The organism is Shewanella sp. 4t3-1-2LB (assembly GCF_017368415.1).
Lineage (GTDB): Bacteria > Pseudomonadota > Gammaproteobacteria > Enterobacterales > Shewanellaceae > Shewanella > Shewanella fodinae.
Genome location: NZ_JAFNJD010000042.1, coordinates 1 through 41,881, shown reverse-complemented (window position 1 = coordinate 41,881; position 41,881 = coordinate 1). Strand labels below are relative to the sequence as shown.

Sequence of the window (41,881 nt, the reverse complement as noted above, 5' to 3'; positions counted from 1 at the left end):
AATTTTTCTATTATGTATAACATCAATAATATACATAAAATGATAGTCAAAAGTGGTGTATAACATTAATGTTATACACTGTGTTGGGAATACAGAAAATTTCAAATTTTAGTGATATACTGTTATTATATACAGTTGTTAGGATTGGTATGCGTATAATCCCTTTCCCAGCTCGGGCCGGAATCACTGGCTTTGAATCACCGGCGTCTGACTATCTACAGCTACCTCTCAGTTTAGATGAAATACTGATAGAACATCCCAGCGCGACTTTCATTGGTCGCGCTGTCGGTGATTCAATGCAAGGAGTGGGCATCTACGATGGTGACCTGCTGATCATCGATAGACACGTTTTCCCCAAGGACGGGCACGTTATCGTTGCGAACCTCAACGGCGAGTTTGTCTGCAAAGTTATCGACCTCAAACGACGAATGCTGCTGTCAGCCAATGAACAGCATCAGCCGGCCGCCATTCATGAATGGGATCAGTTCTCTATCGAGGGCGTGGTTATCCGTTCTATCCGCTGCCATTGTCCATGCGCCATGCCAGGTGAGTAATGTTTGCCTTGGTCGATGCCAATTCGTTTTACGCCTCTGCGGAAGTCGTATTCCGGCCAGACTGGCGGGGCAGGGCAGTGATCGTACTGTCGAACAATGATGGTTGTATCGTGGCCGCAAATCGAGAGGCCAAAGCCGCCGGAATCGCAAAATTTAAGCCTTTCTTTGAAGTCCGAGAGCAATGCCAGGCGAACGGTGTGATCGCATGTTCATCAAATTACGAGTTGTACGGAGACTTGTCAGCGCGAATGATGCAGATCATTGGCCGATTTGCACCGGAGCAACACATTTACTCGATTGATGAATGTTTTCTGAATTTTCAGCGGATATTCCCAGCTATCACTGATCTGCGTCAGCACGGTCAGTTGATCCGCCGTACTGTGTGGAAGGAAGCCAAGTTACCCGTGTGTGTGGGGATGGCTCCAACGCTAACACTGGCTAAAGCAGCCAATCATGCCGCCAAACAACTGCCTGATTATCATGGTGTCTGCGTTCTCGATGACCAGATGGCCATCCATGCCGTTTTGCAGCAAATGGATGTGGCGGACGTATGGGGAATAGGTCGGCAGATCAGCAAAAAATTGCAGTTAATGGATATTCATACCGCTGCCCAGCTGGCCGCAATGCCACCCAAACTTGCCCGGAAACAGCTATCTATCGAGATTGAGCGCACCGTCCTGGAACTCAATGGAATTCCGTGCAAAAACTGGGATCAAGCAAGGGCCGACAAACAGCAGATCTATTCCACGCGCAGCGTGGGCGAGCGGATCACTTCTTTACCACTGTTGCAGCAAGCCCTGGCTAAACATATTGCCATTGCTGCAGCAAAACTCAGGAAGCAGGGATCGTTGGCGGGGGTACTGTTCGTGTTCGCTCATAATTCACCGTTTGACGATCATCCTGCCGGATTTCGGCAAACTATCACCTTTCCGGTACCGACCGCTGATAGTTGTGTAATGGCCGCAGCAGTGTCCCGGATAGTCCCACAACTTTTTAAAACTGGTGTTCGCTATTACAAAATAGGTGTTGGTCTACTGGATTTAACCCCCGCAGCAAACCGCCAGCTCGATCTGTTTGACGCAAGCATCGACAATAACAAGCTGATGCAAACAATGGACACAATCAACTGTCAATATGGGACAGATACAATATTTATAGCGGCCCAAGGTATAACCCCACGATGGGCAATGCGCCGGAAACTGCTGACGCCACAATACACCACGCGCTGGCAGGATATTCCGAAGATCCGCTGTTGATCTGGGATAAGTAAGGGACGTGTCCCTTACTGCTAGACCATCTGCAGAGCATCAAATACCACAAATCTTCTCGAAAACACCCGCCATTCAAATCGCGCCTATTCTTCCTGCTAGACAGTCGCGTAGCGACAAGCCCCGCAGGGTTTGGGCCTATCAGTGATATATGAGCATGAGGGTCGAAGACAAAAGAACGGTACAGCGACAATCTTCCACGGCGGCCAGCTTGCTGGCCTGCGAGTGGAGGCATTGTATTGCTGTTTATACTCGCGCCCTAGCGTTAGCTAGGAAGTGCGCGAGGCATTATCCACAGAATGTGGAGCCTTTTAATAAGATCTCTTTTTAAATAACAATCTATTACTTTAAAAAAAGGACTATCACAGAATGCTTTTACTTTATGCTCCTATTTTGAACTTGTTATACATGCCTTATCCACAGAGCAAAGGAGCGCATAGGGTTAATGCAACCATTTATGTGTGAAATGCTGTCTTTGTAGATAGTGAATGTCAGAGAACCATTATAATAGCGGCTATTTTTTAAGCGAAGGTGACAACAGGGTATGAGAAGCCCTAGGCAACTGCCCAGGGGTACTCACTTGAGAGGGGGTTAACTGTACCTCGGCGGGGAGAACATGCCCCCAAAGAGATCTGGCAGCGTCTGAGCGCTGTAGTCTCGTTTGCGCAGAACCACGCGATAGTGGAATTCACGTCCAGCCGCTATCGCTTTGCGATACGCTAGGTCGATAGATGCCCGGATACTATCCTGTGCGGTGCCGATTGCATGAAGAAAAGTCTGACTGAGCCATTTGTATGCCGCCCTTGAGCGCATCGTTCCGGGTACATCACCTTCAACACGCACTTCTTTAACGCTGTATATCCCAGCTCGTTTTAGTGCATCAATGTAGCGGTACCACGTTGACGATGTTAATGCGCGGCCAAAGCGGATAGCGTGCAGTTCCATCAGCCGTTCGTGGGAGGTTGGGTCCATGCCCCCAACTTGGGGTTTACCGATCTGACCGCTTTTCAGATCGCAGATAGTGAGCAGCGTGACCAGAATTTCAAATGTATTACGCAATACTTTGGCGGGTGGCGTTTGGCTGACACATCCGTCGTCAACCACGATTTTACGGCTGTAGACTAGCCGCCGCAGGTTTGAAAACAGCTCGTCAAAATGCCGAGGAAGGCGTTTTTTGTTGCGGCCTTTAAAGCCGTCTAAAGTGGCTTCATAAGACTGGGGGCCAATGGGGGAGTTAGCAAACGCGCGCGCGGCCTTACTGCGCCGCTCTGAGAGAGCAGCTGCTCGCTTACGCTTGCGTTGGAGAGTTGCGTCAGATAGTTGCATGGCGCAATCTCATACGTGAACAATAGCTTTGAGCAACGTAAAAACGTTTCGCTAAATGTTTACAGAGATTTTGATTGCGTCTTATGTGCTGCAATAAGCAGCCGATTATCCGTAGCATAGTCTAGTTCCAGGTTTGATGTGATGGCTTCAATGGCTAGTCGAAACCTTGGATCTGAATTTACGGATTTAGATCGAAAAGATCAATACTGTGCGTGATTTTTTTCTCAAAATTCAGATACAAAAAAGCCGACCCCTGGAAAAGTCGGCTTTTTTGCGATCCGTTAGCGCTTAGGGGCCAACCCAAGCAACGTTTCTATTTCTAGATGCGTGAATGCACCACACAGCTTGTTGGCTTATGTGGCGAGCGAGCTTTGTGCTGCACTCTCACCACCAGAAACTAAGCTTAGAATAGTAAAATAACAAAGAGAATGCAAGACAAAAAGCCCATAATCTAACGCTTATAGCGTGATTGATGCACTTATTTTTTTGTGCTTCCAATACCGAAAAATTCTTTAAGCGTCACGTCGTGTAACGACGGCAAATTCTCAACACAAGCCCCTAATATATCGGTTCCAGGGTTAGCTCTCGATGGATTCAGTCTATTTATAAATGTTTGATATTGGTAACGAGTCGGCTGAACACCATAAATTGCAACATAAAGGTCACGCATAGATCCTGCGCCCTTTATCGCATCTGTTGCAGCTTTGATGTATTGACAACCACCTTCATTTATCTGCGGCATTTCATTTGTCTTCGGCATCAAACCTCCCCGATCGCCGTTTTTGAAAGGATAACATTTGCAAATTTGGGAATACAGATTTAACATTCTGTATATCTTCTTTGATATACGCAGTGTTAGGTTTACGTGGAATGTAAAAGGAGTTTCCATGATCCCCGTTGATTATAAAAAAATTGCAGAACAGTTCAGAGTAACGCCCCCCAATACGCCTGTTGATGTGGTTGTCGCCCTCTTTAACAACGAGCTATCAACCCGCGAATGCGAAGTATTGCTAATGTCATCATGGGGAATGAATGCCGAAGATATTGCGAACTCATTAGACGTTGGCAGCGCGACAATCCGAGAGTATCTGAACCGGGCGAGAATTAAAGTTGGCGTGAAAACATTAAACGAGTTGCGAATAGCGTTTAGTACACGCTACCAATCGCTCATGTTGATGAGTCATTTTTACTAAAATTTCCAAAATTAACACTCATGAACGTGATACATATCACTTTTTTGTTGTTTGTCCCCAATCTCGCTGACAGACAGAAAAAATTAATTTACACAAAATACACCCGCTACATACGGATTCGTCTTTGAGCACGGATCTCATTAGAAAACAAAAATCTGGGGCGAATTTATGCCTGACTCAACCGCTAAGAAACCCACGGGAGAGGGGTTTCCAGCAGTTAAAATCACGATTCTCCTTTCGGGACGTAATAACCAAAAAATTCAGGAATTACGTCTTGAACGGGGCGGAAAAGAAACGAAGGCTCAGTTAGCAGAAAATTTACTTAACGAATATTTAAACAAATTGCCACTTAAATCGTAGGTCTGCTGGCTGGCTACCCGCTCCTATAAAAATCAGATGCGCACGGCGTAGAGATTTTTATACCCAAAATTTTGACTCGCTCTTTTACAAATTGCCCTATGCCCGATTACCCGCTTAATGCGGTTAGATCACTCCCAGGTTCCAGCGAGGGAGGACAGTAATTCGCTGAAATAGACCTATGTGATACCGGAAAGGTATGTCCTCTATTGGTGACCGGATAGAAGCTCCCCCAGATAAGGGATAAAAATCAGGAAGAACCTGATGCGACTAAGTGCATTTAGCACGTTCTGTGAGCATGACCCAATATGCGCATAGCCCCGCAAGTTCCGGCGGCAGTGGTAGGAACGGTTTTACAGCTGGCTCTTTCCAATTACTAGGTGAGAGTCAGCGATAAAACTAAACGGAATATTGGAAATAACTGAATTGAAGTGAGGGAGATCATGATATCTCTGCTTGATTTATGTTGGCTGTTATCAGCAATGACATTGTTCAATATATGTTCATTAATTCAACTCAAATATACAAACCATAAATAAGGCAAATAATGGATTCAAGGCTTGAAAGTATCAGGTCACACATGGGAACTCTGTTGTACGAGAAATTAACAGACCCTAATGTGATTGAAATAATGCTAAATCCCGATGGTCAGCTGTGGGTCGAGGAACATGGAGAACCTATGTCAGTCTTCGGCTCAATGCAAGCAACCAATGCAGCACTATTCATGAAAGCTATTGCGGGATATCACGGCGTCGTCATTACTGATGAAAAACCTATATTAGAATGCGAGCTGCCACTCGATGGTTCTCGGTTTGAGGGACTATTTCCGCCAGTCACCCGCAACCCTTCTTTTACTATCCGTAAAAAAGCGCTAAAGGTTTTCTCCTTAGATAACTACGTCGAAAGCAACATCTTATCTGTCGCTCAGCGTGACGTGTTATTGCGCGCCATCATCGCCCATCAAAATATTTTGATTGTTGGCGGCACAGGGTCTGGCAAAACCACGTTTGCAAACGCTTTGATAGACGCAATGGTAAAAAACGATATTAATGAGCGCATCGTCATTATGGAGGACACTGCAGAGCTGCAATGCACTGCTCCAAATGCCGTTATCTTACGAAGTAACGAACACACAAGTATCAACAGATTACTACGTGCGACACTACGACTTCGGCCAGACCGAATTTTGGTTGGTGAAGTGCGCGGAGGGGAAGCCCTTGAACTACTGAAAGGGTGGAATACCGGCCATCCCGGCGGAATAGCCACTGTCCACGCCGATAGCGCGTTGCAAGGACTGAATCGGTTAGAAGATTTGCTTTCAGAAGTCACTCAGAATGTAAACAAAAACATGATCGCTGACACCATTAATGTTGTGGTGTTTATTCAGAAGTGTCCCACTGGCCGCAGAGTTGAGGAGGTGATTCAGGTCATAGGATTTAAAGAAAACAAATATCAATATAAAAAACTCGCCTAAAGGATTCTATATGAACAAAGTATCTTATATGCCAATGCTTATTGGTGTATCACTTACGCTTTTAATATTTTTATTCCCAGATGTGGCTCACGCATCAAGCACTGGTATGCCATGGGAAGGGCCCATGTCAAAAATTTATACATCAATCACTGGCCCTGTCGCGTTTATTCTGTCAGGAATTGCATTGGCAGCGGCTGGTTTCATGCTGATGTGGGGTGGGGAAATTTCTGGCTGGGTTAAATATCTCGTGTACGTCTGTTTATCAATATCAATTGCGGTATTTGCATCCAACATTATGTCATCAGTTTTCGGTGTATCTTCAACACTAATTTAGAGGTATTAAAAATGGGGGATGAACAATTAAACCACGCCGCAATATTTAAATTTAATCGGGGTAATTTAGTTCTAGGTGGGGAAAGAAATTTAGTATATCCGCTCTGTCTAATCGTAATTTTTTTTGTAGTCACATTACAGTCGGCAGTGACTTTAATTATCGGAATACTGCTTTGGGTTGGCCTTATGCCACTTTTGCGCATGATGGGAAATGCTGACCCTGATATGTCAAGAGTTTTTAGGCGCTTTAGTCAGTATCAACCCTATTATCCTGCCCATTCCCCCAAAGATTACTCCCGGAGAGCATAAACAATGTTTTTGACGGCTCCTTATCGACGGCATATCAAGGGTATGCCTGATTTACTCAATTACGGCATTCTCTGCGATGATGGTGTTATTGCTAACAAGGATGGTTCTCTGACAGCAGGTTTTGTTTTTCGTGGTGTTGATATCTCAAGTTCTACTATTCATGACCGAAATTTTCTCACAACACGAATTTCAGACCTGTTAGTTTCGTTTGGCACTGGCTGGATGATACATGTTGATGCTGTTCGTCAAAAAGCACCTGAGTATTTAAGCCGAGATAATTCCCATTTCAGTCATCCAGTTTTTGCAATGATTGACGAAGAACGTTTTCAATATTTCAGCAATGAGTCAGAACGCTACGAAAGCAGCTATTTCATGTTTGTTACATATATGCCGCCGTCCAAGGCCAAGGCCAAAATACTGGATTGGATGTTTGAAGATAGTATTGAAAAAAAGTCACATTTTTCTAAGACATTGGAGGAATTTAACAGAAAAATCAGGGATGTAAAAAGCCGCTTAGAATCGTATATCAGTATCCGGCGCCTATGTGCTTATAAGACTACGAATGAAGAAGGTGATACACATTGGTACTGCGAACTGCTACAAAAAATCAATTTGATGGTGTCTGGTATTGACCGCCCGGTACGTTTGCCATTCACTCCAATAGGTATCGACTCACTCATTGGTGCCCATGAATTTTGGACGGGTCTAAGTCCAAAAATTAATTCGCAATACATAGCAGCGATCAGTATTGATAATTTCCCTGACAACTCAACGCCCAATATCCTCAATAATCTGGACAAGCTAGGGTTCTCGTACCGTTGGAACACTCGTTTTTCATTCTTTGATCTCTTTGACGCTGAGAAGGCACTGGAGAAAGAACGTAAGGCATGGAAACAAAAAGAGAAAAATTGGAAAGATGTGTTATTAAAAGTCCCAAACCCCAGAATTAACGAAGATGCGGCATCGATGGTTTGGCAATACGAACAGGCACTAAATCTGGCCCGCTCCGGCAGTTTGAAATACGGACACTACACAGCATCTATAATTGTTATGAATGAGGATAGGGAATACTTATTCAGTTGTTGTGAACAAATTCAAAAATTAATTCTGCATTTAGGGTTTGGCTGTCGAGTCGAAACCGTTAATACGGTTGAAACTTTTCTGGGTTCTCTCCCCGCCGACAGTTTGCACAACATCCGGCGTCCTTTGGTGTCCACTGTGAACTTAGCCGATATGTTACCCATGTCTTCGCTGTGGGCTGGTAGATTGACTAATCCATGTCCCTTCTATCCACCTAATTCCCCTGCGATCATGCAATGTAGTGCTGAGGGAGCAGCACCATACCGCCTCAATGTGCATATTGATGATCTGGGCCATTTCCTAGTGTTAGGGCCAACAGGTACTGGTAAATCGACTCTACTTGCAACGTTAGCGGCACAAATCGACCGCTATGCTGGTTGTAAGAAATTTATCTTTGATAAAGGCCACAGTGCATATGCAATAAGCCAATGCGGCGGCGCGCATTTTAACATCTGTGTTGATGAAGACGTTACTTTTGCCCCGTTATCGCACCTACGCGATGATTTTGCATGGTGTGTAAACTACATTGTGCAATTGCTGGAATTACAGGGGGTAACGCTCTCGTCCAAGCGGCGTAATAACATCGAGAAAGGGCTTAGGCAACTCGCTGATTCTGACATTGAACATATCAATATTAGCGAGTTTATGAATATCGCTAACGATGCAGAAGTAATCGAGGCGTTGCAATTTTATACCGAAGGAACCGCTGGCAATCTATTGAATTCTCGTTCTGATTCTTTCCAGACGGGAACACTACAGGTGTTTGAGATTGAAACGCTCATGAACCGAGGGAATAAAGAACTTATCCCTGTGCTGCTCTATATTTTCCGGCAGATTGAGCGAAGCCTAGACGGTTCACCGGCGTATATTTTTATAGATGAGGCGTGGATTGCGTTTAGCCATCCGATCTTTAAAGCCATGCTGGTCGAATGGCTCAAGGTATTGCGTAAGGCTAATTGCGTCGTAGGGATGTTCACACAGTCGCTCACAGACGCAACAAAATCAGGCATTCTAGACGTACTGATAGAAGCCTGTCCGACTAAAATTTTTCTTGCTAATCCTGCTGCCGATACTTCTCAAATCAAACCAATTTATCAAGCGTTCGGTCTGAATGATCGACAAATCGACATAATCAAAAATGCTGTTCGTAAACGCCACTACTATATAACTTCCCCGGAAGGGAATCGTCTGTTTGATCTTGCTCTTGGCGACTTAACGTTGTCATTTGTTGGTGCGGGGAGCAAAGAGGACATTGCACGGATGAAAGCCTTAGTCAGTGAGCATGGCGATGATTGGTACAAGTATTGGTTGTTTGAACGCAATGTCATTAGTGCAGAAGACCTAGCGTCTGCTGCCTAAAGGAGTTCTAAGATGAAATGTAACGTCGTAGTGCTGACTGCTATCTTGGTGGTTGGAGCCAACTATATTCCTCAGTCCAAAGCGTTCGCATTTGTGTGTGTAAACTGTGGGACTGAGTGGACTCAGCTACTCAACCAGGTACAGCTTGTTAACCAGTATGCCGAGCAAGTAAGACACACCGTGAATCAGGTCAAAATGATACAGGATCAACTGCAAAACACTAAAGCATTAGTGAGTGGTGAATGGGGCAATACATTTGACCAAATCAATAAGTTGAGTGATTTGGCAAGGCAAGGTCAATCAATTGCGTTTTCAGCCACTAACCTGACCAATGAAATGAATCAACGCTACAAAGGTTACAACAACTGGCAGCGGACAATCTCTAATCAAGAATACGAAGATCATTATCGACAGTTGAGCCAGTCGATGGGTGATTCTGCAGGTTCCGCATTAAGTGTAGCAAATGGGATTTATAACCAGCGCCAGGAGGATGAACTGACATTAAGCCGGATTGAGTCTCGATCATCTAGTGCAGCTGGGCGGATGGAAGCTATACAGGCTGGCAATGAACTCTCGGCGCAAATCATCCGCCAGTTGCAGAAAATTGAAACATTAATGAGTGCGCAAATTCAAATGACCTCTGCATTTATCCAGACTGAAAATGAAAAAACTCAGCTTGAGAAAGCCCAAGCAGCAGAGTTTAAAAAAGGGGAGGCCCCCGCGCTAAGGTCTAGGCAATTGGAAACATATCAATTGAAACCAATGGGTCAACATTAAGTCGGGGGTATCCATGCGTTTGGTATTCTTCCTGCTTTTATTGATCGCTATTCCAAGTTATGCGGCTGCGGTTCCTCAAGGTCAAGGAGTCCCAGAATCCGGTGCTATAAATGAGTTGTTGTTAACGTTTGAAAATGCGGCAAACGTATGGCCCGCGATTATCCGCCAGTATGTTACCTGGCTGTTCTGGGCTTTGGTCGGGATATCCTGGGCGTGGCATTTTTTATGGATGGCATTTAAGGGTGATAGCATTGTTGAACTGTTGGCAGAACTAACAAGGCGGAGTCTGCTGATCGGATTCTTTTATTGGCTAGTAATCGATGGTACAAGCATTGCGTCAAGCATTGTCGAAGGTTTTATGTTTATTGGTAACAAGATCAGCGGCCAATACATTCACCCTGGTTCTGTCTTTGATATTGGTTTTTCACTGGCGAGTGAAATAATCAAAAAACTGAGTTGGACGAGTATGGGTGACAGTATCGGTTTTATACTCGCTGGTCTTGGCATACTAATTATCATGGCATTTATCACCCTCGAAATGGTGTTAATCATCATCCAGTATTACATCATGCTAAATCTCGGTGTTGTAATGATGGGATTTCTTGGACACGAATGGTCTCGGGAATACGGAATTAACTACTTCCGATTAATGCTAGGTCTTGGTGTTAAATTCCTGATTATGCAAATGATTGTTTCTCTTTCATTGAGTATCCTGCAAACGTGGTTGCAGACAAGTGATCTGACATGGACACAGGTTCTGTTAATACTACCTACATTGCTAGTCATATGGGGATTAGTGCGCGAAGTACCTGCGCAAGCCGCAAGTTTAATCTCAGGTGTCACTAGCCCAACGTCTGGGGATGCGATTGCCGGAGCTATGCAAGCTGCTGCTACCACTGCTGCAGCCGTTGGGGCCGCCTATGTTGGGGCACAGACGGTAGCAGGTGCATCATTGGGTGGCTCTGCAAACGCGATGGATTTAATGCGCAACGCATGGAACCAAGCAAGTGGTCTAGGCGGTGATAACGATCCGGCCACATCATCACTCCCCGATGCTGATAGTGGAAGTGGGACAACAGGTTCAGGAAGTGGAGACAACCTCCCTCGTTCCCACGGCAATGATAGCGATTATCAGGGAGCGATTTCATCTGGCTCTGGCTCTGGCTCTGGCTCTGAAATATCTTCACCCTCCGCGCCAAAAAGCAAACTAGCAATTGCAGCCAAAGCTGCAAAGATTGCCGGCGGCGCAGTAGCCGGTGAAGTAGCAAATACAGCAAAAAATGCCTTTTTAAATGGATTAAAAAGACCAATTGAAGGGCGTTCAGCTAGCTTTCTCGGTAGAGCCGCGAGTTCAATTGGCAATAGTGGCCCTACAAGTAGTTCAGCATTTAATAGCGGGATGGCCAACAGCAGTGCAACCATGATGAATGACGCCAACAGTTCCGGTTGGTTTACACAATCTGGTGGATATGATGCGCTCTCTCACGAACACCAGATGGCCGCCCGCGATGCTCACTCACGATGGCGGGCAGAATCACAAACTCACACCTTCAACTTGCGTGAATACGTAACGTATACGCAAAACATGAATACACCCCCTCGGTAAATCACATGAAAATTAAGACAAAATCTGAGTCTGTCCCTGAAACAGGAACGGACGAATTGACGCTGCTTTATCAACGAGCACGGATGGAATGGGATGAACGACTAGGCAATATTGTTTCACTCAATCACAAACTGATCATTATCTCAGTGGTGGCGCTGATAGTAGCGGCATTATCTGTGGTCGGGGTTATATACATTGGTTCTCGTAGCAAAATCGAGCCGTATGTTTTTGCAATGAGCGATAGCCAATTGGTTGCATTACAAGCCGCTAAAAATTTACCTAAAGAGGAAAGAAAACGACTTGAAATCAGCCAACTCCATGAGTTTGTCACAAACGTTAGATCTGTTTTCACGGATATCAACGCCCAACGTGAATACGTATTAAAAGCATATGCACATTTGCGCAGTACCGATCCTGCTTTTGTGCAAGTTAATACATATTTAAGTCAGACAGCTCCACCGAATATCCGCGCCGAAACAGAAGTTGTAACCGTCCAGGTTGATAACATTCTGCCCATTGGCGATGGTTCTATGACATATCAAATTGAGTGGACAGAAAACATCACTGATAGGCAGGGTAAGTCCAAACCACCGCTGCGATTTAAAGCCGCTGTAGAAATTTATTATGAAGTACCCAGCACCCCGAAAGAATTTATGGGAAACCCTACAGGGCTATGGGTGAAGTCCTTCAACGTTACGGAGCGATTTTAATGCGAAGTTTACTCATACCATGCCTTTTTCCGTTAGCTCTCATCAGCAGCGTTGCGGTGGCTGGTGATAATCCAGCGCCTCATCTCTCGTCCAAAGACAATAGCGCATTGAATATTGCTAATCAGTGGATAGAACATCCTACAAAACCGATCACCGATGGCACCGGTCGCGTAACGTACTATTTTGGTGAATCGTTGCCATCTGTAGTTTGCACACCTATTAAAACGTGCATTATCGAACTTGAAAAAGGGGAAATGATCACACAGTCAGGTCTCCAGCTGGGTGACAGTGTTCGTTGGAAAGTTTCGATGGCAGTTAGCGGTACTGGCGACAATAAACGCACAGTCCTGACGGTTAAGCCAACAGATATTGCACTCGAAACAACACTAACAGTCATTACTGATAGACGGATATACCAGATAAGGCTTGTTTCTGACCCGATTAAGTGGATGCCGTATGTGACGTTTACGTACCCAGAACAACGGCAAATGGAATGGAAAGCCTACCAGGCGGCAATGGCGCACGAAGTGCAGCAAAACACCCTGTCTGATGGTGCGTACATCCCTGACCTAGATTTCAATTACCGAGTAACAGGGAAAGCTCGTTTTAAACCTTTACGGGTTTATAACGATGGTTCAAAAACCTATATAGAAATGCCTCAACAAGTTGAACGTGGCCCATTGCCCGTAATTTTGGTGGTAAACGGTTCACAAAAAGAGTTAGTGAACTACCGCTATCAGAACAGCTATAGGCAAGACGATGGGCGCAAGATAAATGGCCGTTTCATAGTGGATCAAGTATCTAAGGAACTAATTTTAACCGTCGGGGTTGGCGGTGAACAAGAGTCGATTCTTGTCAAATATAAGGGCTGATTCAATGAAGTGGATTATTTCTATTATGTTGTCAGTCTTGCTCAATGCTTGCGCTACGTCTGACGTTAATTACTATGATTTTCCAGTAAAAAGTAGTGATCAAATCACAATTGCCCGCGATTTAGCATGGCAGATCAAAGAGAAGCATGGAGCCAATGCGGTATTCGATTTCAATTATCCACTCTGGTCAACCAGTACCCATTTCTCAGAATTGTTGGAAACAGAGCTGAGAAAACTAGGCATTGGCGTTTATGTGTCAGACAAGCCGATGGGACAAGGGAAACACAACGACTTGTACTACACATTATCAAGACTCAATGATCAGCAATTCTATATCCGGGTTGTTGTTAACCATCAGTTTTCATTTCAGCGCATCTGGATTTATCAAGATGATCAATTGATTCCACTATCTAGCACAGCGGTGTTTGAAGGGGTGAAAAATCGTGAGTAACGTTTCAGCAATAGGTGATCCGGTACAATTCCACTCGGGGTTAACACTTAAGAAAACCCCAATAAAAATTGCGATTGGTGTTGGTATTCTTTTGCTCATAATTGTGATCATCACAATTGCATCAAAGGGACAACCCTCAGCAGAAGGCAAACAACAGGCCGAAACTCAAGCGGAAAAAAAAGACCCTACTTCAGCTTCAGCTTCGATACCTGCGGCGCTAAATTTCAAAGGGGAGCCGTCAATCCCGGCAGCAGCACCACCACAGCCACAAACGCCACAAACTTCATCACCAACGGGGGAAAGTCAAGGTCAACAGAATAATTACCCTGATCGTCCAAGACCGCCGTCATTAGAAGAACAGAGGCAGACACAGCAAGCACTAAGGCTGGCTGAATACAGATCACAACAACTATTAGCTGCTCTTACGGCTGACACTGTAATCAAAATTAATGACAGCAATAGTACAACATCGAATGTGTCTGGTGACTTGGATAGCCGTTTGGCGCAGGTTCAAGAAAAAGCTCAAGCATTACAAGCAAGCATGACAGCAAATCCTTTCATGTCGTCGGCTATGGCCGCAGAACAGCCCTTGCCACAAATGCAACAAACAGACCCTAATGGGCAAGCCCGCAAAGAAGCTTTTCTGTCCCAGAAGCGTAGCGACGATTATCTGGAATATACGCGGGATAAACCTTTGTCGCGGTATGAGCTAAATGTAGGCACGATCATTCCTGCAGTGCTAATTTCTGGTATGAATTCAGACATTCCTGGCGCTCTCATTGCGCAGATAAGCCAAAATGTGTATGACAGCGCCACTGGTAAACATTTGTTGCTGCCCCAAGGAGCACGTCTGTATGGTGTCTATGATAGTAATGTTTCTTACGGTCAATCCCGAGGTGTGTCGGCTTGGACACGCATCAATTACCCTGACGGTAGTCGCTTGAACCTTGCGGGGATGGAAGGGATGGATGTGGAAGGATACAGCGGCTTTGAAGATGAGGTGGATCACCATTATTGGAAAACCTTTGGCAATGCGGCATTGCTTGGCATGATATCTGGCACAGCTCAGGCTGGCATCAGCGAGAACAGTCGTAGCGGGAACACAAAAAGTGCTGTTGCTGATGGAGTAACACAACAATTTGCACAGACAGGTTCCTCACTAATACAAAAGAACTTGGACGTTCAGCCTACAATCAAAATCCGCCCTGGTTACAAGTTCAACATAATGGTCAATAAAGACATTATGTTGACCCCATACAAAGCAACCCGTTAAGTCATATATCCCTTAATTATCTTTCTATTCATGGCTAGCGTCTAATGACGCTGGTAAGGATTTATTTTGTCTAAAATATTATTGTTTCTGGCTGTTATGAGCCTACCAACGATGGCTTCCATTCAGCCATCGGTGGAAAATGAAACCGCCGCATATTCCAAAGAAGGCATAGTGATCCATGCGGAGGTTCTCAGAAAATCTGAGCCAACAGTATCAGCACCTAATTCAGTGCCCAACGCTGCAGCAATTGCTGAAAACAAAGCTACAGACGCCCCAAAATCCTCGCCCGCTGCGCTAACGGCCCATCCTACAGATGAACCTAGAGAACCCAGCATCATCACCCATAATTTGTTTATCTACCCAGATGAATCATTTTATGACGCCTTAAATCGCTGGCTGAAAAATGAAGGTTATATGACAGTAGCTTGGTCAGTAGACGACGCATCTAGGGATGAATTAAGTAAACATCCAAAAAGTTTAGTCAGTTTTGCTGGTACTGTGCGGACAGTGCTGCCAACCCTGGCAAAGCAGATTGGTACTCCGCTTTATTTTGCAGAGTCAGGGACACTAGCTGCCATTCATCAATGGCACAACCGACAAGTACAAATCACGATGGTCACTGGTTCGTCATTACGCGATGCTGTCAAAAACCTCGCAGCTGACTATGGTTGGAATTGGAATGAAGGTCAGCAAAATAGAAGCTGGTTGGCGACCAACGATTATCCCTTTCTTACACATTATCCGATTGTCACCCCACAGGGGGATTTAGCCAGGGCGTTAAGGGTAGTGCTTGATGGTTACCCGGTTTCAGCTCAACTGCTCGACAGTACCCAAACCCTATTTATCGTTGATACAAAATGAGGACATCACATGCACATGTCATTTTGGAAAACTTTTAGCATTGCTGTTGTCATGGCCTCTCTTGTTGGCTGTGCATCACAGACATTCTTGGACACCAAAGCTCATGCCGATGGAGTGCATAAGCAAATCGGCACATATTCAAATATTCTTCCTAGCACCCAAGTACAAAGCATCAATCGTCCCCCAATATCGACGACTCCTTTAGTGATTAAAAAGGAAATTCCGTGGTTAGAGGCTCCAGTCAGTTTGTCTGCAGAAGGTATGCCCCTTTCTATGGTGTTATCTCAAGTTTTGAATGGTGCCGACTACTTGGGTCGGCCTATTCGCATTTGGTTTGATGGCGATGTAGATCCCAATAAAAAGGTCAGCCTCAGCTTTCGAGCTAGTCGTGAAGATGTGTTGAATCTGATTGCTAGACAAACTGGATATGGGATTGATACCAGTGAGGATAAGGTCAGCGTTAGCCGCTTTGAGTCTGAAACATTTGTGCTCTCGATACCGCCAGGAGTCTACAGCGGCCAGCTTGGTTCTCAGGGAACGGCAAAGTCTTCATCAGTTGGCGGTGTAGACACAATGAACACCCGCATAGAAGGTCAATATCTCAACACTGCCTATAAAGAAGTTGATCCGGTCAGTCAGATAAAAAACAGCATTGTAGCGCTGTTGAAAGATGACAAATCAGATGATGAAAAATTGATTGGCAGCGTCGAAGTTGTCCCAGCGCTAACTGCAATTGCGGTTAGAACAACGCCTGACAGAATGGAGCAGGTGCGAAACTTGATAAAAAGTTTCCAAGCGCAGTTGGGCGAACAAGTCATGTTAGACATTCGCATTTTGGAATTTCGCTCAAACCTGGGCCACGAAAGGAGTGTGGATTGGGATTTGATTAAGAATGTGGGCGAGGGTTCACTAGAGTTTGTACTACCAGGCACCAACACACTGAGTAAAGGGGCTGGATACGGTCTAGCTTTTAAAGGAACTGGCAAGTGGGATGGTACAACGGCATTTATTCGTGCTTTGGAGAAGCAAGGTACAGTGTCCACTGAAACGCCCATTACTGCACTTGCACTCAGCAATCAGCCTAGTCGCATAGCTCAAACACAGACAAAACCCTATCTGTACGAAGTCAAAACAGAGTCTAACGATAAAGTAGTGTCAGCGACAGTGACACGATCCAGCCAGAGCGAAGGGGTAGACATGATGATTACTCCGAAGGTGCAGGCAGATGCAGTGTGGTTACGCATTGCGGGCAAACTCACAAAAATTGTCGGGGAACGCTCTGAAACAGTGCAAGATGTGAAGGTTGAATTTTACGATACCCGTGAATCAGAAATTAATTTTACTAATAAATTGCTGTATGGGCAGACCGTTGTCATTGGTTCCATCAAGCAAGTTAGTAAAACCTCAGAGTCCAATAAAAATTTCGGCCTAGGTGCTCTTGGCGGTGAAGGGACGGCCAGTGAAACGGTTGAAACACTGGTGCTATTAACTCCCCGGAGGGTGCAATGATTTACGATCTACCCTATTTAGCAACATTACCCTCTGGGAAAGGGGCATTGAAAGAACACCGACATAAGAACTCGGCGCTATATGAACGAGTTTTTACCAGACAAGACCATGTGATCCGCTACTATTCCGATCTTCCAGCAGTATGTGTAGGGCAATATATTGCCGATAATCAGTATAAAGCCGATGAAGACTTTCTATTTTTGCATGTACTGGAAAACCAGCTGATTTATGCGTTGTATGTCAAGGAGCACCTGGTACAGCGCGAACTCATAGGCCAACACGCAATTATCTTAGAAAGTTTCGGCTATGAGCTACACCAAGGTATACAGATTGTCTTAACGACCGACACAATGCCGTTGGCATATGAACCGGTAACACCTCCGAAGGTGGTTCAAATCAGCATGGCGGATATTCCTCAAGAATATCATTTAGTCAGCCGTGGTACGTTTAAGCCTGTTCATGTCTCAATTGCTGCACTGTTGGGTATTGGAGTTCTCGCCAGTGTTATTTTTTACATGCAGACTCCGCAAGAAGTACATCAACAACAGGTTGATCCTTGGCAACAATGGTCGCAGGATTTTGTCACTCAAGCACCCGCTGATTCAGCGCTACACCAAGCTGTTATTGCGCTAACGTACAATGACCTATTGCCCCCAGATTGGACTTCTGACGGGGTAATGGTAGCGGGTAACAATATAATTATGCCCTTAAAGCCTCTCACCGATGGGGCAGCTAGATTTGAGTCGTTAAAAGCGTTTGCGGATTTATACCCAGAGTTACATTTAACGCTTGAGACTAAGCAACTTATATTCCCTATTATCCCTCGTGAAAAACCAGTACTGGTCAACTTAGGCCAATATCCGCACCAGTTATATGATGCGCTTTTAATACTTGGGGCAACTAATGTTCATCTGACAAACACCACGCCTATTGGCCCTGTCAGTCGTATTCAAATCAGTGCCACATTCACGGATATATCACCCACGTTACTAGCTGCAGTAGCGGATAGTGTTCAATACGAACCTGTCTTTTTACAGCAAATCAGCGTGAGCAATGCGAGTGGGAACCATATCAATTGTACCTTTGATTTGATAGTTGAAGGTATTGACGCCGTTTTATAGAGATTTCAACATGAATGATAAATCCATAAAAACCACTAAGATTGCTGTTGCAGCTATCCTAGTGACTGTCGCCATTGGGTACGTTTCGTATACGATTTTCGTTACTCAAAGTCAAAAATCCCCAAATTGGAAAACATCAGCTGCAGAGTCGATTTCTGCAACGTCAATCCCACAGACAATAGAACAAGAACACACCGTCCCCGTAGTTGCCACAGAGATTAAAGCAACAATGGAAACGTCACCTACACGGCAAGCTGAGTTTGTACCGAGCGAATCCGCAAAAGAAATTATGCAATACCGACAGCAAGCCAGTGTGCAAAGTGCCAGACTGGCTGCGCTCAAGGCCCAGAAAGACGCTGATGAGGTTGACAAGAAAATCAAGAATGACGCGATTCCTCAGCCTATAGCTGCGCTATTAGGGACTACACCAACAAAACCCAAAGAGCCATCAATTCTTGATTTGATTGTTGTTAAGAGTTTGGTTGAGTCAGGGGGAGAGATCATTGGAACAGTAGCCGTTGCCGGTGAACTGATAAACGTAAAGAGAGGTTCCAAAATTGGCAACGTCACAGTGGTGGGTATCCGACCGGATGCGATCACCTTTTCTGATGGACATACCACCAAGACCCGGCGCATTAAAAATTATTGAGAGAGGTTTGCATGACTGTATCGCAAAGCCAGTCTGGGAGTCATACGTTAGCGGCTTCGTTGTTAATAGATAACCAATTAAAGGCGTTCTATTTTGAGGAACGAAAATCAGTCGCGCTAAACGATGGCACCGTTCTTACCAGTGATTATGATGCCAAGAAAATCCCGCAAATCCGAGACTACATTTCCAGCAATAAATCGCTAATCGATGGGAAATTGTACGGAAAACCGGTAACCGTCAAGCGCGTTAAACAGGACACTATCGAACACTTTCTATTGCAGCTAGAAAGAGAAAATGATGGGCTTTCTAACGAAAGTATCAATCAGTCTGAGCCTTCCAAACGTCTGCATCAATACTTGCAGATTGGTGTAGATCGTGGCTGTAGTGACGTGCATCTGGAGGTTTACGAAAAGCGGACGGTAATTTATATCCGGGTAGACGGACGCCGTATAGAAGTCGCTAACATTCCTGACCCTACGTATGGGGGACAATTATTTGCCTATATCTTTAACTCGTTGGCTACAGAGAAAGATGACGACTTTGTAGAAAAAGATGCAAACAATGGTCATGTTTCAGAAGTTCTAGAATGTATTGAAACTATCATTGAGGCTGGGAAACCAGTCACAAGGAAAGTGAAGCGTATAACAGGCTGGCGAGCGGCCTATGTTCCGGCGAAACGTGGCGGACGCTGTACTCTCCGCTGGCTAGATGCACATTCCGAAATTCCCCCTCTTGAAGAAATGGGGTGGGGGGATGGTCATGTTAAGGTGCTCCGTGATTATTTACAGTCGGCATCTGGCGTTTGCATCATTGCGGGAAAAACGGGAAGTGGGAAATCAACAGTATTAGCTTCTGCACTCAACGAAATATCACCAGACCGCAGTGTAATGACACTAGAAGATCCACCGGAATTTGACCTAGCAAAAGCAATCCAAATTCAAATTAAGCCCAACTTGCGTGTCAAAGAGAACGGCGACGAAATGAGAGGATTCGGCTACTACTCTAAACAGACATTACGTCATGATGTGGACGTAGAGATGCATGGGGAAGTGCGTGATAAGAATGGTGCTATGGAACTCACACGGAAAGGGGAAACTGGGCAACTGATGTTTACTACGCTGCATACGTCCTCTGCACCTGGCATTGCTCATACTCTGACTGAACAATTGCAAGTTCCTGCCGCGGTGATCGCGGCACCAGATCTCATGCGTTTATGGATTTACCAAACACTGGTGAGGAAGCTCTGTCCGCACTGTTGTATGACTGTGGAACAAGCAATAACGCACTATAAACACATACCGACCAGCAATGTGAACTTCTGGCTAGAGAATATCGAAAGAGTATGCGGTAGTGATCTATCAAAAGTTCGTTTTAGAAATCCGTCCGGGTGCAACTGTTGCGTCATGGGCGAGAAAGGCCGGACAGCGTTAGTGGAAATGGTTGTTTTGGATGATGAAGACAGAGATTACATTGTGAGGAAAGATTATTTGAAATGGCAAAAAGCACTACAGGATAAAGGCTTTAAAACGGTACGCGACCACGCCATTAGTAAAATTAAGTCTGGAATAATTGATGTTGTCACCGCATCCACAAAAATCAACAACTTGTTGCCGATAGATACCGCTGACATCTACCGTACATTCAAAATGTGAGGTGCCAATGTCGAAGTCTTTTGAACAAATATTTTTTAACCACAAGCGGCAAATTAAACTGTTGCACAATATTCACCGATTAGCTCGATCTAATGTGCAGCAGAAACTGATTGCCGAACAGTTAATCCGTTTTGGTCAAGCTACGGAGCGAAAGATTGGTGAAAGCATCTTGCGAAGCATTAGTAACGGCCATCCTTTTTCTGCCGGAATAAAACCGTGGCTTGATCCTTTAGCATATGAAGCGTTGGCCGCAGGAGAACATACTGGAGAGTGGGCACAAGGGATACAGAATGCGGTTATCACTTTATCTTCTAAAAGTGCGTCAACATCCCTGTTAATCAAAGCGCTTTGGAAACCCATTGCGGGTTTAGTGGGGATGTTAGTTGCATCTGCATTACTCAGTGGTTACTTGTTCCCGATGCTTGATGGAATTGTGCAACATAGCCGGAAAAGCCAAATATCTCAGTTAGCTACAGCGTTTGGGCGATTTTGGCTTGAATGGGGAGCATTAATCGGTTCTATCACTGCGCTAATAATCGTAGCGCTGGCTATCGCGTTACCGATTTTTACAGGGCCGATCCGGCAGAATATCGACAATTTCCCCGTGTTTCGTCAATACCGGATGATACAAACTGGCGCGTTCCTGCGTTCCATCGGTAATCTTACGTTAGCCGGGTTTGGTTTAAAGGATGCGTTGCTTCATGCCAAACGCCATGCCAATCGTTATCTGTTAGCCCATATATCCCAGATGATCCATAAAATCGAATGGGGAGAAAAAAATATTGGCTACATCATGAATACGGGACTTTTAAACCGTGCGGAAGAAAATTCACTCCTGTTATTAGGACAGATCGGAGGTACATCTGAAACATTACTGAACAGTGCTGATATCCATCATGAAATATTGATGGAAGAAATAGACGTCATCAAATCCGTAGGGTTCAATGCCCTCAAACTTATTGGTTTTGCCATCGGTGCCTTAATGGGCAGTGGCATTGTTATCCAGATCATGGATATTGCCACAAACATAAAAGCTTAATTTTCTATCTTCTCTCTCAAAACCTCATGCCTTATTCCCTAGTCACGCTATGGGATGGGGCAGTTATTTTCAAAAAGGAATCAATATGCGCAAGGTAAACACACACCGTCAACGTGGAGCATCAACGACTGACCTTCTAATCTGGGCTTCTATTGTTATTATCGCCCTGATCTTTGTAATCTCGAAAGTGCCTGATATTCGTTATGCCTCGAATTTATCAAAGTTCCAGTCAGATGCTAGCGCAATCAGCGATGGGGCGTATCGCTGGAAAAAAATGCGACCAAATTACACCGGAATTAGCATCAACATACTTTGCACAGAAAAATACATTCCAGAATCTATCTGTGGTTCGTCCAATAATGGCGTATCAACCAATTCATTTGGCGGAAATTGGACAGTAACCGCTAATTCTAATCCTGGTTTATTTAATATCGGAGCAACTATCCCAAATGATCCTGGCCGGATGAATGACATAGCGGATACGATGGCGCCTGCTACCCGTGGCAACTGTACTGCTGCATCAGGATGTAGCACCATCACTGCTGCAGGCACTTCTCTGACGATGACGTACTGAGGTAATGATGATCACCGCACATCATAAGTGTGTGGCTGGTGTGGCAACCACTGAGCTAAAGGTTGCATTGACAGGTTCATTGATATTATCTCTCGTGCTCTGGGCAACGGCTATACAGCCGTTGCTAACCTTCTTAAGTGCTGCAGATATAAAGACCGCAGTCAATGCTGTGGAAGTAGCTGCCAAGAACTATTACGGCAAAGATATTATCCTCACACACTGTTTAACGCCCACACAACCCATTTCAACCAACGCCCTGATTTCCCAAAAGCTTCTTAATGCAGATTTGGTGATAGGTAAAAATTACCAACTGTCCGTTAGCTATGTGCTGCAACACATTGGCAGTTGGTCGAGGGCCAGCCAGATCAACGTTGATGTGACATTTCCTAATGCGAATGAATTACAGCGCGTGACCGGGTTTCTGGATGGCACGTTATTGAGTCCAACCCAGCTACGGTTTACCCAACCCGTAGATTTTGATGTGGATTGGCGCTCATTCAACCGATCAACAGGATGCTTAAATTGAGATCACCAAAACGTCAGAAGGGGTTCGCCAATATCATCATTTTGATGGTGGGGCTGTCTGTGTTGTCGATGTTGCTCATGCACTGGCAAGAACGCAGCAAGATATTGAGGATACAAGCTCAATTGAAGCCCTTTTATCAGAATCTTGAATATATCACCCAACAAATTAATGCTTTTCAAATAGATAAAATTGCGCAAGGTTGGTCGCCTAGCTCTGCAACGGTTTTCCCAAATAGTTTTGCTGATTTACAGCCCGCATATCTACCCAATTGTTCTACGACAGATAACGCTGCGGGAAGATGCCGGAAACCTGAGCAAACACCCTGGGGCAGTAGCATGATAATGACAAAGCTAAACAGTCCCATTTCTCCGTCAGTAACACCACGGTATCGACTACGACTGCAAATTCCATTACCTGCCTCCAATTCGGACGCAACTCGGTTAGAACACCAAGCAATATTAGAAACTTTATCGCGGTTTCCGGGTAGTGAGTATAACGAGTCCGGCAACACGATCTATGTATGGGTAGACCGGATTGACGCCGGAGTACAACAGGATGCGCTTGTTAAACGCTCTGGGGATGAATCTACACTTACTGGCGATTGGGATGTTGGCGGAAATTTTGCCATTACCAACGCTAAGGATTTTACCGTTCGCAACAGTGACGGCAGCCAACGCAGCCTAGCTGCAGGCACTGTCGCCACGTTGGTTGCCAAAAACAATCAACGCATTGATAAACATCATTGTCCGACCGGATTAACACCGTCTATCGCAACATCAATTAAGGGAATATTCAACCAGACCAGTACAGATAAACCCATTGATAGTGTCAGTACAAGTCGCAGTTATGCCATATCCAGTGCCACATATTGGACGGTCAAACTTGATTACTGGACAAAAGTCGATGGTGAAGTTACGACCATGCACGATGGTGAGGTGACTGTTCAACTAACTTGCCAATAAAGGAGACACCATGAAAAGGAGACACCATGAAAAGGAGACACCATGAAAAGGAGACACCATGAAAAGGAGACACCATGAATGAAAACACATGCCCTAATCACCGAGGCCGATTTGTTGCGGCGTCAGGCCACGGCCATTCCTGCATGAGCTACTTTATTAACCAATTATAAGGAATTGTCATGAAACATAAATTATTTATTGCTGTCTTTTCTGTGCTACTCAGCAGTCTATTTGTTACTGCAGCTTCCATAGCTGACACAGAAAAAATGACTTATGAAAAAGCAATGAACTCTTATAAGGCGACGATTGGAAAATACGCCACTCAAAGTGTCACTGAACAGCAAAGTCAATTGGCCTGGGATACGTACAAGCAGAAACCTGAAATAAGTCCATCTTCTGGATCTGCAGGAATGTTAGAAGATGTTTGGTCAGGGTCTTCGAACTCTGTGCCCTTTACATGGGGAAAAGGGGATTATTATGTTGTGTTTAACATGGGCAATGACTCTACTGAGGCTAGCACGTGGATTACGATTGATAACAAAACGACTAATGTAAGAGTCGCAGTTCCGTCACACTGGAACTATGAAGGCAATTACTTCATACAATATGCAAATGGGCAATTAACTAGCTACCAGACAAAGACTAAAGGTGCCCCTGTGATTATCCGTATTGCACGGATGCCAGCACCAATGGGGGTTGAGTGTTCTCCAGGTACAAGTGAGTCAAATAACCTCTATTGCACATCTGGACGAACCTGCGAAGTTGGTCGCCAATCACGATCCTGTGCTTCCAACGGTACTTGGAACCTGTTTACTACCACGTCACAACCGATTTGTGTGTCAGCGAAACAACAATGTCCATAAATATGTTCTTTTTTTTAATAACGTCTATGCGTTATAGTTATAACTATTTAGTGTTATTAAAAATCAGGGTGTCTATGAACGAACGATATTTACGCGCTTTAGTTAATACGTTAACCCGCTCCACCAGTGCCGCCGTATTAGATGCAACTATCGAACACTTAGTGCATGGCGAAACACAATCCAACGCCGCCACAAAGCATGGTGTGAAGCAAGAAGCTGTTGCGCGAATGGCTAAACGTTTGAAAGAGTTAGATAGTGAGGTTGACGTATTATACAAACTAAAAAATAACCGATAAGTGTTATTGACATATAACACCTATATGTTATTATCTTTACCAGATAAACAAATCAACGTAAAAAAGGGATGTTGTATTCATGAAGAAATCATTACTGGTACTAGCGCTTATTTCCTCCACTCCTGTTTATGCCATTCAAAATGGTACGCCACTGAATTGGGCGGATCATGATGATATGGTCAAGCTCAATTGCTCTGGTACTGTGATTGGAGGCAAATGGGTGTTAACCGCTGCTCATTGTGAAATGACAACTGCAGGTGTAACCACTGTTAATGGTCTTATTGGTGTGTCAAACAGCACAAAATTCCCCGCTACTGAGGAAGACGGCCACGCTCTGGATGTGAGCCTTTGGAAACTCACAACACCTGCCAGCACATTGAAAGCGACATTTCTTTCTACTCGGACAGTGGCTGCCGGTGAGCGTATTCGTATTTCTGGTTTTGGGGCCGGAAATGGACTGCAAAATCTGGCATATACCGATGAAATTGCCTTGGATAATCTTGAAGTCAGGCCATCAGGAGCACGTCCTGAATGGTTGACCATGAAAATGGATGGTGACGGATATGTTATTGGTGGAGACTCTGGAGCACCTTACACAGACACTAATGGATTTATTGTTGGTGTGAGTACGTCAGGAGGTGTTGATTTCACCACAGGCATTAATGCTGAGGGTGCTCGTCTTGAATATGCCAAAGATTGGATACTGGACACTATTAACGGCTGGCACTATCCCACATTAGCAAACACACCTACCGTCGGTGGCACCATTACCATTGAAGTACAGAGCTTACATAGAGAGCCTTTTTTAGACAATGCAACTGCCAGCGGGGACGCCACTATCACTGGAGGCACTTGCAGTGGGGCAACCGTGGAGCCTTACGGTACTTGTACTTATATCGTTTCCAGTAACGGCTATGAGGGCACTGTGACTCTGGATACTAACGAAGTGATCACTATCAACAAGGGACGGACTAAAACTACCCCGCCAACAGATAATGGCTCTGGCTCAGATTCAGGTTCTAGTGGTGGGGGTTCTATGGGATTTGTCTCTTTGTTGGCGGCATTAGGATTGGGCTGGTTCCGTCGAAAAGCTGGTTAACAGGTGGTGTAATACGTCCAGATATCAATTGAAACCCCGCGCTCTGTTGTGGGGTTTTTTATGGGAGCTTGCGGTTATGGCCATCATGGTAATACTCACCTTGGTGTTAATCATCCTAGTTCTTTTTGCGCTGCAATTTTGGAGCTCATTTAGGCTATTTCATCGTCCAAAACCGTTGTTATCAACTGGATTTATGGCAGGAAGAATAGACTTGGCACGGCGATTTCTCGCTCATGCCTTTGCCGTAAACATTCCGTTCTATCTTGTCGGTTGGCTCACCCTGCAGCAAGCCGCAGTATTCAGCATATTGTTTGTCAGTCTCGCTTTGCTTATCACACCGGAACTGTCTTTACGACATGATGCTGAACTCGTAGTCACTAAGCCTTTATTTGGTCACCAGGTGAGTGTGCATCTGTCTAATCCTTTTCAGAATTTCACTTTGCAAACGTACCGGGAATTACTCGCCCTGGTAGAGATAATGCCCTGCTTTGGTGTAACTAACATCCGGCTATGTTCTCCTATGTTTTATGACGCTAACGGGCGGTTACGGAATTTTTCGTTGTTAGAGAGACAGCTGCAGCGGAAAAATGCTCGTCTTACCAATCGACCTGCAGAGCGTTGGCAAAATTTGCTTGGTATAGCTGTTTTGTTCTTTAGCCGAGATCCACAGAAACGGGAAAAGCGTCATAACATACACCTTAATAGTTGGCACATATTACATATACATTTGAGAGGTTAACTATGTCGGAAGTGAATAAAACGATTAATTCCTCCCTATCTTCTACCCCTAAATTGGTTCCAAGAGTGAGACAGGTGCCGCCATCTGCTTTATCTGAGGAACAACAACGCATTAAACGGCGTCAAGCCTTTGTGCAAGAACTACGATCTCTTGGACTGGATGATGACGAAATTAAAGAAGCGCTTACATTTCAGCTCTACTAATGGATAAAAGCTATGTTCAATCAAAAATTGAGAATAAATCGTTATATCCTCATTTTCTTACTATTGATAACAATCATCTTAACCGTGCTTTATCTGGTAGGCATCAGGGTAAATACCAGTAGTTCATACCCTCCAGGATTTTATCTGGTGAGCGAAGCTAACCAATATCAAGAGAACGACTTAGTGCTGTTTTGTCCTCCGCCTGGTCATGCTATGACGCTAGCAATGGAACGCAGATACATAGATCCAGGGCATTGTCCCTCCGGGACAACTCCTGTTATGAAACGCATTATAGCGTTAGCCGGTGATCAAATAGAATTCACGCCTACGATTACAGTTAATGGGAAAGCATTGCCAGATTCTATTCGTTTGTCAGTGGACTCAATGGACCGTCCATTACCACAGTTAGCGTCATTTACAGTGCCTGAACAGGCGTTTTTTGCCTATTCTGAACATGCCCCTAGAAATTCATTTGATAGTCGTTACTACGGCGCTGTTCCTCTGCATAACATCATCGGGCACATTCGTCCTTTATTGCTGTTTCCCCAATAAGATAATTCGAGATTTTCAATGAAACTTAACGACCACAATAACCGTGTGGGCGGGCAAACTCGCTCGTCTTCAAAAAAGCAAAGATTTATGCCAATGGCCCTTGTCTCTGCATCCGTATTGGTCGGCTTGCAAACGGCTACACAGCATTTTGCGCGTACATTTGGCTATCAGCCCCAGCTGGGCGATAATCTGCACCACATCTATTGGCCCTACAAAATCCTATCATGGGCTTTTGACTGGTATAGCGTTTATCCAGATCAGTTCATTGCTTCTGGCAGTATCGGATTCGCAATTTCAACCTGTGGGTTAATTGCCGCGCTTGCCAATAAAATCCAGCAATCCACACAAGCAAAAGGTGATCAATACCTACATGGTTCAGCTCGTTGGGCTAATCGCTCCGATATAGAAAATGCGGGGTTACTGAAAAAGTCAGGCAACGCGGCAAAAGATAATGACGGTGACGGAACCGCTGTTTATGTCGGAGCCTGGGTTGATAACAGCGGTGTTATTCATTACCTGCGTCACAGCGGCCCAGAGCATGTGCTTACTTATGCCCCAACTCGTTCAGGGAAAGGAGTTGGGTTAGTTATCCCAACGTTGCTCTCATGGAGACAAAGCGCATTCATTAGCGACTTGAAAGGCGAACTTTGGGCGTTAACCGCTGGTTGGCGAAAATCTGTAGGTCAAAAGGTGCTGCGCTTTGAGCCTGCCAGCAGGCAGACTATCTGCTGGAATCCTATTGATGAAATTCGTGTAGGTACCGACTTTGAGGTCGGTGACATTCAGAATCTGTGTACGTTGATTGTTGACCCGGACGGTAAAGGGTTGAATGACCATTGGCAGAAAACCGCATTTTCACTTATGTGTGGCTTGGTGGTACACGTCATTTATAAATCCCTAGCAGAAGGGAAAACGGCCACGCTTCCTGCGATTGATGCCATTTTGTCCGAGCCTAACCGAGACATTTCAAAGCTGTGGATTGAAATGGTGACCTATCCTCATGTTGACGGAGCACCGCACCCGCTCGCAAGCGCTGCAGGGCAAGACATGATCGATAGACCGGAAGAAGAAGCAGGCTCGGTGTTATCGACCGCGAAAAGTTATCTTATGTTGTATCGTGATCCAGTCGTGGCCGCTACTGTCAGCAAATCAGAATTTAAGATCAAGGATTTGATGCACCATGTTGATCCGGTCAGTCTATATATCATCACTCAGCCGGTGGACAAAGAACGTCTGAAACCTTTAGTAAGGATCATGGTTAATATGATCATCAGACTACTCGCCGCAGACATGCAATTTAAAGGTGGTAGGGCTGTGTCCACCTATAAACATCGTTTGCTAGGAATGATTGATGAGTTTCCAAGCCTCGGTAAGCTCGAAGTACTGCAAGAGTCCCTGGCCTTTGTCGCGGGGTATGGGATTAAGTTTTATCTGATTTGCCAAGACCTCAATCAGCTCAAAAGTGAAAAAACAGGCTATGGACGGGATGAACAAATCACATCAAATTGCCATGTCCAGAACGCCTTTCCCCCCAATAGACTGGAAACCGCCCAGCATCTGGCTAATCTAACGGGTGAAACCACGATTGTGAAGGAGCAGATCACTACATCAGGCAAACGGTTTGGCATTGGCAGTACCAATGTGTCACGCACGTTTACTGAAACCAAACGCACCTTGCTCACCCCGGATGAATGTATGCGGTTACCTGCGCCAATAAAGAACATGAAGGGTGAGATTACCAAGCCAGGTGATATGGTGATCTATGTTGCTGGTTACCCCGCCATTTATGGTCGTCAAATACTGTATTTCCAAGATCCAGTGTTTAAGGCCCGTGCAGCAATTGATGCGCCGACCAACACCGACACGCTCAGAACCCCAGTCAGTTCCGTGAAATTCTCACTTAACGATTAATCAAAATCTCACAACATAGTTATCCACATTTTCTGGGGATAACTCGCCTAAATGCTGTCCATTCTTCTAACAAAACCCATGAAAATGAGGAAATTACTTATGTTTATCAAACTTTGTCGAATAGGCCAAAATGCTGTTACCCGCTTTACCACACAGGGCACCCCCGTAACATCCATATCATGTGCATATAACTTTGGTTATGGAGATCAAGAGAAAACACAATGGTTGGAAGCCGATTGGTGGGGTGATCGTGGAGCAAAACTGGCTGATAAGCTGACCAAAGGCAGGCAGATATTACTGACCGCCGACGATATCCACATCGAAACGTTTGAAAAAGGCGATAAAACAATGGGTGCGAAGCTCAAGGCGCGTGTCGTCAGTCTTGAGTTTACTTCCGGGAGCAACACATCTTCATCAGATCAAACACCAGAAAGCCAAGCATAAACTTTAAGGAAGCCCTATGAGCCGACTTTATATAGCGGAAAAACCCTCAGTAGCCAAGGCCATTGCCGAAGTGCTAGGGGTTACTCAGAAACGCCACGGTTTTTATGAATGTGGCAATGACATTGTGGCGTGGTGTGTGGGTCACCTGCTGGAATTGGCAGCGCCTGATTGCTATACGCCTGATGATGTACCCCTGCGGGACGGCAAAAAAATCTGGCGGGTTGAAGATCTGCCGATTATACCCAACGAATGGATTTTACAGCCCAAAGAGGACAAAAAAGAGCTACTGGAACAACTGGGTGCCTTGATGGGGAAAGCCACAGAGATTGTCCATTGCGGTGATATTGACCGTGAAGGGCAATCTTTGGTGGATGAAGTGCTGGAATGGCACGGCAACACGTTGCCCGTACTGCGTTATTTATCCAGCGGCCTTGACGCGCCATCTGTGCGTCATGGGCTTGAATCATTGATTGATAACAGTACCAAAAAAGCCTTTGGTGATGCTTCCATCGGCAGGCAACGGGCTGACTGGCTGATTGGCATGAACTTGTCTCGCGCGTTCACGCTGCGAGCAGAACGGGCAGGCTCTCGCGCCTTGCTGACGGTAGGGCGAGTGCAAACCCCGGTACTGTCCTTGGTCGTTAACCGGGACAGGGAAATTGAGAATTTTAAGCCAATCCCTTACCACACACTAAAGGCGAATCTGCAGCATGAAGATGCAACCTTTGTGGCTAAGTGGAAAGCAAAGGATGATCAAGCGGGTCTGGATAGTGAAGGTCGTCTAACAGATACTGCCATTGCTGATGCGTTGGTGGAGGCAATGAAGGGCCACACCGCATCCGTTATTGAGGCAAAATCTACTACAAAGAAAATCGCGCATCCTCAAGCCTATTCACTGTCGGCGCTGACCATACTTGTCTCTCAAAAGTTTGGTTATACCGCTGTAGACGTGCTGGATATTTGTCAGTCCTTGTACGAAAAACACAAACTGACAACCTACCCCCGCTCGGATTGCGGTTTTCTGCCCACATCCCAATTTGATGATGCCCCGGCCATTCTGGCGTCATTAAAGGCGGTTAACCCAGAGCTGACAAAGCTGATAGACGGTGCCGACCCCAAGATAAAATCCAAAACGTGGGACGATAGCAAGGTATCTGCGCACCACGGCATCATCCCCACGCAAGAAGTGTTAAACAAATCAGCACTCACTGAGAAAGAGCGCAATGTTTATGAGCTTATCGTCAGAACCTACATCGCGCAGTTCTACCCCGTCCATGAGTTTCTGAGTACATCCATCGAGCTGGATATCGCCGGAGAGAGTTTTTCGTCGTCCGGGCGAGTGATCACCAAACCTGGCTGGAAGGAGGTTTTTATCGAAGCAGACGAGGATAGCGACGAAGATAAGGATGATACCAATCAGCAGCTGCCAGCGCTGAAAAAGGGCGATAGTTTGCGCTGTGAGTCCGTCACACGGCGTGACGCCAAAACCAAAGCCCCCAGCCGATTCACCGATGGGACATTGATTGGCGCAATGGTCAATATCCACAAATATGTTGAGGGCGCTGATAACAAAAAAATGCTGAGGGAAGGAGATGGCCTAGGAACGGAAGCCACCCGTGCCGCCATCATCGCGGAATTGATCCGCCGTGAGTACCTGAAAATTGATGGCAAGAACTTAGTCAGTACCACCCTTGGCCGTTCTGTGGTCGATGCACTGCCAGAAATGGTAAAAAGCCCGGTACTTACCGCATTGTTTGAGCGAATGCTGAAAAATGTGGAGAACGGGGCAATGCCCTTGGCTGATTTTGTGGCCCAGCAAGAAACCTTTGTCCGTACCCAAGTGGAAAAGGCCAATGTTGGCTCAGTCAAAATTGCCGGCGCTAAAACCGCAGCCCCTATCTCCGATATTTACAAATGCGGCATTTGTAATCATGGACTGATTCGACGGCCCACGTCTAAGCGTGGACACTTTTGGTGGGGCTGTAGTCACTATCCAAACTGCTTGCAAATGTACGCTGATATTAACGGCAGACCCAATTACGCCAAACCTATCAAACCGAAAGAACCCGAAACACAACCCCTAAAATGAGCGCCTTGTGCGCTCGTTCTTTTCATTGTCGCAAAGGAAAAAATCTATGACTGAAACAGTGATCACTCAGGAGCAACTGACAGATATTCAAAGCGTCATTGACGCCAAATTAGAAGATGCGCAAATCCCCGGCGCACAAGTAGAGGTTTCCCCCGAGGAAGCAGCATTAATGGGGGCGTTTGTGGAAGACGCGATTAGCGAAGATGATGCAATTTCCTCTGCCATTGAAGGGGGAAATCATGACTAACAAAGTAGAAAAAAAGCCTTTCCACGTCATTGTGGCCGAGAAGCTGATCGCGCAGCTCGAAGAAGGTGTTGCCCCTTGGCAAAAGCCTTGGGTACCAGGGAAAAGTAGCCAAAGTTTGCCGTTTAACCCTACAACGGGCAAACGGTATAAAGGGATCAATACCCTGAATCTGATGGCACAGGGATATGATGACCCGCGCTGGATGACTTATGAACAAGCCAAAAAGCAAGATGCCCAGGTAATGAAAGGGGAACGAAGTACATTAGTGCAATATTGGAAATTCACAGAAGAACAAAAAGTGTTAGATGATAATGGCAACCCCATCATGGATGAAAACGGTAAGCCCAAAACATTTACTGTTCAGTTAGAGCGTCCAAAAGTGTTTTTCGCGTCAGTATTCAATGCAGAGCAAATTGATGGTCTACCACCATTAGAAATTAAGCCTCTTAGCGAAGAACAGACATGGCAAGCCATCAGCAGAGCGGAAAAAATTCTTAACCTCTCTGGCGCCCGGATCTCCCATGTTTCACAGGACAGGGCTTTTTATAGCCCAATGGCCGATAGGATCACTCTCCCACAAAAAAACCAGTTTCCAGACGCTTCCAGTTACTATGCTACGGCCCTTCACGAACTCGGACACTGGACAGGTCATTCCACTCGGTTAAATCGTGATTTGGGCCATCCATTTGGCAGTGAGGGTTATGCTAAAGAAGAACTCCGGGCGGAAATTTCCAGCATGATCATGGGCGATGAGTTAGGCATAGGCCACGATCCCAAGCAACATGCCGCCTATGTCAAAAGCTGGATTAAGGCACTCAAGGATGATCCACAAGAAATCTTTCGGGCTGCGTCAGATGCCGAAAAAATTCAGACCTTGTTACTCAGTTATGAGCTACAGCAAGAGCAGACACAGGAGGTCAAATTGGAAATTGGAATGAATGATGATGCCTTTGAATCATGGATTAATCTAAGAGAGTATGCGTTAACTCTGGGCTTAGATGCCACGTTGGCGAAACGTTCAGATACAGATGACAGCTATGCCATTACATACCACGTTGGAACGCGAGAGATGCCACTCAACTCGATATTGCTAGGCAGTGGCAAAGTTTCCACTGTTTTTTCAGATGGCAAAGGGGATAACGCTGATTTTTTGATTAACGAAGATGACCAGACTGCGGCGCTCGAAACAGCGGTATCGCGTCTTGTTGCTCATTATCTGGGGGCACCGACCTCCACTGAGACTGAGCCTATGGATGTTGACCATCAGGCTACCGTCAATCTGAGCCAAGCCATTATTGGTGTTAGGGCAGGGGAAATCCCCTCCAGTGCAATATCGTTGGTGGGTAAGACGCCCCTTTTTCATAGCGTTCTTCCGGGAGGGTTAAATATCAACCCTCTGTGGGATGGTATGACGAAAATCGTCGAACCCAATAATGACGGTGTGCCAGTTGATCCTCGATTTAATAACGCCTCAAACCAGTACATATTGTTATTGAGATTGTCCGATGACGGTAAAGTTTGGGATAAAGCCGCAGCTTTTAATACAGAGGAAGATGCAAAACGAGTGGAGGCACTAATGCTCAACGCTTATGCCAAAACCTTGATGCCAGATGACGCCGAGTTACAGCACCTGGGGGGAGTTATGGTGTCTGAAAGCACCAAGGTTTATATAGATGTACCTTACAAAGATAAGGAAAACGCCAAAGCTGCCGGTGCAAAATGGGACAGAGCCGTAGGTCATTGGTCTATTGACAGTGTTGAGGCCCATAAAATCAGTGAAAAGTGGCCGATTATTCAGGTGGAACCTGTCAATACAACCAGGCTTTATATAGCAGTTCCATTTAATGAAAAAGACCAAGCCAAAGCCGCTGGCGCTAAATGGGATAAGAATAAAAAATCTTGGTATGTTAAACCAGGGACCGATAAAGAAGTTATTGCAAAATGGTTAGTCGAAAATCGCCAGACAGAACAGCTGCCAGCACTTACACCCCGTGAAGAACTGGCACAAGCCATGAAGGATATGGGATTTGACGTAAATGGTGATCATCCGATTATGGATGGTATGAAACACCGCTGCCGTTTGACCTCGGATAAGTCGTCTGTCACAAACAGTAATGGTAGTGGGATGTATGTGGCATTCTTGGACGGAATACCTGCAGCGTATCTCTCTAATAACCGCACCGGCGAAAGTATGAATTGGTCGTCCAAAGGGTATTCGATGACCGATGAAGAAAAGGCTACTTTACGTGCGGAGTCAGCCGCCAAACTGCAAGCCAGAGAAGCAGCGGTGGCTGCAGAACGTCAATCCGTTTCAGAGGGCTTACAACGGTTATTGGAAGTCAGTCACTTTGCTAACGGCAGTGAAGCCTATTTAACGCATAAACAAGCATCTGCGGGTAATCTGTTAGTCGTGCCTGAGCCATCAGCGCTAAAGGATGATCCGAAGATTTTAATTGGTGCTACCAAACAGGAATCAAAGGCGCTGCGCGATAGCCATCCAAATCATCTGGTTTTTACCACCGGGGATTTGCTCGTTCCAGCCCATGATACAGCAGGGCACATCTGGACAGTTCAAACCATTTTGGATAGCGGTACCAAACTGTTTCCCAAAGGCTCACAAAAAACGGGTTCATTTCATGTTGTGGGTGGAAATATGGACACCATCACTAAAACACCAGTGCTGATGATTGCGGAAGGGTACGCCACAGCAGATACCCTGAGTGAAGCGGCTGGCTTGCCAGTTGTTTCAGCATTTGATGCCGGTAACTTGATAGCAGTAGCTAATGCGCTGCGTGAAATGTACCCGGAAAAACCCATCCTAATCTGTGGGGATGATGATGCGCATCTGGTCATGACCGAAGGGAAAAACACTGGACGGGAGAAAGCCGCCAAAGCCGCTGAATCCGTAGGCGGAGATACGCTTTTCCCTGTGTTTGCACCGAATGAACAGCATTATCCTGATAAGTTGGCCCCAGTGACACCAGAGCTATGGCGCAGCGGTAACGCAACACCTGAGCAAAGTAGGGGCATTGACACCATGAAGGGATACACTGACTTTAACGACGTTAAAACCAAAAGCGTTTTAGGGATTGATGGCGTAAAACGTCAGGTCACATTTGCGATCAAAGAACTGTTGCAACGCCACACGCAACAATCTCTGGCTCAAGCGCAACACATGACCAATAAAGCCGTTCGCACTCAGAGAGTAGGAACGCCTACATAGCCTCGAACATGTCATCATAAAGCGTCCTAGGGTGTAGGGCGCTTGATGTTCTCTAAAATGGTATTCAATTATATTGTAGTTATGCGGATAAACATTTTTTCAAACTCAAAAGGTAGTATTCATGTATATAGAACGGCACAGTGTACCTTTCACAACCTACGGCGCCGCAGATGTAGTAAAGGCTAAAATAGAGGAAGCAATAGGGATAAAGTCGATTATATTTGGTGCTAGGAATGCAGAACTTAATAATTTGGCCACCACAATTTTATTGGTTGCTGATGAGGGTTCGTATCTTTTCGACACAACCAATATCACAATGGAAAGACCGCCACGCCAGTTAGAGGTCTTGAGTATATTTGATGTGATTAATGCTGTAGGTGCTTTAAAAAAAGCGGTATACATCCCAGCCAGAATACCAAGAACAGATCATCTATCCGCCATTGAAGCAGGTCACTTACTCAACACCTTTGCAGTCGAGAGAGTTTTTCCAAACTGACCCCATATATAATGAAAAGTTCGAAATGTATCCATTAGATTGCTACAACTATTCCACCCGTTGGAATGAGCTGTCTAACAACTTATAAATCTATTTCTTCATTTTTCTTGCCCGTGAAACCACTCCTGCCTGACTGATAGTGATTGTTTCGCCAACCTTGAACCTCTTTGGCGTACTCACGGGCATTACATATACTGCTGTATCAACGTCCCCAACCAGTAGCAGTGTTATCCCGTTGATATTCCTCCCGCCTAAAAACTTGGCTTTCATCGGTCGTGACAAGGGCCGATGTTCTGGAATAGCCATGCCCTTCGTCTTTTTCTCCATTCTTTCTTTAATATATTGTTCTGCAGCTGCCTTTTGTTCAGTCGTTAGTTGGGTGTGAAATACATCCCATCGCAATGCGTCAGCAGTTCCTCTGGGTTGACGCTTGTCCATGTAATTACGTGCATCACCCTGCAATAACATTGGACTTTGCTGGACGATGCTTGCCACATTGATATCGGACAATTGGCGCACGCTGTTATATCCGGTGGTAGCCGGGTTGGATCTTGGTGTTCTAAATGCTCCAGCGTCTGGCTTTTGTTCGGGTCTATTGTCATTACCTCTGCGCCAGGATCTAGCATTGTTTCGGTCGGCAGCTCCGAATCCATCTGAGCCATTGCCATAGCTATCAAATCGTCTTGCTGACTGTCGGTTTTCTCTGATCCGTTGTTGGATGACATTTTTTTGTTTCTCCATGAGTAGTTTAAATTTCTGTTGTTCTAATGCTGCATCAGAAAACGTCACATTGACATTACCGACAACTGCAGCCTTTACGATCAGCATCTTAAATGCCTCTGTACCGTCAATTTGGAGGGTATTGCCAAACCGGGCTTGGGCCAGTTTTAGCGCAGCAATAACACCGTCAGCATTAATATTTCTGGCAATTTTTAAGTGTTGGCCATCATCCCTAATTCCAGCTGTTGCCCCAGTCTGGTATGTGACCGTCCCCCCTTTAGTAACAGCCCCAGTACCTTCCATTTGGTGTAAATCATTACCTGATAGCGTATTTCCTTGCAGACGGTGATCTTTACGTCCACGTAGCGCTTTTAACGCATCAATATTTCCCGCTTCTGCTTGTTCCCGTAACCAATCAGCCCAAGTCAGTCTCAAGTGTCGCCCTTTCAGTGCTGTTTTTTGAGCTTTGTACTTCTGATTAATTTTCTTGATGTTAGTGCGTAATGATCTATTCAACTGTTGATATAACACTTTGCGCATCAAGTAATTTTTTGAGTTAGCAATCACAACACGCTTTAATCTGTTCAGGCGGTTGAGCATCACAAAGTCAGCTGATTTGTTTTCCCGAAGGCGTTGGTACTCCTGCAATTTAAACCGATTTCTAAACTCTTGCTCTGCTCGGTATAAGTTATAGAGTCCATCGGTATTTACTCGGGTTCTGAGCGGTCGCTTTTCATAACGTTGTTTTACCTTTATTGAATTATCCAATGCTTCAAATGGCCCCAGCTTCTGTTCTAGTTTTGTTTTAGATAGCACCCTGTCTACCGTACTAGCCTTAACAAATACGCCTGAGTCCATTCCCTCAATAACCAGTCCGTTCCCTTTCTTATGCAGCACTAAGCCGTTTACGGCCAATGTATCATGCAGCTTTGTCCATGAATCTGCGGCTTTTATTTCGTTAATGCACACCCGCCTAATCCATCCAACTAAACTTTCAATACCGGAATGACGTTCCATATCATTTGCTCTACCAGCTGAATTAATCTGTCTAGTAATATGGTTATCTGTCTCTAAACTATGTTTAATTTCAAGCGCACGACAAGAATTACTAAGTTTCCTGTACGATTGAAATGGCTCAACGATAATAAATTTATCAGGATGAATTTTATTAATAGCAATGTGCATATGGACATTATCAGTATCATAATGCACTACACTAACTCGCTGATGTTCACCTAATCCGAGGTCTGCGGCAATTGACGACTCAACATCTTTTAAAATTGTGGATGAAGGATTTTCACCAGGTCTAAAGCTAACAATTAAATGAAATGTTTTATCACTTTTAGATCGGGTATTCATTTGTTGTGTTGCAATAATTTCCGCTAATGCAATATCTATGTTTGCTGCATGACAATTGGTAAATGAAACAGCACCGACACGCTCAATATTCCCTTGGCTATCTGTGATATAATTAACCAGATTGACAAAATCACTTTTCTTTAATGACCGAATAGGAATATGTTTCGCAATCATTTATTTATCTAACCTTGGCCGAATAACTTTTGCCATAACAGCACCTAATTCCTGCTGTGATTCTTCAATCTTTAATAGCACTCGTCTAATGGTGTCCGGGGTAAATTCGGCTGTCCTTGCATCATCGGTTAACCACCACTTAAGAAGTCCACCAAGGCGGCCAAGGTCACCACTTATCCGGGCCATTTGCCGGACTTGCTCGGCATCGACAATGCCCGTTACTTGGTATCCCTGCCCTACGTGCAACAAGAACGAAGACACTGTTCGGCCAGCGGCTTTGGCGTTGTCCTCGATGCTCTGCTTTTCATCCGGCAAACAGTACACCTTGATAGGTGTCGTTTTCCGTCGGGTGATCTTTTTTGCCGCTTTTTCCATGGGAGTTCCAGGTTGCCAGATTGAATTCACTTTGACTGACGGCAGTCAGTTCGCCTCGCAGAGCAGGATACGTTGAGCGGCCAAAGGCTGCGAATAAGTCAGGAGTAATGTGGACAACAATAGTTTACTATTGTGGGCCTACATTACCCATCCTGCCCGTCTTAAAAACAATTTTACACCAATGATAAGGCCAGTTGAAGGCACGATAAAAACAGGTTTATTGTTGCAGAGACAGATATCAGTGGTAAAATTGACGAAATTACGAGTTTTCAGACGGTTAAAAGCACCATAAACATGGTAAATCAGATCTAAATCAGTGCTTAATAATCGTAATATCCGTTAAAAAAAATAATGAGATTTTAAATGAAAGATAAGCGTATTGATGACACTACAGCCATTGATCTGTGGTATTCAAAGCGTTCCGATAGCGAGAAAAAAGGCCGTAAAACTGGTTGGGTTCAGTTTTTGGCTGTTTCGGGGGAAGTATCTGCGGCAATCAATGCCGGGTATACAAAACGATTGATCCACGAATATCTAATTGAAAATGGCAAGCTCAAGTGTAGCTATGACACATTCCGTTTGTATGTCAAAAAGTTCTTAGATCAATCAAGCCAAAAACAGCCCACCCCGGCACCGGTCGCGGTGACGTCCGCATCAAACAAAGATGTTGCGGAAGGCGAGCAGCATCAGCCACCACAGAAACTGACACCGCCTAAGTCATTCAAATATGAACCTAAGCCGGATACTGATAAATTATATTGAGAGGATTGACATGAAAATTCATTTAGTTTTACAAGGTAAAGGTGGAGTCGGTAAATCGTTGATTGCTTCCCTTTTGGCTCAGTACAAGCGAGAACAGCAAGAAAAAGTTGCTTGCATTGATACTGATCCAGTGAATGCGACTTTTGCTAGTTATAAAGCCTTAAATGTCGAAACGTTTAAAATCATCGAAAACGATGAAATTAATATCCGCAGTTTTGATGCACTTATCGAACGCATTGCCAATACAGATTGCGATATTATCATTGACAATGGGGCAAGCTCTTTTGTCCCATTATCAAGCTATATTATTCAGAATGGCATTGCCGATATCATCCAAGAGTTGGGACATGAATTAATTATTCATACCGTTATTACAGGCGGCCAAGCGCAAGCTGACACTCTACATGGTTTTGTATCTTTGGTTGACCAATACCCTAAAAATTGTAAGTTTGTCGTTTGGCTAAATCCCTATTGGGGCGTTATTGAAGCCGAAGGCAAGCAGTTTGAAGATATGCGCGCCTATGTTGTAAATAAAAACAAAGTGTCTGCGGTCATTGCTTTACCGATACTCAAAAAGGAGACATTTGGCCGCGATTTTGAGGATATGCTGAGGGATAAAAAAACTTTCGATGAATCCATCGAAGATAGTTCGTTAATGTTAATGAATCGGCAACGTCTTAAAATGTTAAAGAATGATATATTTAAATCTATTACAGCGGCATCAATAATATGACTAATAAAATTGATATTGAAGATATCATTCAGCAGATCGCCAAAGTTCACCACATCAGTGTTAACAAGGACGATCCTATATTGATATTGCATACTCTCAACAACCTGTTGCTGGAGCACGCGGCTGCAACACAAACAGAACAGCTGCAGCTTTTCAATGAAACGCTGCAGCTGCGGCTAAAACAATTTAGTGAAGAATCGAGTAAAACGGCAGAGAAGTTGATCACTGCGGGATTGAATACTAGCCGCAGAAACATTGACGCTGCAACCAATGAACAGCTGGAAAAACTACAAGCGGTTACTGATAGAGCCGTGGCAGATATTGCTAATACAATCCAATCAGAAACGTCGAGATTGGTAAAAGCAAGTAAATCAGCTTTCTATGCGTCAATTTTGGCATTTGCTAGTGTGGTTATTATGATTGTTATAGCAATTATTTAACCCGCTTCACTAAGGCTGCTGGATACTGATTTGGAGTCTTGCCCCGCAAGCAGCTGCATAGCGCTCTAATGTATCAAGACTTGCTCTATCAGCACGATTTTCCAGTTTAGATACAGTGGCAGGGGTCACGCCCATTTTTGCCGCGACTTGAGCGCTATTGATACCAGCGGATTTTCGCATTTGAGTCAAAAGCGCCTTTAATTCATCTTTTCGCTGTTCCGCCAAGTACGCCTCAAGTACTTCGGGATCTCTGAATGCCTTGGCTTTCACATCAGCAAATGAAACACCGTTTACTTTATTTGTCATAATAATTGCTCCAATCTCGATAATGCCAGTTCAATTTCAGATGGGGGTGTTTTAGTAGTTTTTTTAACAAATGTCCGTAAAATATAGATTTTTTTGCCTTTGCTAAAAGCAAAAAAAGTGCGCGTAATGTCCTTCCCACCTGCTCTTAATTCAAACAAACCATCCCTTATCAGTTTTGTATCAGGAAAGCGCAGTTGGTGCCCCTCTGCTTCTAGCTTTGACAGTGCCCGGAGCGCCTTACCCTGCATGTTACTAGCCAATGCTAAGATCTCTGCTTCGGCCTCTGGATGAAAAATCAATTCAAACATTTAAAACTCCCTGTTACTGCAAGCAGTATAACACCAAATAAAATTAGCACAAAGGGAAATATTAGCTTTTAGGTTAATATTTCCCTTTGATGAAATTAGTAATATTTGAAATACTCCCGTTCTCCTTCTTCATTCACTTCACTTTTCATCATCAAGTGCCCATTAAGAAATATGCCTAAATCCACCCCAAACTCACCATCACGTTTTCTTAAACAGTCAGAGTTAGCCGCAACCTTTGCAAGATGTATAAAATCTTCCTCGGTGATTTGTTGAGCTTCAATCAACCGTGCCCCGGCTTTGAATAAACAAGCTTCTGCTGCAGCCAGAGCGCGTTGAAATTGCTCAATGTCATACGGTTTAGCACGTTTGCAAGTAAGCCCTGAAAGTTTCGCATGATTGCGCTTTAGACGAACGAAGAAATCGTTTAACTCTTGCTTCCCCACGCAAGCGTGATAATGAATATTTACAAGATCAAACAGATAATCAATGGCATTGCGAAAATCTGAAACAGGTACTGCCTCTTTTATGGTGTATTTTTGAATATCATTTTTGTTGGAGCCTGACTGCTCCAGCGGGGATACGCTGGTCGCTGTTAACTGCTTAGTGCCTGTCTGTGTGAGTTGAAAAAGTTAAACGACTAGCGGTTCACTAGCGAACTGGTGAGCGTGTGAAATAGGGCGGGTTCCCGAAGGGGCTATATTATTAAC

The 41,881-nt window shown here is 44.9% G+C and carries 43 protein-coding genes; 36 read left to right on the top strand and 7 right to left on the bottom strand.

Features of this window, described 5'->3' with window-relative positions; translation table 11 throughout:
• Positions 1-149 precede the first annotated feature (149 nt).
• Both umuD and J3L11_RS14750 read left to right on the top strand, forming a co-directional pair.
• Positions 150-554, top strand: a complete 405-nt coding sequence (gene umuD / locus J3L11_RS14755; RefSeq protein ID WP_207571506.1) for a translesion error-prone DNA polymerase V autoproteolytic subunit — start codon at positions 150-152, stop codon at positions 552-554.
• Positions 554-1,810 (top strand): Y-family DNA polymerase, encoded by a 1,257-nt coding sequence (locus J3L11_RS14750; protein ID WP_207571505.1) that lies wholly within the window; start codon positions 554-556, stop codon positions 1,808-1,810. Before umuD ends, J3L11_RS14750 begins: the two co-directional genes overlap by 1 nt.
• A gap of 603 nt (positions 1,811-2,413) precedes the next feature.
• Here J3L11_RS14750 and J3L11_RS14745 read toward each other — a convergent pair.
• Together J3L11_RS14745 and J3L11_RS14740 are read right to left on the bottom strand one after the other, a co-directional pair.
• A complete protein-coding gene (locus J3L11_RS14745) occupies positions 2,414-3,148 on the bottom strand; it encodes a hypothetical protein (protein ID WP_207571504.1) in 735 nt (244 codons plus the stop codon).
• A gap of 478 nt (positions 3,149-3,626) precedes the next feature.
• Positions 3,627-3,908 (bottom strand): hypothetical protein, encoded by a 282-nt coding sequence (locus tag J3L11_RS14740; protein ID WP_207571503.1) that lies wholly within the window; start codon positions 3,906-3,908, stop codon positions 3,627-3,629.
• 127 nt (positions 3,909-4,035) lie between these two features.
• Between J3L11_RS14740 and J3L11_RS14735 the strand changes: the two genes are divergently transcribed.
• From J3L11_RS14735 to J3L11_RS14580, 31 genes are all read left to right on the top strand, one after another.
• Complete coding sequence (locus J3L11_RS14735) at positions 4,036-4,341, top strand: LuxR C-terminal-related transcriptional regulator (RefSeq protein WP_207571502.1); 306 nt, start codon at positions 4,036-4,038, stop codon at positions 4,339-4,341.
• Positions 4,342-4,509: 168 nt separating this feature from the next.
• On the top strand, positions 4,510-4,701 hold the full coding sequence (locus J3L11_RS14730) for a hypothetical protein (protein WP_207571501.1): 192 nt from the start codon (positions 4,510-4,512) through the stop codon (positions 4,699-4,701).
• 544 nt (positions 4,702-5,245) lie between these two features.
• Positions 5,246-6,172 carry a P-type conjugative transfer ATPase TrbB gene (trbB, locus tag J3L11_RS14725; RefSeq protein WP_207571500.1) on the top strand — a complete coding sequence of 309 codons (927 nt, stop codon included), beginning with the start codon at positions 5,246-5,248 and terminating at the stop codon, positions 6,170-6,172.
• Positions 6,173-6,182: 10 nt separating this feature from the next.
• Positions 6,183-6,506: a TrbC/VirB2 family protein gene (locus tag J3L11_RS14720; RefSeq protein WP_242695269.1), complete on the top strand. Its 324-nt coding sequence runs from the start codon at positions 6,183-6,185 to the stop codon at positions 6,504-6,506.
• Between the two features lie 311 nt (positions 6,507-6,817).
• Positions 6,818-9,253 (top strand): conjugal transfer protein TrbE, encoded by a 2,436-nt coding sequence (locus J3L11_RS14710; RefSeq protein WP_207571498.1) that lies wholly within the window; start codon positions 6,818-6,820, stop codon positions 9,251-9,253.
• A 12-nt stretch (positions 9,254-9,265) separates the two neighbouring features.
• Complete coding sequence (gene trbJ, locus J3L11_RS14705) at positions 9,266-10,030, top strand: P-type conjugative transfer protein TrbJ (protein ID WP_207571497.1); 765 nt, start codon at positions 9,266-9,268, stop codon at positions 10,028-10,030.
• Positions 10,031-10,043: 13 nt separating this feature from the next.
• Complete coding sequence (gene trbL, locus J3L11_RS14700; RefSeq protein ID WP_207571496.1) at positions 10,044-11,636, top strand: P-type conjugative transfer protein TrbL; 1,593 nt, start codon at positions 10,044-10,046, stop codon at positions 11,634-11,636.
• 5 nt (positions 11,637-11,641) lie between these two features.
• Complete coding sequence (locus J3L11_RS14695) at positions 11,642-12,346, top strand: VirB8/TrbF family protein (RefSeq protein WP_207571495.1); 705 nt, start codon at positions 11,642-11,644, stop codon at positions 12,344-12,346.
• Positions 12,346-13,218 (top strand): P-type conjugative transfer protein TrbG, encoded by an 873-nt coding sequence (gene trbG / locus J3L11_RS14690; protein WP_207571494.1) that lies wholly within the window; start codon positions 12,346-12,348, stop codon positions 13,216-13,218. The genes J3L11_RS14695 and trbG overlap by 1 nt, the downstream gene beginning before the upstream one ends.
• Positions 13,219-13,222: 4 nt before the next feature.
• Entirely contained in the window at positions 13,223-13,669 is a 447-nt protein-coding gene (locus J3L11_RS14685) for a hypothetical protein (protein ID WP_207571493.1), read from the top strand.
• Entirely contained in the window at positions 13,662-14,942 is a 1,281-nt protein-coding gene (locus J3L11_RS19675; RefSeq protein WP_207571492.1) for a TrbI/VirB10 family protein, read from the top strand. The genes J3L11_RS14685 and J3L11_RS19675 overlap by 8 nt, the downstream gene beginning before the upstream one ends.
• A 132-nt stretch (positions 14,943-15,074) precedes the next feature.
• Positions 15,075-15,803 carry a hypothetical protein gene (locus J3L11_RS14675; protein WP_347566515.1) on the top strand — a complete coding sequence of 243 codons (729 nt, stop codon included), beginning with the start codon at positions 15,075-15,077 and terminating at the stop codon, positions 15,801-15,803.
• A gap of 9 nt (positions 15,804-15,812) precedes the next feature.
• A complete protein-coding gene (locus tag J3L11_RS14670) occupies positions 15,813-17,312 on the top strand; it encodes a hypothetical protein (RefSeq protein ID WP_242695268.1) in 1,500 nt (499 codons plus the stop codon).
• Positions 17,309-18,433, top strand: a complete 1,125-nt coding sequence (locus J3L11_RS14665) for a hypothetical protein (protein WP_207571491.1) — start codon at positions 17,309-17,311, stop codon at positions 18,431-18,433. The genes J3L11_RS14670 and J3L11_RS14665 overlap by 4 nt, the downstream gene beginning before the upstream one ends.
• Before the next feature lie 10 nt (positions 18,434-18,443).
• A complete protein-coding gene (locus J3L11_RS14660) occupies positions 18,444-19,082 on the top strand; it encodes a hypothetical protein (protein WP_207571490.1) in 639 nt (212 codons plus the stop codon).
• 11 nt (positions 19,083-19,093) lie between these two features.
• Positions 19,094-20,734, top strand: a complete 1,641-nt coding sequence (locus J3L11_RS14655) for an ATPase, T2SS/T4P/T4SS family (RefSeq protein WP_207571489.1) — start codon at positions 19,094-19,096, stop codon at positions 20,732-20,734.
• 7 nt (positions 20,735-20,741) lie between these two features.
• Positions 20,742-21,773 carry a hypothetical protein gene (locus J3L11_RS14650; protein ID WP_207571488.1) on the top strand — a complete coding sequence of 344 codons (1,032 nt, stop codon included), beginning with the start codon at positions 20,742-20,744 and terminating at the stop codon, positions 21,771-21,773.
• Positions 21,774-21,858: 85 nt separating this feature from the next.
• On the top strand, positions 21,859-22,347 hold the full coding sequence (locus J3L11_RS14645; RefSeq protein ID WP_207571487.1) for a type 4 pilus major pilin: 489 nt from the start codon (positions 21,859-21,861) through the stop codon (positions 22,345-22,347).
• 4 nt (positions 22,348-22,351) lie between these two features.
• The gene (locus J3L11_RS14640; RefSeq protein ID WP_207571486.1) at positions 22,352-22,873 is read left to right on the top strand and encodes a hypothetical protein; all 522 of its coding nucleotides are present in this window, start codon (positions 22,352-22,354) and stop codon (positions 22,871-22,873) included.
• Entirely contained in the window at positions 22,861-23,835 is a 975-nt protein-coding gene (locus J3L11_RS14635; RefSeq protein WP_242695267.1) for a hypothetical protein, read from the top strand. The genes J3L11_RS14640 and J3L11_RS14635 overlap by 13 nt, the downstream gene beginning before the upstream one ends.
• Before the next feature lie 179 nt (positions 23,836-24,014).
• Positions 24,015-24,698, top strand: coding sequence for a hypothetical protein (locus tag J3L11_RS14630; protein WP_207571484.1), 684 nt, complete (start codon positions 24,015-24,017; stop codon positions 24,696-24,698).
• Between the two features lie 74 nt (positions 24,699-24,772).
• Positions 24,773-24,994 (top strand): hypothetical protein, encoded by a 222-nt coding sequence (locus tag J3L11_RS14625; RefSeq protein ID WP_207571483.1) that lies wholly within the window; start codon positions 24,773-24,775, stop codon positions 24,992-24,994.
• A gap of 79 nt (positions 24,995-25,073) precedes the next feature.
• Positions 25,074-26,093 carry a trypsin-like serine protease gene (locus tag J3L11_RS14620; protein ID WP_207571482.1) on the top strand — a complete coding sequence of 340 codons (1,020 nt, stop codon included), beginning with the start codon at positions 25,074-25,076 and terminating at the stop codon, positions 26,091-26,093.
• A gap of 76 nt (positions 26,094-26,169) precedes the next feature.
• Positions 26,170-26,832, top strand: a complete 663-nt coding sequence (locus J3L11_RS14615; RefSeq protein WP_207571481.1) for a hypothetical protein — start codon at positions 26,170-26,172, stop codon at positions 26,830-26,832.
• A 215-nt stretch (positions 26,833-27,047) separates the two neighbouring features.
• Positions 27,048-27,587 (top strand): conjugative transfer signal peptidase TraF, encoded by a 540-nt coding sequence (traF, locus tag J3L11_RS14610; protein ID WP_207571480.1) that lies wholly within the window; start codon positions 27,048-27,050, stop codon positions 27,585-27,587.
• A gap of 18 nt (positions 27,588-27,605) precedes the next feature.
• Positions 27,606-29,498, top strand: a complete 1,893-nt coding sequence (locus tag J3L11_RS14605) for a type IV secretory system conjugative DNA transfer family protein (protein ID WP_207571479.1) — start codon at positions 27,606-27,608, stop codon at positions 29,496-29,498.
• Between the two features lie 99 nt (positions 29,499-29,597).
• A complete protein-coding gene (locus J3L11_RS14600; protein ID WP_207571478.1) occupies positions 29,598-29,942 on the top strand; it encodes a single-stranded DNA-binding protein in 345 nt (114 codons plus the stop codon).
• A 16-nt stretch (positions 29,943-29,958) separates the two neighbouring features.
• Positions 29,959-32,031: a DNA topoisomerase 3 gene (locus J3L11_RS14595; RefSeq protein WP_207571477.1), complete on the top strand. Its 2,073-nt coding sequence runs from the start codon at positions 29,959-29,961 to the stop codon at positions 32,029-32,031.
• Positions 32,032-32,077: 46 nt separating this feature from the next.
• Entirely contained in the window at positions 32,078-32,278 is a 201-nt protein-coding gene (locus J3L11_RS14590) for a conjugal transfer protein TraD (RefSeq protein WP_242695266.1), read from the top strand.
• Complete coding sequence (locus J3L11_RS14585) at positions 32,271-35,501, top strand: zincin-like metallopeptidase domain-containing protein (protein WP_242695265.1); 3,231 nt, start codon at positions 32,271-32,273, stop codon at positions 35,499-35,501. The genes J3L11_RS14590 and J3L11_RS14585 overlap by 8 nt, the downstream gene beginning before the upstream one ends.
• Positions 35,502-35,622: 121 nt before the next feature.
• Positions 35,623-35,997: a hypothetical protein gene (locus tag J3L11_RS14580; RefSeq protein ID WP_207571475.1), complete on the top strand. Its 375-nt coding sequence runs from the start codon at positions 35,623-35,625 to the stop codon at positions 35,995-35,997.
• 90 nt (positions 35,998-36,087) lie between these two features.
• Here the strand turns inward: J3L11_RS14580 and traI are convergent, their stop codons facing one another.
• Together traI and traJ are read right to left on the bottom strand one after the other, a co-directional pair.
• Positions 36,088-38,250: a TraI/MobA(P) family conjugative relaxase gene (gene traI / locus J3L11_RS14575; RefSeq protein ID WP_207571474.1), complete on the bottom strand. Its 2,163-nt coding sequence runs from the start codon at positions 38,248-38,250 to the stop codon at positions 36,088-36,090.
• The gene (gene traJ, locus J3L11_RS14570) at positions 38,251-38,625 is read right to left on the bottom strand and encodes a conjugal transfer transcriptional regulator TraJ (protein ID WP_207571473.1); all 375 of its coding nucleotides are present in this window, start codon (positions 38,623-38,625) and stop codon (positions 38,251-38,253) included.
• A gap of 363 nt (positions 38,626-38,988) precedes the next feature.
• On the opposite strand from traJ, the gene J3L11_RS14565 reads away from it, so the two are divergent.
• From J3L11_RS14565 to J3L11_RS14555, 3 genes are read left to right on the top strand one after another with little or no spacing between them, the layout of a single operon-like run.
• The gene (locus tag J3L11_RS14565; RefSeq protein ID WP_207571472.1) at positions 38,989-39,387 is read left to right on the top strand and encodes a TraK family protein; all 399 of its coding nucleotides are present in this window, start codon (positions 38,989-38,991) and stop codon (positions 39,385-39,387) included.
• 10 nt (positions 39,388-39,397) lie between these two features.
• Positions 39,398-40,120 (top strand): conjugal transfer protein TraL, encoded by a 723-nt coding sequence (locus J3L11_RS14560; protein ID WP_207571471.1) that lies wholly within the window; start codon positions 39,398-39,400, stop codon positions 40,118-40,120.
• Positions 40,117-40,560: a hypothetical protein gene (locus J3L11_RS14555; RefSeq protein ID WP_207571470.1), complete on the top strand. Its 444-nt coding sequence runs from the start codon at positions 40,117-40,119 to the stop codon at positions 40,558-40,560. The genes J3L11_RS14560 and J3L11_RS14555 overlap by 4 nt, the downstream gene beginning before the upstream one ends.
• Before the next feature lie 9 nt (positions 40,561-40,569).
• Here the strand turns inward: J3L11_RS14555 and J3L11_RS14550 are convergent, their stop codons facing one another.
• The 3 genes from J3L11_RS14550 to J3L11_RS14540 form a co-directional block, all read right to left on the bottom strand.
• Positions 40,570-40,866 (bottom strand): helix-turn-helix transcriptional regulator, encoded by a 297-nt coding sequence (locus J3L11_RS14550; RefSeq protein ID WP_207571469.1) that lies wholly within the window; start codon positions 40,864-40,866, stop codon positions 40,570-40,572.
• Positions 40,863-41,174 (bottom strand): type II toxin-antitoxin system RelE/ParE family toxin, encoded by a 312-nt coding sequence (locus J3L11_RS14545; protein WP_207571468.1) that lies wholly within the window; start codon positions 41,172-41,174, stop codon positions 40,863-40,865. The genes J3L11_RS14550 and J3L11_RS14545 overlap by 4 nt, the downstream gene beginning before the upstream one ends.
• A 95-nt stretch (positions 41,175-41,269) precedes the next feature.
• Entirely contained in the window at positions 41,270-41,617 is a 348-nt protein-coding gene (locus tag J3L11_RS14540) for a hypothetical protein (RefSeq protein WP_207571467.1), read from the bottom strand.
• Positions 41,618-41,881: the final 264 nt, after the last annotated feature.

Bases quoted from the DNA above. Each gene is read 5' to 3' on its own strand.
- umuD (WP_207571506.1), top strand. From the start codon at position 150: ATGCGTATAATCCCTTTCCCAGCTCGGGCCGGAATCACTGGCTTTGAA.
- J3L11_RS14750 (WP_207571505.1), top strand. From the start codon at position 554: ATGTTTGCCTTGGTCGATGCCAATTCGTTTTACGCCTCTGCGGAAGTC.
- J3L11_RS14745 (WP_207571504.1), bottom strand. From the start codon at position 3,148: ATGCAACTATCTGACGCAACTCTCCAACGCAAGCGTAAGCGAGCAGCT.
- J3L11_RS14740 (WP_207571503.1), bottom strand. From the start codon at position 3,908: ATGCCGAAGACAAATGAAATGCCGCAGATAAATGAAGGTGGTTGTCAA.
- J3L11_RS14735 (WP_207571502.1), top strand. From the start codon at position 4,036: ATGATCCCCGTTGATTATAAAAAAATTGCAGAACAGTTCAGAGTAACG.
- J3L11_RS14730 (WP_207571501.1), top strand. From the start codon at position 4,510: ATGCCTGACTCAACCGCTAAGAAACCCACGGGAGAGGGGTTTCCAGCA.
- trbB (WP_207571500.1), top strand. From the start codon at position 5,246: ATGGATTCAAGGCTTGAAAGTATCAGGTCACACATGGGAACTCTGTTG.
- J3L11_RS14720 (WP_242695269.1), top strand. From the start codon at position 6,183: ATGAACAAAGTATCTTATATGCCAATGCTTATTGGTGTATCACTTACG.
- J3L11_RS14710 (WP_207571498.1), top strand. From the start codon at position 6,818: ATGTTTTTGACGGCTCCTTATCGACGGCATATCAAGGGTATGCCTGAT.
- trbJ (WP_207571497.1), top strand. From the start codon at position 9,266: ATGAAATGTAACGTCGTAGTGCTGACTGCTATCTTGGTGGTTGGAGCC.
- trbL (WP_207571496.1), top strand. From the start codon at position 10,044: ATGCGTTTGGTATTCTTCCTGCTTTTATTGATCGCTATTCCAAGTTAT.
- J3L11_RS14695 (WP_207571495.1), top strand. From the start codon at position 11,642: ATGAAAATTAAGACAAAATCTGAGTCTGTCCCTGAAACAGGAACGGAC.
- trbG (WP_207571494.1), top strand. From the start codon at position 12,346: ATGCGAAGTTTACTCATACCATGCCTTTTTCCGTTAGCTCTCATCAGC.
- J3L11_RS14685 (WP_207571493.1), top strand. From the start codon at position 13,223: ATGAAGTGGATTATTTCTATTATGTTGTCAGTCTTGCTCAATGCTTGC.
- J3L11_RS14670 (WP_242695268.1), top strand. From the start codon at position 15,813: ATGCACATGTCATTTTGGAAAACTTTTAGCATTGCTGTTGTCATGGCC.
- J3L11_RS14665 (WP_207571491.1), top strand. From the start codon at position 17,309: ATGATTTACGATCTACCCTATTTAGCAACATTACCCTCTGGGAAAGGG.
- J3L11_RS14660 (WP_207571490.1), top strand. From the start codon at position 18,444: ATGAATGATAAATCCATAAAAACCACTAAGATTGCTGTTGCAGCTATC.
- J3L11_RS14655 (WP_207571489.1), top strand. From the start codon at position 19,094: ATGACTGTATCGCAAAGCCAGTCTGGGAGTCATACGTTAGCGGCTTCG.
- J3L11_RS14650 (WP_207571488.1), top strand. From the start codon at position 20,742: ATGTCGAAGTCTTTTGAACAAATATTTTTTAACCACAAGCGGCAAATT.
- J3L11_RS14645 (WP_207571487.1), top strand. From the start codon at position 21,859: ATGCGCAAGGTAAACACACACCGTCAACGTGGAGCATCAACGACTGAC.
- J3L11_RS14640 (WP_207571486.1), top strand. From the start codon at position 22,352: ATGATGATCACCGCACATCATAAGTGTGTGGCTGGTGTGGCAACCACT.
- J3L11_RS14635 (WP_242695267.1), top strand. From the start codon at position 22,861: ATGCTTAAATTGAGATCACCAAAACGTCAGAAGGGGTTCGCCAATATC.
- J3L11_RS14630 (WP_207571484.1), top strand. From the start codon at position 24,015: ATGAAACATAAATTATTTATTGCTGTCTTTTCTGTGCTACTCAGCAGT.
- J3L11_RS14625 (WP_207571483.1), top strand. From the start codon at position 24,773: ATGAACGAACGATATTTACGCGCTTTAGTTAATACGTTAACCCGCTCC.
- J3L11_RS14620 (WP_207571482.1), top strand. From the start codon at position 25,074: ATGAAGAAATCATTACTGGTACTAGCGCTTATTTCCTCCACTCCTGTT.
- J3L11_RS14615 (WP_207571481.1), top strand. From the start codon at position 26,170: ATGGCCATCATGGTAATACTCACCTTGGTGTTAATCATCCTAGTTCTT.
- traF (WP_207571480.1), top strand. From the start codon at position 27,048: ATGTTCAATCAAAAATTGAGAATAAATCGTTATATCCTCATTTTCTTA.
- J3L11_RS14605 (WP_207571479.1), top strand. From the start codon at position 27,606: ATGAAACTTAACGACCACAATAACCGTGTGGGCGGGCAAACTCGCTCG.
- J3L11_RS14600 (WP_207571478.1), top strand. From the start codon at position 29,598: ATGTTTATCAAACTTTGTCGAATAGGCCAAAATGCTGTTACCCGCTTT.
- J3L11_RS14595 (WP_207571477.1), top strand. From the start codon at position 29,959: ATGAGCCGACTTTATATAGCGGAAAAACCCTCAGTAGCCAAGGCCATT.
- J3L11_RS14590 (WP_242695266.1), top strand. From the start codon at position 32,078: ATGACTGAAACAGTGATCACTCAGGAGCAACTGACAGATATTCAAAGC.
- J3L11_RS14585 (WP_242695265.1), top strand. From the start codon at position 32,271: ATGACTAACAAAGTAGAAAAAAAGCCTTTCCACGTCATTGTGGCCGAG.
- J3L11_RS14580 (WP_207571475.1), top strand. From the start codon at position 35,623: ATGTATATAGAACGGCACAGTGTACCTTTCACAACCTACGGCGCCGCA.
- traI (WP_207571474.1), bottom strand. From the start codon at position 38,250: ATGATTGCGAAACATATTCCTATTCGGTCATTAAAGAAAAGTGATTTT.
- traJ (WP_207571473.1), bottom strand. From the start codon at position 38,625: ATGGAAAAAGCGGCAAAAAAGATCACCCGACGGAAAACGACACCTATC.
- J3L11_RS14565 (WP_207571472.1), top strand. From the start codon at position 38,989: ATGAAAGATAAGCGTATTGATGACACTACAGCCATTGATCTGTGGTAT.
- J3L11_RS14560 (WP_207571471.1), top strand. From the start codon at position 39,398: ATGAAAATTCATTTAGTTTTACAAGGTAAAGGTGGAGTCGGTAAATCG.
- J3L11_RS14555 (WP_207571470.1), top strand. From the start codon at position 40,117: ATGACTAATAAAATTGATATTGAAGATATCATTCAGCAGATCGCCAAA.
- J3L11_RS14550 (WP_207571469.1), bottom strand. From the start codon at position 40,866: ATGACAAATAAAGTAAACGGTGTTTCATTTGCTGATGTGAAAGCCAAG.
- J3L11_RS14545 (WP_207571468.1), bottom strand. From the start codon at position 41,174: ATGTTTGAATTGATTTTTCATCCAGAGGCCGAAGCAGAGATCTTAGCA.